This is a genomic window from Enterobacter sp. 03-F-07-AD-ECC (assembly GCF_047530935.1).
In the GTDB taxonomy this organism is placed as follows: Bacteria; Pseudomonadota; Gammaproteobacteria; order Enterobacterales; family Enterobacteriaceae; genus Enterobacter; species Enterobacter cloacae.
The window spans coordinates 57,672-114,390 of the sequence record NZ_JBLKBZ010000012.1 but is presented as its reverse complement, the minus strand read 5'-3'; the positions used below and the strand labels follow the sequence as shown (position 1 = coordinate 114,390).

Annotated in this window: 53 protein-coding genes, 1 other RNA gene and 1 other annotated feature (2 of these 55 only partly in view); of the genes, 23 read left to right on the top strand and 31 right to left on the bottom strand. The window is 55.8% G+C overall.

Annotation, left to right across the window (positions count from 1 at the left end; genetic code table 11):
- Positions 1–611 carry the 3' portion of a co-chaperone YbbN gene (locus ACMWKA_RS17580; protein ID WP_013095911.1) on the top strand. 244 nt of this gene lie to the left of the window's left edge, so only the last 611 of its 855 coding nucleotides appear in the window; the start codon falls outside the window, past its left edge; the stop codon is at positions 609–611.
- 48 nt (positions 612–659) lie between these two features.
- On the opposite strand, the gene fetB is transcribed toward ACMWKA_RS17580, so the two are convergent.
- Both fetB and fetA read right to left on the bottom strand, forming a co-directional pair.
- The gene (gene fetB, locus ACMWKA_RS17575) at positions 660–1,442 is read right to left on the bottom strand and encodes an iron efflux ABC transporter permease subunit FetB (protein WP_020685020.1); all 783 of its coding nucleotides are present in this window, start codon (positions 1,440–1,442) and stop codon (positions 660–662) included.
- Positions 1,435–2,106, bottom strand: coding sequence for an iron efflux ABC transporter ATP-binding subunit FetA (gene fetA, locus ACMWKA_RS17570; RefSeq protein ID WP_095454687.1), 672 nt, complete (start codon positions 2,104–2,106; stop codon positions 1,435–1,437). The genes fetB and fetA overlap by 8 nt, the downstream gene beginning before the upstream one ends.
- A 162-nt stretch (positions 2,107–2,268) precedes the next feature.
- Here fetA and ACMWKA_RS17565 point away from each other — a divergent pair, with 162 nt between their 5' ends.
- Positions 2,269–3,183, top strand: coding sequence for an SPFH domain-containing protein (locus ACMWKA_RS17565; protein ID WP_008499312.1), 915 nt, complete (start codon positions 2,269–2,271; stop codon positions 3,181–3,183).
- Positions 3,180–3,632 (top strand): NfeD family protein, encoded by a 453-nt coding sequence (locus ACMWKA_RS17560; protein WP_020685017.1) that lies wholly within the window; start codon positions 3,180–3,182, stop codon positions 3,630–3,632. Before ACMWKA_RS17565 ends, ACMWKA_RS17560 begins: the two co-directional genes overlap by 4 nt.
- On the opposite strand, the gene cueR is transcribed toward ACMWKA_RS17560, so the two are convergent.
- Positions 3,629–4,039: a Cu(I)-responsive transcriptional regulator gene (gene cueR / locus ACMWKA_RS17555; RefSeq protein ID WP_023620088.1), complete on the bottom strand. Its 411-nt coding sequence runs from the start codon at positions 4,037–4,039 to the stop codon at positions 3,629–3,631. The genes ACMWKA_RS17560 and cueR overlap by 4 nt on opposite strands.
- Before the next feature lie 108 nt (positions 4,040–4,147).
- On the opposite strand from cueR, the gene copA reads away from it, so the two are divergent.
- From copA to ybaK, 3 genes are all read left to right on the top strand, one after another.
- Positions 4,148–6,646, top strand: coding sequence for a copper-exporting P-type ATPase CopA (copA, locus tag ACMWKA_RS17550; protein WP_040021500.1), 2,499 nt, complete (start codon positions 4,148–4,150; stop codon positions 6,644–6,646).
- Between the two features lie 148 nt (positions 6,647–6,794).
- Positions 6,795–7,589: a TraB/GumN family protein gene (locus tag ACMWKA_RS17545; RefSeq protein ID WP_013095905.1), complete on the top strand. Its 795-nt coding sequence runs from the start codon at positions 6,795–6,797 to the stop codon at positions 7,587–7,589.
- Between the two features lie 199 nt (positions 7,590–7,788).
- Positions 7,789–8,268: a Cys-tRNA(Pro)/Cys-tRNA(Cys) deacylase YbaK gene (gene ybaK / locus ACMWKA_RS17540; protein ID WP_010428207.1), complete on the top strand. Its 480-nt coding sequence runs from the start codon at positions 7,789–7,791 to the stop codon at positions 8,266–8,268.
- Between the two features lie 122 nt (positions 8,269–8,390).
- On the opposite strand, the gene ushA is transcribed toward ybaK, so the two are convergent.
- A complete protein-coding gene (gene ushA, locus ACMWKA_RS17535) occupies positions 8,391–10,043 on the bottom strand; it encodes a bifunctional UDP-sugar hydrolase/5'-nucleotidase UshA (RefSeq protein WP_129327700.1) in 1,653 nt (550 codons plus the stop codon).
- A gap of 163 nt (positions 10,044–10,206) precedes the next feature.
- Here ushA and ACMWKA_RS17530 point away from each other — a divergent pair, with 163 nt between their 5' ends.
- Together ACMWKA_RS17530 and ybaL are read left to right on the top strand one after the other, a co-directional pair.
- Positions 10,207–11,427, top strand: a complete 1,221-nt coding sequence (locus tag ACMWKA_RS17530; RefSeq protein WP_013095903.1) for an MFS transporter — start codon at positions 10,207–10,209, stop codon at positions 11,425–11,427.
- A 228-nt stretch (positions 11,428–11,655) separates the two neighbouring features.
- Positions 11,656–13,332: a YbaL family putative K(+) efflux transporter gene (gene ybaL, locus ACMWKA_RS17525; protein WP_040021505.1), complete on the top strand. Its 1,677-nt coding sequence runs from the start codon at positions 11,656–11,658 to the stop codon at positions 13,330–13,332.
- A 104-nt stretch (positions 13,333–13,436) separates the two neighbouring features.
- On the opposite strand, the gene ACMWKA_RS17520 is transcribed toward ybaL, so the two are convergent.
- The 9 genes from ACMWKA_RS17520 to ACMWKA_RS17480 form a co-directional block, all read right to left on the bottom strand.
- Positions 13,437–14,741 carry an inosine/guanosine kinase gene (locus ACMWKA_RS17520; protein ID WP_020685011.1) on the bottom strand — a complete coding sequence of 435 codons (1,305 nt, stop codon included), beginning with the start codon at positions 14,739–14,741 and terminating at the stop codon, positions 13,437–13,439.
- 62 nt (positions 14,742–14,803) lie between these two features.
- Entirely contained in the window at positions 14,804–15,766 is a 963-nt protein-coding gene (gene hemH / locus ACMWKA_RS17515) for a ferrochelatase (protein ID WP_013095900.1), read from the bottom strand.
- A gap of 124 nt (positions 15,767–15,890) precedes the next feature.
- Positions 15,891–16,535, bottom strand: a complete 645-nt coding sequence (gene adk / locus ACMWKA_RS17510) for an adenylate kinase (RefSeq protein ID WP_006809841.1) — start codon at positions 16,533–16,535, stop codon at positions 15,891–15,893.
- Between the two features lie 195 nt (positions 16,536–16,730).
- Positions 16,731–18,605, bottom strand: a complete 1,875-nt coding sequence (gene htpG, locus ACMWKA_RS17505; RefSeq protein ID WP_414760460.1) for a molecular chaperone HtpG — start codon at positions 18,603–18,605, stop codon at positions 16,731–16,733.
- Positions 18,606–18,715: 110 nt separating this feature from the next.
- On the bottom strand, positions 18,716–19,321 hold the full coding sequence (recR, locus tag ACMWKA_RS17500) for a recombination mediator RecR (RefSeq protein ID WP_013095898.1): 606 nt from the start codon (positions 19,319–19,321) through the stop codon (positions 18,716–18,718).
- Positions 19,321–19,653 carry a YbaB/EbfC family nucleoid-associated protein gene (locus ACMWKA_RS17495; RefSeq protein WP_414760459.1) on the bottom strand — a complete coding sequence of 111 codons (333 nt, stop codon included), beginning with the start codon at positions 19,651–19,653 and terminating at the stop codon, positions 19,321–19,323. Before ACMWKA_RS17495 ends, recR begins: the two co-directional genes overlap by 1 nt.
- Before the next feature lie 53 nt (positions 19,654–19,706).
- A complete protein-coding gene (gene dnaX, locus ACMWKA_RS17490; RefSeq protein ID WP_045902399.1) occupies positions 19,707–21,632 on the bottom strand; it encodes a DNA polymerase III subunit gamma/tau in 1,926 nt (641 codons plus the stop codon).
- Positions 20,313–20,377: a sequence feature (DnaX frameshifting element), on the bottom strand. Its footprint overlaps the gene before it by 65 nt.
- Before the next feature lie 88 nt (positions 21,633–21,720).
- Positions 21,721–22,272 carry an adenine phosphoribosyltransferase gene (apt, locus tag ACMWKA_RS17485; RefSeq protein WP_000127359.1) on the bottom strand — a complete coding sequence of 184 codons (552 nt, stop codon included), beginning with the start codon at positions 22,270–22,272 and terminating at the stop codon, positions 21,721–21,723.
- Positions 22,273–22,423: 151 nt separating this feature from the next.
- A complete protein-coding gene (locus ACMWKA_RS17480; protein WP_013095896.1) occupies positions 22,424–22,801 on the bottom strand; it encodes a DUF454 family protein in 378 nt (125 codons plus the stop codon).
- Between the two features lie 50 nt (positions 22,802–22,851).
- Between ACMWKA_RS17480 and priC the strand changes: the two genes are divergently transcribed.
- Positions 22,852–23,379, top strand: coding sequence for a primosomal replication protein N'' (priC, locus tag ACMWKA_RS17475; RefSeq protein WP_038982799.1), 528 nt, complete (start codon positions 22,852–22,854; stop codon positions 23,377–23,379).
- 12 nt (positions 23,380–23,391) lie between these two features.
- Positions 23,392–23,577: a pleiotropic regulatory protein RsmS gene (gene rsmS / locus ACMWKA_RS17470; RefSeq protein WP_023620091.1), complete on the top strand. Its 186-nt coding sequence runs from the start codon at positions 23,392–23,394 to the stop codon at positions 23,575–23,577.
- Position 23,578: 1 nt separating this feature from the next.
- Here the strand turns inward: rsmS and mscK are convergent, their stop codons facing one another.
- Entirely contained in the window at positions 23,579–26,926 is a 3,348-nt protein-coding gene (mscK, locus tag ACMWKA_RS17465) for a mechanosensitive channel MscK (RefSeq protein WP_414760458.1), read from the bottom strand.
- Positions 26,927–27,039: 113 nt separating this feature from the next.
- Positions 27,040–27,693 (bottom strand): multidrug efflux transporter transcriptional repressor AcrR, encoded by a 654-nt coding sequence (gene acrR / locus ACMWKA_RS17460; protein WP_013095892.1) that lies wholly within the window; start codon positions 27,691–27,693, stop codon positions 27,040–27,042.
- 141 nt (positions 27,694–27,834) lie between these two features.
- On the opposite strand from acrR, the gene acrA reads away from it, so the two are divergent.
- From acrA to ACMWKA_RS17430, 6 genes are all read left to right on the top strand, one after another.
- Positions 27,835–29,028: a multidrug efflux RND transporter periplasmic adaptor subunit AcrA gene (acrA, locus tag ACMWKA_RS17455; protein WP_023620093.1), complete on the top strand. Its 1,194-nt coding sequence runs from the start codon at positions 27,835–27,837 to the stop codon at positions 29,026–29,028.
- 22 nt (positions 29,029–29,050) lie between these two features.
- Positions 29,051–32,197 (top strand): multidrug efflux RND transporter permease subunit AcrB, encoded by a 3,147-nt coding sequence (gene acrB, locus ACMWKA_RS17450; protein ID WP_013095890.1) that lies wholly within the window; start codon positions 29,051–29,053, stop codon positions 32,195–32,197.
- Positions 32,198–32,709: 512 nt separating this feature from the next.
- Positions 32,710–33,084: an Hha toxicity modulator TomB gene (gene tomB, locus ACMWKA_RS17445; protein WP_102751746.1), complete on the top strand. Its 375-nt coding sequence runs from the start codon at positions 32,710–32,712 to the stop codon at positions 33,082–33,084.
- Between the two features lie 27 nt (positions 33,085–33,111).
- Positions 33,112–33,330 (top strand): HHA domain-containing protein, encoded by a 219-nt coding sequence (locus tag ACMWKA_RS17440; RefSeq protein ID WP_013095889.1) that lies wholly within the window; start codon positions 33,112–33,114, stop codon positions 33,328–33,330.
- Between the two features lie 209 nt (positions 33,331–33,539).
- On the top strand, positions 33,540–34,091 hold the full coding sequence (gene maa, locus ACMWKA_RS17435) for a maltose O-acetyltransferase (RefSeq protein ID WP_013095888.1): 552 nt from the start codon (positions 33,540–33,542) through the stop codon (positions 34,089–34,091).
- Between the two features lie 115 nt (positions 34,092–34,206).
- The gene (locus ACMWKA_RS17430; protein WP_013095887.1) at positions 34,207–34,674 is read left to right on the top strand and encodes a YlaC family protein; all 468 of its coding nucleotides are present in this window, start codon (positions 34,207–34,209) and stop codon (positions 34,672–34,674) included.
- Here the strand turns inward: ACMWKA_RS17430 and ACMWKA_RS17425 are convergent.
- Entirely contained in the window at positions 34,646–36,106 is a 1,461-nt protein-coding gene (locus ACMWKA_RS17425; RefSeq protein ID WP_414760457.1) for a PLP-dependent aminotransferase family protein, read from the bottom strand. The genes ACMWKA_RS17430 and ACMWKA_RS17425 overlap by 29 nt on opposite strands.
- A gap of 101 nt (positions 36,107–36,207) precedes the next feature.
- Between ACMWKA_RS17425 and ACMWKA_RS17420 the strand changes: the two genes are divergently transcribed.
- Entirely contained in the window at positions 36,208–36,918 is a 711-nt protein-coding gene (locus tag ACMWKA_RS17420; protein WP_023620096.1) for a GNAT family N-acetyltransferase, read from the top strand.
- On the opposite strand, the gene ykgO is transcribed toward ACMWKA_RS17420, so the two are convergent.
- Positions 36,915–37,055, bottom strand: a complete 141-nt coding sequence (ykgO, locus tag ACMWKA_RS17415; protein ID WP_003859006.1) for a type B 50S ribosomal protein L36 — start codon at positions 37,053–37,055, stop codon at positions 36,915–36,917. The genes ACMWKA_RS17420 and ykgO overlap by 4 nt on opposite strands.
- A gap of 2 nt (positions 37,056–37,057) precedes the next feature.
- Entirely contained in the window at positions 37,058–37,318 is a 261-nt protein-coding gene (locus ACMWKA_RS17410) for a type B 50S ribosomal protein L31 (protein WP_139937107.1), read from the bottom strand.
- Positions 37,319–37,549: 231 nt separating this feature from the next.
- On the opposite strand from ACMWKA_RS17410, the gene ACMWKA_RS17405 reads away from it, so the two are divergent.
- A complete protein-coding gene (locus tag ACMWKA_RS17405; protein ID WP_045292923.1) occupies positions 37,550–39,127 on the top strand; it encodes an EAL domain-containing protein in 1,578 nt (525 codons plus the stop codon).
- Here the strand turns inward: ACMWKA_RS17405 and ACMWKA_RS17400 are convergent.
- The gene (locus ACMWKA_RS17400) at positions 39,108–39,383 is read right to left on the bottom strand and encodes a metal/formaldehyde-sensitive transcriptional repressor (RefSeq protein ID WP_014830896.1); all 276 of its coding nucleotides are present in this window, start codon (positions 39,381–39,383) and stop codon (positions 39,108–39,110) included. The two genes, ACMWKA_RS17405 and ACMWKA_RS17400, sit on opposite strands and share 20 nt — an antisense overlap.
- A 134-nt stretch (positions 39,384–39,517) precedes the next feature.
- Between ACMWKA_RS17400 and ACMWKA_RS17395 the strand changes: the two genes are divergently transcribed.
- Positions 39,518–40,351: a nickel/cobalt efflux protein RcnA gene (locus ACMWKA_RS17395; RefSeq protein ID WP_095454704.1), complete on the top strand. Its 834-nt coding sequence runs from the start codon at positions 39,518–39,520 to the stop codon at positions 40,349–40,351.
- Between the two features lie 33 nt (positions 40,352–40,384).
- On the opposite strand, the gene ACMWKA_RS17390 is transcribed toward ACMWKA_RS17395, so the two are convergent.
- The 3 genes from ACMWKA_RS17390 to ACMWKA_RS17380 form a co-directional block, all read right to left on the bottom strand.
- On the bottom strand, positions 40,385–43,477 hold the full coding sequence (locus tag ACMWKA_RS17390) for a beta-galactosidase (RefSeq protein ID WP_414760456.1): 3,093 nt from the start codon (positions 43,475–43,477) through the stop codon (positions 40,385–40,387).
- A gap of 103 nt (positions 43,478–43,580) precedes the next feature.
- Entirely contained in the window at positions 43,581–44,651 is a 1,071-nt protein-coding gene (locus tag ACMWKA_RS17385; RefSeq protein ID WP_161656982.1) for a LacI family DNA-binding transcriptional regulator, read from the bottom strand.
- Between the two features lie 77 nt (positions 44,652–44,728).
- Positions 44,729–45,340 (bottom strand): YczE/YyaS/YitT family protein, encoded by a 612-nt coding sequence (locus ACMWKA_RS17380; RefSeq protein WP_013095879.1) that lies wholly within the window; start codon positions 45,338–45,340, stop codon positions 44,729–44,731.
- A gap of 85 nt (positions 45,341–45,425) precedes the next feature.
- Between ACMWKA_RS17380 and ACMWKA_RS17375 the strand changes: the two genes are divergently transcribed.
- Positions 45,426–46,847 carry a PLP-dependent aminotransferase family protein gene (locus ACMWKA_RS17375; RefSeq protein WP_246949841.1) on the top strand — a complete coding sequence of 474 codons (1,422 nt, stop codon included), beginning with the start codon at positions 45,426–45,428 and terminating at the stop codon, positions 46,845–46,847.
- Positions 46,848–46,925: 78 nt separating this feature from the next.
- Here ACMWKA_RS17375 and ACMWKA_RS17370 read toward each other — a convergent pair whose 3' ends face one another.
- From ACMWKA_RS17370 to ffs, 3 genes are all read right to left on the bottom strand, one after another.
- Positions 46,926–47,141 carry a hypothetical protein gene (locus ACMWKA_RS17370; protein WP_013095877.1) on the bottom strand — a complete coding sequence of 72 codons (216 nt, stop codon included), beginning with the start codon at positions 47,139–47,141 and terminating at the stop codon, positions 46,926–46,928.
- The gene (locus ACMWKA_RS17365) at positions 47,138–47,389 is read right to left on the bottom strand and encodes a hypothetical protein (RefSeq protein ID WP_020686138.1); all 252 of its coding nucleotides are present in this window, start codon (positions 47,387–47,389) and stop codon (positions 47,138–47,140) included. Before ACMWKA_RS17365 ends, ACMWKA_RS17370 begins: the two co-directional genes overlap by 4 nt.
- A 267-nt stretch (positions 47,390–47,656) precedes the next feature.
- An RNA gene (ffs, locus tag ACMWKA_RS17360) (signal recognition particle sRNA small type) lies at positions 47,657–47,753 on the bottom strand.
- 169 nt (positions 47,754–47,922) lie between these two features.
- On the opposite strand from ffs, the gene ACMWKA_RS17355 reads away from it, so the two are divergent.
- Positions 47,923–48,234 carry an MGMT family protein gene (locus ACMWKA_RS17355; RefSeq protein WP_023620099.1) on the top strand — a complete coding sequence of 104 codons (312 nt, stop codon included), beginning with the start codon at positions 47,923–47,925 and terminating at the stop codon, positions 48,232–48,234.
- Positions 48,235–48,263: 29 nt separating this feature from the next.
- Here the strand turns inward: ACMWKA_RS17355 and ACMWKA_RS17350 are convergent, their stop codons facing one another.
- Positions 48,264–48,791, bottom strand: coding sequence for a YbaY family lipoprotein (locus tag ACMWKA_RS17350; RefSeq protein WP_013095874.1), 528 nt, complete (start codon positions 48,789–48,791; stop codon positions 48,264–48,266).
- A 203-nt stretch (positions 48,792–48,994) separates the two neighbouring features.
- On the opposite strand from ACMWKA_RS17350, the gene tesB reads away from it, so the two are divergent.
- Complete coding sequence (gene tesB / locus ACMWKA_RS17345; protein ID WP_020686136.1) at positions 48,995–49,855, top strand: acyl-CoA thioesterase II; 861 nt, start codon at positions 48,995–48,997, stop codon at positions 49,853–49,855.
- 178 nt (positions 49,856–50,033) lie between these two features.
- On the opposite strand, the gene amtB is transcribed toward tesB, so the two are convergent.
- From amtB to ACMWKA_RS17320, 5 genes are all read right to left on the bottom strand, one after another.
- The gene (gene amtB, locus ACMWKA_RS17340; protein WP_013095872.1) at positions 50,034–51,320 is read right to left on the bottom strand and encodes an ammonium transporter AmtB; all 1,287 of its coding nucleotides are present in this window, start codon (positions 51,318–51,320) and stop codon (positions 50,034–50,036) included.
- Between the two features lie 35 nt (positions 51,321–51,355).
- Entirely contained in the window at positions 51,356–51,694 is a 339-nt protein-coding gene (gene glnK / locus ACMWKA_RS17335) for a P-II family nitrogen regulator (RefSeq protein WP_008503304.1), read from the bottom strand.
- Between the two features lie 222 nt (positions 51,695–51,916).
- Positions 51,917–53,698, bottom strand: a complete 1,782-nt coding sequence (locus ACMWKA_RS17330; RefSeq protein ID WP_013095870.1) for a SmdB family multidrug efflux ABC transporter permease/ATP-binding protein — start codon at positions 53,696–53,698, stop codon at positions 51,917–51,919.
- Entirely contained in the window at positions 53,691–55,463 is a 1,773-nt protein-coding gene (locus ACMWKA_RS17325; protein ID WP_414760455.1) for a SmdA family multidrug ABC transporter permease/ATP-binding protein, read from the bottom strand. The genes ACMWKA_RS17330 and ACMWKA_RS17325 overlap by 8 nt, the downstream gene beginning before the upstream one ends.
- Before the next feature lie 30 nt (positions 55,464–55,493).
- Positions 55,494–55,952, bottom strand: coding sequence for an Lrp/AsnC family transcriptional regulator (locus tag ACMWKA_RS17320; protein WP_020686133.1), 459 nt, complete (start codon positions 55,950–55,952; stop codon positions 55,494–55,496).
- Positions 55,953–56,067: 115 nt separating this feature from the next.
- Between ACMWKA_RS17320 and ACMWKA_RS17315 the strand changes: the two genes are divergently transcribed.
- On the top strand, positions 56,068–56,719 hold the 5' portion of the coding sequence (locus ACMWKA_RS17315; RefSeq protein ID WP_013095867.1) for a PLP-dependent cysteine synthase family protein. Its footprint extends 395 nt past the window's final position; 652 of the gene's 1,047 nt are visible here — the first part of the coding sequence; its start codon is at positions 56,068–56,070; the stop codon falls past the right edge of the window.

Below are 56,719 nucleotides of genomic sequence, written 5' to 3'. Positions count from 1 at the left end.
ATCTTTTCCAGAATGGACAGCCTGTTGATGGCTTCCAGGGACCGCAGCCTGAAGAGGCGATCCGCGCCCTGCTGGATAAAGTGCTGCCGCGTGAGGAGGAGCTAAAAGCGCAGGAAGCCATGGCGCTGATGCAGGAAGGTAAATACGACGAAGCCCTGCCGCTGTTGAAAGACGCCTGGCAGCTCTCTAAGCAGAACAGCCAGATTGGCCTGCTGCTGGCTGAAACGCAGATTGCCCTGCACCGCTCAGAAGATGCTGAAGCCGTGCTAAAAACGATCCCGTTGCAGGATCAGGACACCCGCTATCAGGGACTGGTGGCGCAAATTGATCTGCTGAAACAGGCGGCGGATACCCCGGAAATCCAACAACTCCAGCAGCAGGTTGCCGATAACCCGGCCGACGCAGCGCTGGCAAGCCAGCTGGCACTCCAGCTGCATCAGGTGGGTCGAAACGAAGAGGCACTGGAACTGCTGTTCAGCCACCTGCAAAACGATCTGGCGGCCGCAGACGGTCAGGCGCGGAAAATGTTCCAGGAGATCCTGGCCGCGCTGGGTACCGGCGATGCGCTGGCCTCGAAGTACCGTCGTCAGCTGTACGCGCTGCTCTACTAAAAAAAATGCCCGGTGGCGCTCACGCTTACCGGGCCTACACAAACAGGCTTAATCCGCTTTTTTTAGCTGTGTGACCACCAGCTGGTGGCGCGCGTTGTAGAACTTCCTATACGTCAGATAACAGGCAATGATGGTCGACAGGCTCGCCGTGGAGAGCAGCATAAAGGTCACCATGATCTGATATTTGATCGCTTTCACCGGATCAATGCCGGCGAAGATCAGCCCTGACATCATCCCCGGCAGACTCACCAGTCCGACCGTTTTCGCCGAATCCACTGTGGGGATCAGCGACGCGCGGATACTCTCACGAATCAGCCGCGCCGACGCCACTTTTGGCGTTGCCCCCAGGCTTAACTTCTCCTGCAGCTTCTGTTGCTCACTGCTGAAGCGCTGGCCAAGGTTGTTGTAGCACAGCCCTACCGCCACCATGGCGTTCCCGGCGATCATCCCGGAGATGGGGATCACCTGCATCGGCGTAAACTCAATAGAGCCAGATAGCACCAGCACCGCCAGCGTCAGTGCGGTCCCGGTCGTAATGGCAATAAATGACGAGACAAACGCCTTATCGATATATTTGCTGCGCTTCTGCGCATTCCACGCTGCGTTGAAGCAGATAAACAGCACCATCAGCAGCGTCAGCACCGCGTGGTTGACGTTAAAGATGTACTTCAGCACATAGCCAACGATGATGAGCTGAATCACCGCGCGGCAGATGCTCCAGAGAATATCTTTCTCCAGCCCCAGCTTTTCCCGGTAGCTCACTAAAATCGCCACCAGTACCAGCACCATCGAAAACGCCAGCGATGCGTTGGTGATGTTATGCTCACCCATGGTTTGCCTCCTGCCATTTCCCACCCTGCGGCTGCAGCGTGATGACATCATCCGCATGGGCAATTTCATTTGCGTCGTGCGTCACCCACAGCACGGCAATATTTTGTTCACTGACGTAGCGATGGATGATGTCGTTCACGTTGCGCTTGTTGGCCTCATCCAGCGCGCTGGTGATCTCGTCCAGCAGCAGCACCTTCGGTAAAAACTGCAGGTTACGAATCAGCGAAACGCGCTGCTTTTCGCCCCCGGAGAGCTCATTAATGGATTTGGTCAATGTCTCCTGCGCCAGGCCAAAGCGGGCCAGGTCAGCGATAAATTTATTCGGCTCCGGCGTTTGCTGGCGAATCTGCCACGGAAAGATCAGGTTGTCATAGACCGTTTCGCCGAACAGTGAAGGGGTCTGTACACAATAAGAGACCTGCTGGCGATAGCGTTCCGGGGAGAGGGTCGCAATATCGTGGCCCTCAAACAGAACGGTTCCCTCCGTAGGACTTAGCAGTGAAGCCACAATTTTCAGCAACGTGCTTTTGCCGCAGCCTGACGGCCCGGTGATTAATTTAAACTCGCCCGGTGAAAGGCAAAATTCGACGTGCTGAAGGATCGTATTCCCCCCAACACGAAACCCGACATCCCTGAGATGTAATATGTTTTTTTGATCGTTCATTCCGCTTCCGTTAACCGATTCTGGTAAAAATCGTCTGTAGCATAATCCTTTGTCCATTCCCAGCCTATTTTCAGAGGCGAATTTCAGCCCGATAGCCGATATACTGATGAACAATAAACATGCATTTTTACTCATCAACAGCATGCAAAACAGGAGGTTTTTATGCTTATCGTTGTTCCTGTCCTTATATTCGTTGCGCTGGTTATTGTGGGCGCCGGGGTCAAAATTGTTCCGCAGGGATATCAGTGGACCGTTGAACGCTTCGGCCGCTACACTAATACACTCCAGCCAGGTTTGAGCCTGATTGTTCCCTTCATGGACAGAATTGGTCGCAAGATCAACATGATGGAACAAGTGTTGGATATCCCCTCGCAGGAAGTTATTTCGAAGGATAACGCCAACGTCACCATCGATGCCGTCTGTTTTATTCAGGTAATTGATGCGCCCAAAGCCGCCTATGAGGTGAGCAACCTGGAGCTGGCGATTGTTAATCTGACAATGACCAACATCCGTACGGTACTCGGCTCTATGGAGCTGGACGAAATGCTCTCTCAGCGTGACAGCATCAACACCCGTCTGCTGCACATTGTTGATGAAGCGACAAACCCGTGGGGCATTAAAGTCACCCGCATTGAAATCCGGGACGTTCGCCCACCTGCGGAGCTTATCGCTTCGATGAACGCCCAGATGAAGGCAGAACGAACCAAGCGCGCCTATATTCTGGAAGCCGAAGGGGTGCGTCAGGCGGAGATCCTGAAAGCAGAAGGGGAAAAACAGTCGCAAATTCTGAAAGCGGAAGGGGATCGCCAGTCTGCCTTCTTGCAGGCAGAGGCGCGTGAACGTTCTGCCGAAGCGGAAGCCCGCGCAACCCAGATGGTATCCGAGGCCATTGCCGCCGGTGACATCCAGGCCGTGAACTACTTTGTCGCGCAAAAATATACCGATGCGCTGAAAGAGATCGGCTCGGCAAATAATAGCAAAGTGGTGATGATGCCGCTGGATGCCAGCAGCCTGATGGGCTCCATTGCCGGGATTGCTGAACTTATCAAAGACAGCGGAAACGAGCGCAAAAAATGATTGAGCTGATCGTCGCACATCCTCATGCTTTCTGGCTAAGCCTGGGTGGCTTACTGCTGGCCGCAGAGATGCTTGGTGGCAACGGTTATCTGCTCTGGAGCGGTGTGGCCGCGGTGATTACCGGGCTGCTGGTCTGGCTGCTCCCCCTGGACTGGGCGTGGCAGGGCGCGCTGTTTGCCGTGCTGACGCTGGTGGCCGCCTGGCTGTGGTGGCGCTGGCTGAACCGTCAGGTTAACGAGCAAAAACCGCTGGATACCCATCTCAATCAGCGTGGACAGCAGATCGTCGGCCAGCGCTTTACGCTTGAGACCGCGCTGGTGAACGGCCGCGGACATATGCGCGTGGGCGATAGCTCCTGGCCGGTGGTGGCCGACGATGACCTCAGCGCCGGGACGCGGGTTGAGGTCATCGCGGTGGAAGGGATTACGCTTCGGGTGAAAGCCTGCTAAGCCTGCGCCTTACGATGACAGCAGCCGGCAAGATTATCGATAATCGGGCAGTCGGCGCTGTCATCTCCCGGACAGGATTCCGCCAGCGCCAGCAGCTGCTTGCGCATCGTTTCCAGTTCCGTAATGTGCCGTTCAATCTCCGCCACTTTTTCCAGCGTCCGTTTTTTTACATCTGCGCTGTGGCGTTTTGGATCGTTGAACAGATTCACCAGCTCACCGCACTCTTCAAGGTTAAAACCCACCTGACGCGCCTGACGCAGTAAGGTCAGCTCGTCCAGATGCAGTTGCGTGTAGCTACGGTAGCCGTTTTCGCTGCGCAGCGGCGGCGTCACCAGCCCCTTCTCTTCATAAAAGCGGATTGCTTTGCTGGTCAATCCGGTTTTTTTCGCAACATCGCTGATATTCACATTTCCCCCTTGACCTTCCCCTTGATGGAAGGTTTAACCTTCATAACAGTTAGCGAAAAGCGTTACTCCGGTCAACAACTGACCAGTTCATTATACGGGAGTTTTGTTATGTCTCACACAATTGACCTGACACTGGACGGCCTCTCCTGCGGCCACTGTGTCAAACGCGTAAAAGAAAGTCTGGAACAGCGTCCTGATGTCGAAAGCGCTGACGTCACTATCGATCACGCCGCCGTCACCGGCAGCGCCAGTGCGCAAGCGCTGATTGATACCATCAAACAGGCAGGTTATGGGGCGGAGCTGAGCCACCCAAAGGCTAAACCGCTGGCAGAGTCATCATCCCCGTCGGAAGCACTGACAGCGGCCACTCCTGAGCTTCCGGCAGCTGATGATATCGATGACAGCCAACAGCTGCTGATCAACGGCATGAGCTGCGCCAGCTGCGTCTCCCGGGTGCAAAATGCCTTGCAGGCGGTACCCGGAGTCGCGCAGGCACGGGTCAATCTTGCGGAGCGTACTGCGCTGGTCATGGGCAGTGCCTCCGCCGCAGAATTAGTGCAGGCCGTTGAAAAAGCGGGCTATGGCGCAGAGGCCATCGAAGATGATGCCAAACGCCGCGAACGCCAGCAGGAAACGGCCATCGCCACCATGAAACGCTTCCGCTGGCAGGCCATTGTTGCGCTGCTGGTCGGGATCCCGGTGATGGTGTGGGGCATGATCGGTGACAACATGATGGTCACCGACGATAACCGCACGCTGTGGCTGGTCATTGGTATTATTACGCTTGGTGTAATGGTATTTGCAGGCGGTCATTTCTACTCCAGCGCCTGGAAGAGCCTGAAAAACCGCACCGCAACCATGGATACGCTGGTGGCCCTCGGCACGGGTGCGGCATGGCTCTACTCCATGAGCGTGAACGTCTGGCCACAGTGGTTCCCGATGGAAGCCCGCCATCTCTATTATGAAGCGAGCGCGATGATCATCGGCCTGATTAACCTGGGCCATATGCTGGAAGCGCGTGCCCGTCAGCGCTCCTCAAAGGCGCTGGAGCGGCTGCTGGATTTAACCCCCCCGACCGCCCGCGTGGTCACTGACGACGGAGAAAAAAGCGTTCCGCTGGCCGAGGTTCAGCCCGGTATGACGCTGCGTCTGACCACCGGTGACCGTGTTCCCGTGGACGGAGACATCACGCAGGGTGAAGCCTGGTTTGACGAAGCGATGCTCACCGGGGAACCCATTCCGCAGCAGAAATCACAGGGTGATGGCGTGCATGCCGGTACGGTGGTGCAGGACGGCAGCGTGCTGTTCACCGCCAGTGCGGTGGGAAGCCACACCACGCTGTCCCGTATTATCCGCATGGTGCGCCAGGCACAGAGCAGTAAGCCTGAAATAGGTCAGCTGGCCGATAAAATCTCCGCCATTTTTGTGCCGGTAGTAGTGGGCATCGCGCTGCTGAGCGCGGCTATCTGGTATTTCTTCGGCCCGGCGCCGCAAATTGTCTATACCCTGGTGATCGCCACCACGGTACTGATTATCGCCTGTCCTTGCGCGCTCGGCCTTGCGACGCCGATGTCGATTATCTCCGGTGTGGGTCGCGCCGCCGAGTTTGGCGTGCTGGTGCGTGATGCCGACGCCCTGCAACGCGCCAGCACTCTCGACACGCTGGTCTTTGATAAAACCGGTACCCTGACCGAAGGTAAACCGCAGGTTGTATCCGTGCATACCTCAGGCTTCGCGGAGGCTGACGCGCTGCGTCTCGCCGCGGCCCTGGAACAAGGCTCCAGCCACCCGCTGGCGCGAGCCATCATTGAGAAAGCCGGTGAGGCCAGCCTGCCGCAGGTGAACAACTTCCGCACCCTGCGCGGATTAGGCGTCAGCGGTGAGGCCGAAGGGCACACACTGCTGCTGGGTAACCAGGCCCTGATGAATGAAAACGGCATAGCAACTTCAGCGCTGGAAAGTGAACTGAATGCCCAGGCATCACAGGGCGCAACCCCTGTCCTGCTTGCGGTGGACGGTCATATTGCGGCCCTGCTGGCCGTGCGCGATCCGTTACGTCAGGACAGTGTGGATGCCTTACAACGACTGCACCGCGCGGGCTACCGCCTGGTGATGTTAACCGGGGATAACCCAACCACGGCCAACGCCATCGCCAGAGAGGCGGGGATCGATGAAGTCATTGCCGGTGTCCTGCCGGACGGCAAAGCCGACGCCATTAAAACGCTGCAACAACAGGGGCGCCAGGTCGCGATGGTTGGCGACGGTATTAACGATGCGCCGGCGCTGGCACAGGCAGAGGTGGGGATTGCCATGGGAAGCGGGAGCGACGTTGCCATTGAGACGGCAGCTATCACACTGATGCGACACAGCCTGATGGGTGTTGCCGATGCGCTGGCGATTTCGAAAGCCACGTTGCGCAACATGAAGCAGAACCTGCTGGGTGCGTTTATCTATAACTCGCTCGGTATCCCGATTGCTGCCGGCATTCTGTGGCCCCTGACCGGTACGCTGCTTAACCCGGTGGTCGCAGGTGCAGCGATGGCGCTCTCCTCCATTACCGTGGTGAGTAACGCCAACCGTCTGCTGCGCTTTAAACCGAAAGCGTAATACATTGTAGGCCGGGGAAGCGCAGCGCCACCCGGCTTTTTTGCCTGATGGCGCTGCGCTTATCAGGCTTACGAAATGTGCCGACGTTCACCTGTTGCGCCGCCCTTCCCCACGCGTTAGCATGAACCTTTCCGTTTATGGAGCGCGTATGAGTCTGTTTCGCCGTATAAAAACATCGTTTCGCGCCCTCTTCCCCCGCCGTTATACCTGGCCCGGAATGGATATTTCGCTCCCCGGCGGTCAGCATCTGCACCTGGTGGGCAGCATACATATGGGCACGCAGGATATGTCCCCGCTGCCCTCTGGTCTGTTATCCCTCCTGAAGCAGGCCGATGCGCTGGTGGTTGAGGCGGATATTTCAGGCCACGAGTCTCCCTTTGCCGGGCTGGAGAGCGATCTCACTCTGGCCGACCGTCTGGACGAGGCTCAGCTCGCCGAACTGACGCGCGTGGCGGATGAAACCGGCGTTTCGCTCTCGATGCTGGACACCCTGCCGCTCTGGCAGATTGCCATGATATTACAGGCGACGCAGGCGCAGCGTCTGGGTCTGCGCGGTGATTACGGTATTGATTACCAGCTGCTGAATGCGGCCCGGGCACGCCGTCTGCCGATCATTGAGCTGGAAGGTACCGATAGCCAGATTGCCCTCCTTCGCCAGTTGCCTGATGACGGTCTCATTCTTCTTGATGATACGCTGACGCACTGGCATACCAACGCCCGTCTGCTGCAAACCATGATTGGCTGGTGGCTGGATGCCCCGCCTGCTGAGGGGAAATTAACGCTGCCGTCGACGTTCAGTGAATCGCTGTATGATGTGCTGATGAACGCACGCAATGCGGCATGGCGGCAGACGCTGCATGCGTTACCTGCGGGGCATTACGTGGTTGCGGTGGGGGCATTACATTTGTACGGAGAAGGGAATTTGCCGTCGCTGCTGAAATAAAAAAATGGCCAATATTTCTATTGGCCCGTCAAAGAGGAATTTCATCGTTTTTATTATGCCGAAGGAGACCTTCGGTTGAGCCGATTGTCGCTCAAAGTGACCATCACTGCCAATACTATTGCGCAAGATGGTGCTATTTTTTAGACAAACGTCAGGCGTATGCTGTCAGCATGAATTGTCTGTCGTAAGAAGGATAGCTATGACTCCCGCCGTTAAATTACTCGAAAAAAACAAAATTTCTTTCCGGATCCACACTTACGATCACGATCCGAACGAAACCAATTTTGGTGATGAAGTGGTGCGCAAACTGGGGCTGAACGCCGACCAGGTCTATAAAACGCTGCTGGTGGCCGTGAATGGCGATATGAAGCATCTCGCTGTCGCGGTCACGCCCGTGGCTGGGCAACTGGATCTGAAGAAAGTGGCCAAAGCGCTGGGAGCGAAAAAGGTAGATATGGCAGACCCAATGGTTGCGCAACGCACCACGGGTTATCTGGTGGGCGGGATCAGCCCGCTCGGGCAGAAAAAACGCCTGCCAACGCTGATTGACGCCCCTTCGCAGGAATTTGAAACCATCTATATTTCCGGCGGCAAGCGCGGGCTGGATATCGAACTGGCCGCAGGCGATCTGGCCAAAATGCTGGATGCGAAGTTTGCGGATATTGCGCGCAGGGATTAAAAGAAAAAGCCGGGTGGCGGCTGCGAGGTAAAAGCAAAACGGTAACAGACGTTACCGTTTTTTGTGTTCGCGCCCTCTCCCGATGGGAGAGGGTTGGGGTGAGGGCATCAGGCCGCACAACGTTACTGCCAGCTCACCTCGCCTTTCGGCTCATACGCATTCACGTCGATCGGTGAATTCTGCTCGATAAACTGCTTCAGAACCTCGGCATCAATAAAGCCGGTATTCACATAGCCCGGTTTATTATCGATGTGCGGATAACCGTCGCCGCCGGTGGCGTTAAAGCTTAAGGTTGCCAGACGGTAGGTTTTCGCGGGATCAACCGGCTCACCCTTGATTTTGAGATCGTTGAGCTTGCCGCCTTTGGCCACAAAGCTGACGTTAGCGAACTGCGGATAAGCGCCGGAGTCCGGCTTCATCTGCGCCACGGCGGTAAGGTACTCAATCACCTCTTTCCCGCTCATATCGGCATAAACCACCACGTTGCCAAACGGCTGCACCTTCAGCACATCTTTATAGGTGATATTCCCGCCTTCGATGGAATCACGGATCCCGCCGCCGCTCATCACACCAAAATCAGCGCCGGTGCGCGCGATTTGTGCCGCCAGCACCAGGTGACCCATATTGGTCTGTACGAAACGGACTTTGCTGCGGTCCCCTTCCAGACGCCCGTTCAGCGTACCGATTTTCACGTCCAGCTGCGCTTTGCCTTTATTCTGGAACGGGGTTAACAGGGAGAGCATCTGTGGGTTCTCGGGGATCTCCGGGGTGTAGAGCACGCGCTCACTTTTCCCGTCCGGGTAGGTCACTTTTTTCTTCAGGTTGACCGGGATGAGCTGATAATGCACCAGTTTCATCTCGCCGTTACGGAACTCAAAGTCGGCACGGCCAACGTATTTACCCCACTCGTGCGCCTGCACAATCCAGATCCCGTTCTGACGGTCTGGTGCACACGGCGTGCCGGGAACATAATCCACCTGCTTTTTATTCTCCGAGGCCATGCACACCGGATCTTGTGAGTGACCACCCACAATCATTGCCAGCGAGCCCGCAGGGAGGCTGCGCGCCATTTCAACGTCGCCCGGTGCGTTAGAACCATGCTCGCCGTTGTCGTAATGTCCCATATGGGTGGTGGCGATGATCACGTCCGGTTTTTCATTTTGCTGCAACTCCTGAATCACCAGCTTCGCTTCGTCTGCCGGTTTACGGAATTCGATATCGGTAAAGAACTCCGGGTTGCCAATTTTTGCCGTATCGTCCGTGGTGAGGCCAATCACCGCGATTTTCAGATCCTGACGCTTAAACAGCGCCCACGGTTTAAACAGGCGTTCACCGGTGCTTTTCTGATAGATATTGGCGGAGAGGAACGGGAATTTGGACCATTTTTCCTGCTGGCGCAGCACGCTCAGCGGGTTATCAAACTCATGGTTTCCGACGGCCATCGCATCGTAACCGATTAAATTCATACCGCGAAAATCAGGCTCAGCATCCTGTAAATCGGACTCCGGCACGCCGGTATTGATATCGCCCCCCGATAACAGCAGCACGCTGCCCCCTTCGGCGGCAACCTCTTTACGAATGCCATCCACCAGCGTTTTTTGCGCGGAGAGACCATATTCGCCGTACTCGCTGCGCCAGAAATGGCCGTGGTGATCGTTGGTATGCAGGATCGTAATTTTATACGTTTTGTCTTTTTCATACGCTTGTGCGGGCAGGCTTGCCAGACCCCAGGCGGCGAGCAGCGCCAACGCGACGCCATGCTTCATTAACTTCATCTTCTCTCTCCCTGACCAATAGACAAACGCAAAAATTACAGTGAGTAACAAGAATAGACAAATAAGTTTTCATAATTGCGACTTTCTTCAAATGTCGCTGGCAGGTATGTTAGTTGGATAATAATTACCCCCTGCATTTTTCATCACTAACGACGTGGTATTTATGGCAATCAGTGAATCAACCCAGCCCGTTTCGGGCGCGCCGGCGTCGCCGCCACCCTCGCGCACCTCATTTAAAGTCTTAGGCGCTATTAGCCTCTCCCATCTGCTCAACGACATGATCCAGTCGCTGATCCTGGCGATTTACCCGCTGCTGCAATCCGAGTTTTCATTAACCTTCGTGCAGATCGGGATGATCACCCTGACCTTCCAGCTGGCCTCTTCGCTACTGCAACCTATCGTCGGTTACTGGACGGATAAATATCCGATGCCGTGGTCGCTGCCGATTGGCATGTGCTTCACCCTGAGCGGGCTGGTGCTGCTGGCTATGGCGGGAAGTTTTGAAGCGGTGCTGCTTGCCGCCGCACTGGTGGGAACCGGCTCGTCGGTCTTCCATCCGGAGTCCTCCCGCGTGGCACGTATGGCCTCCGGCGGGCGCCACGGGCTGGCGCAATCACTCTTCCAGGTGGGCGGTAATTTTGGCAGTTCCCTCGGCCCACTGCTGGCGGCAGTGATCATCGCCCCCTACGGCAAGGGTAACGTCGCCTGGTTTGTGCTGGCCGCCCTGCTGGCGATCGTTGTGCTCGCCCAGATCAGCCGCTGGTATGCCGCACAGCACCGCGTAAACAAAGGCAAACCAAAAGTGAAGGTTATCAATCCCCTTCCACGCAATAAGGTGATCCTGGCCGTGTCCGTGCTGCTGGTGCTGATTTTCTCGAAATATTTCTATATGGCGAGCATCAGCAGCTATTACACCTTTTACCTGATGCAAAAATTCGGATTATCGGTACAAAACGCGCAGTTCCATCTGTTTGCTTTCCTGTTTGCCGTCGCAGCAGGGACGGTGATTGGCGGGCCAGTCGGGGATAAAATTGGCCGTAAATATGTTATTTGGGGCTCTATCCTTGGCGTTGCCCCTTTTACCCTTATTTTGCCTTACGCCAGCCTTGAATGGACGGGCATTTTAACGGTGATTATTGGTTTTATTCTGGCTTCGGCGTTCTCGGCTATCCTGGTATATGCGCAGGAGTTGTTACCGGGGCGCATTGGTATGGTTTCCGGGCTCTTCTTTGGTTTCGCCTTTGGCATGGGCGGCCTTGGTGCAGCCGTGTTAGGCATGGTTGCCGACCACACCAGTATCTTCCTGGTTTATAAAATCTGCGCTTTCCTGCCACTTCTGGGGATGTTGACCATATTCCTGCCTGATAATCGTCATAAAGCGTAATTTCATGGCTGCCAAAGTGTAACTTTGGCAGCCTGATGCCCTCATGGCATAAGGCTTTCCTGTTCATCCCTTCTCTGAATTTACCAAAACCTGCCTTTTCTGAGGCATATTGCCGTTTTATTCAAACTTCAACAATTATTCATAAACACAAGGGTAAAAATTGTCATAAACTATTACTCGGTTTTTGGTTTTCACCAAAATGGAACACCCACAACGAAAGGAGACGGAATGCACCACGCCACACCGCTTATCACCACCATTGTTGGTGGACTTGTGCTCGCTTTTATTCTCGGCATGATTGCCAATAAACTGCGTATTTCCCCTCTTGTGGGCTATCTGTTAGCCGGGGTACTGGCGGGACCGTTTACGCCTGGCTTCGTTGCGGATACCAAACTGGCACCTGAACTGGCGGAACTGGGCGTGATTCTGCTGATGTTTGGCGTGGGGCTGCATTTTTCCCTGAAGGACCTGATGGCGGTAAAGTCGATCGCCATACCGGGAGCGATCGCCCAGATAGGGGTGGCAACGCTGCTGGGCATGGCGCTTTCGGCCGTACTGGGCTGGTCGTTAATGACCGGCATCGTATTTGGGCTGTGTCTCTCAACCGCCAGTACCGTGGTGCTGCTGCGCGCGCTTGAAGAGAGGCAGTTGATAGACAGCCAGCGCGGACAAATCGCAATCGGCTGGCTGATTGTTGAAGATCTGGTAATGGTGCTGACGCTGGTTCTGCTCCCTGCCGTCGCCGGAATGATGGAAAAAGACACCCTCGGCTTTGCCTCACTGGCGCTGGATATGAGCATCACCATCGGAAAAGTGGTGGCGTTTATCGCCATCATGATGCTGGTAGGCCGCCGTCTGGTGCCGTGGATCATGTCGCGCAGCGCGGCCACCGGCTCGCGTGAACTGTTCACCCTTTCCGTCCTTGCGCTGGCGCTGGGGATTGCCTTTGGTGCGGTGGAGCTCTTTGACGTCTCCTTTGCCCTTGGCGCGTTCTTCGCCGGGATGGTGCTGAACGAATCCGAACTGAGCCACCGAGCGGCGCACGACACCCTCCCCCTGCGTGATGCCTTCGCGGTGCTGTTCTTTGTCTCCGTCGGGATGCTGTTTGATCCGATGATTCTGGTTCAGCAGCCGCTGGCCGTACTGGGGACGCTGGCGATTATCATCTTTGGTAAGTCGGTCGCCGCCTTTTTCCTGGTGCGAATGTTCGGCCACTCGCCGCGTACCGCTCTTACCATCGCCGCAAGCCTGGCACAGATTGGTGAGTTCGCCTTTATTCTGGCGGGTCTGGGGATGGCGCTGAACCTGCTGCCGCAGGCCGGGCAGAACCTGGTGCTGGCGGGAGCGATCCTCTCGATTATGCTGAACCCGGTGCTGTTCGCGCTGCTGGAAAAATATCTCGATAAAACCGAAACCCTTGAAGAGCAGACGCTCGAAGAGGCCATTGAAGAAGAGAAGCAGATCCCGGTGGATATTTGCAACCACGCCCTGCTGGTCGGCTTTGGCCGCGTGGGAAGCCTGCTCGGCGAGAAGCTGATGGCGCAAGGGATCCCGCTGGTGGTGATTGAAACCTCGCGTACCCGCGTCGATGAGCTGCGCGAGCGCGGTATCCGCGCGGTGCTGGGCAATGCGGCGAACGAAGAAATTATGAACCTGGCGCATCTGGACTGCGCCCGCTGGCTGCTGCTGACCATTCCAAACGGCTACGAAGCGGGTGAGATTGTGGCCACCGCACGTGAGAAATGCCCAACGATTGAGATCATTGCCCGCGCTCATTACGACGACGAGGTGGATTACATCACCGAACGGGGTGCGAATCAGGTGGTGATGGGTGAGCGCGAAATTGCGAATACGATGCTGGCGCTGCTGGCGAAGCCGCCGGTTGAAGAAGAGGTGACGGGCTAGCTTGTGCGGCCTGGTCCCCTCACCCCAGCCCTCTCCCCACAGGGGCGAGGGTGTTTGAGTTCCCTCTCCCCTGTGGGGAGAGGGTTAGGGTGAGGGGTTTTCTTTTACCTGTCCCAGTACGCCTCTTCGAGGCTGTCTTCCCTTTCCGGCAGGCCACGCGTTAAGCGCGGGGAGTGCTGGTTCAGCACCTGATAACTGACGCGGTTCGCGTATTTACACACCTGCGCCAGCGACGAATAGGTGAGCCAGCTGAACTTATGTTTGCTGGAATTCGGCACGTTGGTTTTGTGGTAGGCATTGGCGGTGATGTCATGCAGCAGCGCCGCCAGCGCACCGTCGCCCGCACCGTTGGTGTTCATGATCTTCTCCGGGCCGCCCATGTACGGGGCGATGTGCGAGTAGATCCGCAGCGGATTAACACAGTCTTTATAACGCATGCCACGGCTGAACTCATACTGGTTGAACTCGGCGATGGCGCCAGGCAGTAGCGGATGCTGGGTTTTGCGTTTGCTCTCTTCTTCCGTGAAGCCTGCCATATACAGCCCTACCGGTCCGGCGGTGCAGAGCACCAGATCCACCCAGTCCAGCGCTTTATCGGAGGCCAGCAGCGGATCGCTCTCGCCGGTGAGAGCCTCAGCTTCTTCTTCGTTCATCGCCAGAATCGAGACATGCTCTTTCAGGAAGGCCTGCCACCACTCCGGGTTGTCGGCAATCACAAATTTCGTTCCCAGCGTCAGGACCACCGGCACATCGTACTTTTTCGCGTACTCAATCGCCTTCATGGTGGCTTCCGGCATCGGCTCGCCCGGCTTGCAGCGCACCAGGTAGGAGGTGAGCACCAGCGCCGACGCGCCCGCAATCACCTCTTCGGGAATACTCTCGGCACGCAGCTTGTTCATGTGGCCAGGGCTAATGGCAAAGGTACGCTCGCCGGATTCACCGATCAGCGTAAAGCAGCGGCCAATGGGGCCGTCGACACCCTGCAGATAGTTAAGATCGGTACGGCTGGAGGTATTGCACAGATAACGGTAGGCGTAGCCACCAATTTCGATGTTGCTGCACATCACGCCGAGCAGCACTGAGCGGTCGTCTGCCAGAACGGAGTAGTTGTGCATGGTATTGCCGATAGTGCCACCGGCAAACTGATGGGTGATCAGGTTGTCACGCACCAGCTCCTGATAGAGCGCCTCAGCAACGTCGTCTTCAATTACCAGCGAGTGGCCGGCGCTCAGACCGTAACGGGCGACAAACGCATCATCCACTTTCGCTTCAATGTCCACCAGCGTCTGATCGATACCGACGACCCATGCCGCGCTGGTTTCATTTTCAGGCTGGATTTGCTGCAGGAGCGGATCGCGGGCATCAACAGGGAAGTAGTGTTTGGATTTGCGTTTACCGGGAAATTTCATGGTCTGAACTGTGCATAGAATATGGGCCGGGAATGGTAGCACAAACCCGGCCCAGAGTGCGATCAGCGGCTGTTGGTCACCAGTGAGACCATCATGTCGATATGTTCCGGAGCGTCATTAAGTGCCGGAATGTACTCGTACTTCTCACCGCCAGCCTCAAGGAAAAACTCCCGGTTTTGCACCGCGATCTCCTCCAGCGTTTCCAGGCAATCGGCCGAGAAGCCCGGCGACATTACCTGAATATGCTTCACGCCTTTCTCGCCGAGCATTTTGAGGGTTTCATCCGTATACGGTGTCAACCACGGCTCGCGACCAAAGCGCGACTGGAAAGTCATCATCACCTTCTCCGGCGGCAGGCCGAGCGCGGACACCAGCTCACGCGTGGTATCGCGACAGCGCTGCGGATAATCATCCCCTTCGTTAGCGAAACGCTGCGGAATGCCGTGATAGGACAACAGCAGCAGATCCGGCTCGCCGTGTTTTTCAAACGACGCGCGGGCACTGCTGGCAAGCGCTTTGATATAGAGTTCGTTATCGGCGTAGTCGCGTATAAAGGTCACGCCCGGAATGCGGCGGCGGGTCGCCAGAATGCGGGCCAGTTCGTCCCACACCGCAGCGACTGTCGAGCAGGAGTACTGCGGGTAGAGTGCCAGCACCACAATGTGCTCAACCCCCTGCGCCAGCAGCGCGTCGACCGCACTTTCCAGAGACGGTTTGCCATAGCTCATGCCGAGTGCGACAGGCATATCCGGCAGGCGGGCAGCCAGCGCTTTCTCCTGACGACGGCTGTAGACCATCAGCGGCGAGCCCTCTTCCATCCAGACAGACTGATAGAGTTTGGCGACGCGCGGTGAACGAATGGGCAGAATCACGCCACGCAGTAATGGCCACCACAGCAGTCTTGGGGTATCCACAACGCGCGTGTCGCTTAAAAATTGTCGCAGATAGCGTTTTACCGCTTCTGGCGTAGGTGCTTCTGGGGTGCCCAGATTGGCAAGCAGGATGCCGGTTTTCGCCTGACTCATTCACGCCTCTTAACCATTTGAATGGTTGTCAATTGTAGCGGAAATGCGTTTAAACGGAACCCATTGCTGTAATAGGTAAGATGAGAAATATTCTCACCCGGGGCCCCGGGTGAGAGCAGTGCGATTAGCCGAGGATTTTTTCCAGCTCTGCACGAACGTCAGCCACGGCTTTGGTGCCGTCAACTTTCGCGTATTTGGTGTTACCCGCCTGCGCTTCTTTGGTGTAGTAGCCGATCAGCGGCGCAGTCATCTGATGGTATTCCACCAGGCGCTTACGCACGGTCTCTTCCTGATCGTCTTTACGGGTGGTCAGCTCTTCGCCGGTTACGTCGTCTTTACCTTCAACCTTAGGTGGGTTGAATTTAATGTGGTAAACGCGGCCAGAAGCAGCGTGCACGCGACGACCAACGATACGGTCAACGATCAGCTCGTCTGGTACGTCGAACTCCAGCACGTAGTCTACGTTGATGCCCGCTTCTTTCATGGCGTCAGCCTGAGGAATGGTGCGTGGGAAGCCGTCCAGCAGGAAACCGTTACGGCAGTCTTCCTGAGCAATGCGCTCTTTGACCAGAGCGATAACCAGCTCGTCGGTCACCAGTTTGCCAGCGTCCATGATGTCTTTCGCTTGTTTACCCAGCTCAGAGCCAGATTTAACAGCGGCGCGCAGCATATCACCGGTGGAGATTTGCGGAATACCGTATTTCTCCATGATGAACTGAGCCTGAGTTCCTTTACCCGCGCCCGGAGCGCCAAGCAGAATAATACGCATTGCGAAAATCCCCTCAAAAGTCGATTCAATTTTTCAAAAGCGCTAAACAATACCACCAGAACGGATGCGGCTCAAGGAAGGCGGGAGGGCTGAAACGGTTAATGGGGGGAGATTATTTGGGGGAGTGCGGGCTGGTGCCCTCACCCCGGCCCTCTCCCACGGGGAGAGGGAGAAGACCAGGGGAGGCGTGGTCAATTACGCCAGCAGCAGCGCATTCACACGTTTAATGAAGAGGTTAGGATCTTCCAGCGTGCCGCGCTCGGCCAGCAGAGACTGATCCAGCAGCAGTTCAACCCACTCAGCAAAGCGGGTTTCGTCCTGGGTATCCGCCGCGCGTTTCACCAGCGGGTGATCCGGGTTGAGCTCGAAGATATATTTCACTTCTGGCATCGCCTGACCTGCCGCGGCGAACAGTTTCGCCATCTGGGTACCCATTTCGTCCGCATCGGTAGTCACAATCGCCGGCGTATCGGTCAGACGGTGGGTGAAGCGCACCTCTTTCACACGGTCGCCCAGCAGGGTTTTCACGCGCTCGACGAACGGCTCCAGCGCCTTCTCGGCTTCTTTCGCGCTTTCATCCACTTCATCCGCCAGCTTGTCGATGGATTCATCGGCTTTGGCAACAGACTGGAATGGCTTACCGTCGAACTCGGTCAGGTAGTTCATCATCCACTCGTCGATGCGGTCAGAAAGCAGCAGCACTTCGATGCCTTTCTTACGCAGCAGCTCCAGGTGCGGGCTGCTCTTCGCCGCGGCGTAGCTGTCGGCGGTGATGTAGTAGATCTTCTCCTGCCATTCTTTCATGCGGGAAACGTACTCTTCCAGCGACACGGTCTGCGCGGAGGAGTCAGTGTGCGTAGAGGCAAAGCGCAGCAGTTTGGCGATCGCTTCTACGTTCGCGGTGTCTTCCGCCGGGCCTTCTTTCAGCACCAGGCCAAACTGCTTCCAGAAGGTCTGGTATTTTTCCGCGTCGTCTTTCGCCAGTTTTTCCAGCATCTGCAGCGTACGTTTGGTCAGCGCGTTACGCAGGTTGCGGGTCACGGTGCTGTCCTGCAGAATTTCACGGGAGACGTTCAGCGGCAGATCGTTGGAATCTATCAGGCCACGGACAAAGCGCAGGTAGTTCGGCATGAACTGCTCGGCGTCGTCCATGATGAAGACACGCTGAACGTAAAGCTTCAGACCGTGCTTGTGATCGCGGTTCCACATATCCCACGGTGCCTGCGACGGGATATACAGCAGGCTGGTGTACTCCTGCTTACCTTCCACACGGTTATGGCTCCAGGTCAGCGGATCGGTAAAGTCGTGGGCGATGTGTTTGTAGAACTCGTTGTATTCGTCGTCCTTGATTTCAGCCTTATTGCGCGTCCACAGTGCCTGCGCCTTGTTGATTTTCTCCCAGGAGACCACGGTTTCACCGTCTTTCTCTTCCTGTTTTTCAATCTCAACCGGCAGGGCAATGTGGTCGGAATATTTGCTGATGATGGAGCGCACGCGCCAGTCGTTCAGGAAATCGTCTTCGCCTTCACGCAGGTGCAGGGTGATTTCGGTGCCGCGATCCGCTTTGGTGATGTCATCAACGGTGTATTCACCTTCACCTTTGGATTCCCAGAACACGCCGTTTTCCGCGCTGTCGCCCGCCGCACGTGTACGCACGGTCACTTTGTCCGCCACGATAAACGCCGAATAGAAGCCCACACCGAACTGGCCGATCAGCTGGCTGTCTTTCGCCTGGTCAGAGCCCATTGATTCCAGGAACGCTTTGGTCCCGGATTTGGCGATAGTCCCGAGGTGGTCGATCACCTCGTCGCGGTTCATGCCGATGCCGTTATCGGCGATGGTCAGGGTACGGTTCTCTTTATTGAAAGAGACGCGCACACGCAGCTCGCCGTCGCCTTCATACAGATCCGGGTTAGACAGCGCGCGGAAACGCAGCTTGTCCGCCGCATCGGAGGCGTTGGAAATCAGCTCACGCAGGAAGATTTCTTTGTTGGAATACAGGGAATGGATCATCAGGTGCAGAAGCTGTTTTACTTCTGACTGGAAACCACGGGTTTCTTGTCCTTTCATCTAAGTCGACCTCAACAATGCCATTTAATGGGGTTGTAAAACGTTGAGGGAGAGATGGGGATAAGCAGGGAAATTTTCAAGCGGAGGCTGCGAATGCCGCCTCCGTTTGGTCAGAAAATAATCTTGTGACGTCCGGCCAGAGAGTGCGACAGCGTGGTGCCGTCCACCATCTCCAGCTCGCCGCCAACCGGCACGCCGTGAGCGATACGGCTGGCGTCAACGCCGTACTGCGCGCACAGCTCGGCGATGTAGTTGGCGGTTGCCTCCCCTTCCACCGTGGGGTTGGTGGCGAGGATCACCTCTTTGATGGTCTCGGACTCCAGACGCTGTTCAAGGCGATCAAGACCGATATCATCCGGGCCAATACCGTCCAGCGGGGAGAGATGCCCCATCAGCACGAAATAGCGGCCAGAGAACTGCCCGGTTTGTTCGATGGCATAGATGTCCGCCGGACTCTCCACCACGCAAATCTGACCGTTCTCCTGACGACGCGGATTCGAGCAAATATTACAGACGTCCTGCTCGGTAAAAGTACGGCAATCCGCACAGTGACCAATTTCTGACATGGCGCGGGTCAGAGCCTGCGCCAGGCGCATCCCGCCGCTGCGGTCGCGCTGCAATAGCGTAAACGCCATACGCTGCGCCGACTTCGGGCCTACGCCCGGCAGGCAGCGCAACGCTTCCATTAACTGCGTGAGCAGCGGACTGGTTTGCATCAGAACGGCATCTTGAAGCCCGGCGGCAGTTGCATACCGCTGGATACAGAGGCCATTTTCTCTTTCTGGGTTTCGTCGATACGGCGAGCGGCATCGTTGAACGCGGCTGCAACCAGATCTTCCAGCATCTCTTTGTCGTCTTCGAGCAGGCTTGGATCGATTTCAACGCGGCGGCAGTTATGCGCACCGTTGATGGTCACCTTGACCAGACCGGCACCGGATTCACCCGTGACTTCCAGCTGAGCGATCTCTTCCTGCACCTTCTGCATTTTTTCCTGCATCTGCTGAGCCTGCTTCATCAGGCCACCCAGACCGCCTTTTCCACCAAACATAGGCTTCTCTCTCTTTCACGTTTAACGATGACAACCGTAAGTCAGACTCACGATCAAATGGGGCGAATACTCTCTTCATCCAGATCGGCGTCGAAGAACCGGCGCAGGGTCTGGATGTTGTTATCCGCAATAATCGACTCACGCGCCTGCGCGAGTTTCTCTTCATAAATGGCCTGGCGCCACTCCAGTGGCGTTCGCACCGCCGGATTATCATCTTCAATGATAGTCAATTCAACCGGTGCACCCTGTAATGTGGCCAGCGCCTCCGCCAGCGCTTTTTGTGCGCCGGGGGAGTTCAGGTGCCGTTGACCGGGACGCAGATGCAGACGCACCTGATTACCGTCCTGCTCTTTCCAGGCATTCAGCGCGACCTGCTCGACCAGCTTAGGCAGTTGCAGTTTACTGACCTCCGCGGCCCAGGCGTCACGCGCGATAGACTCTTCCGCGAGCTTCGCGGAAAGCTCCGGTGTTTTTTCATGCTCCAGCGCTTTCTTCAGCGCTTTTGGCGTGGCGACCTCTTTCTTCACCTCTTCGACGATGGTCGTCGACTTCCAGCGGTAAGCCTCTTCTTTCACCGGGGCTTTTTGCTCGAGCGCGGACGGTGCCGGGCGCGCCTGTACGCGCTCCGTTACCGAGGCCAGTCGTTCAAGCGCGGCGTTGTTTACCGGCCGCGCTCTTCCTGGCGCTGCCGGTTCACTCTTTTTTGGTTTGGTTGCTCCCTGCGCTCGCTGCAACTGGCTGCGGGCGGCAAGCACCGAACTGGTGGCATCCGACAGCGGTACATTTTGCGGCGGCGCTGCCGGCTGTGCTGGCACCTGCTGCGGGGACATCACTGCCGTTGGAGCGGTCGGGGCGAATGACTGCCGGGGCACTTCAGGCTCTGGCAGCGGCATACGCGGGTGGAACGCCAGCGCACGCAGCAGCGTCATTTCAACGCCCATTCTAGGATCCGGCGCAAACGGCAGCTCTTTACGGCCAATCAGCAAGGTCTGGTAATAAAGCTGTACGTCAGCAGGCGGCACGGTACGGGCAAGCTCACGCATCCGCTGTTCAATGGCCGCCATATCCGCCCCCATCGCTGACGGAGAGAGCTGAAGCATCGCTACACGGTGCAGCAGGCTAAGCATCTCGACCAGTAGGGCTTCCCACTCGACGCCACGGGCTGCAGCGGCATTCACCAGCGACATGACGCGCTCACCGTTCGCGGCGATCGTGGCTTCAATCAGGGACAGCGCCTGGTCGTCATCCAGCGTGCCGAGCATGGTGCTGACCGCCTCCGTCGACAGTTTACCGTCACCGCTGGCAATGGCTTGATCCGTCAGACTGAGCGCATCGCGCAGGCTGCCGTCCGCTGCACGGGCCAGCAGTTGCAGGGCGCGCGGCTCGTGGACAATCTTCTCTTCGTCGAGAATGTGTTCCAGCTGAGTACGGATCTGTTCAACGTCCAGCGCCTTCAGATGGAACTGCAAACAGCGCGACAGAATCGTCACCGGCAGCTTTTGCGGATCGGTGGTCGCCAGCAGGAATTTCACATGCGCAGGCGGCTCTTCCAACGTTTTCAGCAGGGCGTTGAAGCTGTGACGTGACAGCATGTGCACTTCATCGATCAGATAGACCTTGAAGCGGCCACGCGCCGGGGCGTACTGCACGTTATCCAACAGGTCACGGGTATCTTCAACTTTGGTGCGCGAGGCGGCGTCGATCTCGATCAGATCGACAAAGCGCCCCTGCTCGATCTCACGGCAGTTGTCACACACGCCACACGGCGTGGCGGTGATCCCGGTTTCGCAGTTCAGACCTTTTGCCAGCAAACGGGCAATAGAGGTTTTACCGACGCCGCGGGTACCGGAGAAGAGATAGGCGTGATGGATACGACCTAGCGACAAGCCGTTCGCCAGGGCCGTCAGCACATGTTCCTGACCGACAACGTCGGCAAAGGTTTGTGGTCGCCATTTACGGGCTAACACCTGATAACTCATGGGCAGGCTCTGCAACGCTGGAAGGTGAATTAATGGAGGGGAATGCTATCACAACCTCACCCATTGAGCGAGGTTGTGAGAAACGGGATTAATGACCCGGGAAAGGCACCAGGCTGTAGCTGGTAATACCCTGTTTTTCCAGGCGCTGTTCGCCGCCCAGATCGAACAGATTGATGATGAAGGCCGCATCGGTCACTTCACCACCCAGGCGACGAATCAGCTTCACGGTCGCTTCGATAGTGCCACCGGTTGCCAGCAGATCGTCCACCACCAGCACTTTGTCGCCAGGCTTAATGGCATCAACGTGGATTTCCAGCTGATCGGTGCCGTATTCCAGCTCATAGCTCTCCGCGATGGTTTCACGCGGCAGTTTGCGCGGCTTACGCACTGGCACAAAACCTACGCCCATTGCCAGCGCCACCGGTGCGCCAAACAGGAAGCCACGGGCTTCGGTACCTACTACTTTGGTGATCCCGGCGTTTTTATAACGCTCTACCAGCAGTTCAATGCTGAGCGCGTACGCTTTCGGGTCTTCCAGCAAGCTGGTGACATCACGGAAAAGAATGCCAGGTTTTGGATAGTCCTGGATGCTTTTAATGCTGTTTTTCAGATATTCAAGCTGCTGTGCAGTTGCGGTCATCGGTTTGTGCCTAAATGAAACAATGTTACTCACAGCGCGCAAAGAGGCGGTAAAGGTAACAATTGTTTAACCTTTAACCAGGCGCGCCTGTGCTCGAAAACGGTCGAATTTACTGGCTGCGCGCAATAATTGCAACAGCCATTATAAGGCTTCAGTGCTTTTGTTGCTTTTCATCAACCACGGGGATCCGCCACATGAAGATAAGCAGGCAGGTCAGGATAACCAGCAGCAGGATCCGCACCCACATCATTTTCACCAGCCATAATGAAATGGCGAAGGTGATGAGGATGACTGCAATCGCACGCGGCTTTGCGCCAGGCGGCATGGCCCGGTGTTTCTGCCAGTGGCGCAGATAGCCGCCAAACCACGAGCGATACAGCAGCCAGTGATGAAAACGCGGGGATGAGCGGGCAAAACACCAGGCTGCCAGCAGAATAAACGGCGTCGTGGGCAAAAGTGGCAAAACCACGCCCAGGGTGCCTAACACTACCGCCAGCCAGCCAATGATGATTAAAATAGTACGCTGCATAATGCGAATCGTTATCAAACTGAACGGCTACTTTACCACTGGAGCGCGCCTTGAAAATAGCCCTGCTTTTAGAGACGCTGCAAAATCAGCTCGTTGCCCTGCGCACCCAGGCGTCACCGTTGATGCAGCATGCGACGCTCAAACCGCGCTTTGACCGGCAGTTATTTCATACGCGTAGTACGCTGATGAAAGACTATCTTGATGAGGCGCAGACCAACCTCGACGAACTGCGACAGTCCGTGAATGACGGTAAACATGAGCAGGTGGCCTGGCTTGCGGAGCATCTCACCAGTCAGATCACCGCCCTGCACCGGGAGATCGCAGCCTGGCCCCTGCGTACCTGGGATAGCGCGTCGCCCGGCCTCGGTAAATGGCAGCGCAAACGGCTGGAGCACCAGGAGTTTGAACGCCGTCTGTTTGAGATGAAGCGCGAGCGGGAAGCACGTCTGAACAACAGTGAAACACTGGAAGAGCAGCAGTTATTGATGCGTGAAATCGACGCGCTGGATGGACGTCTTGTCCGCTGCCGTCAGGCGCTGGATGAGATCGAACGCGTCATTGAACGCCTGACCCGTTAAAAGGAGCCACACATGTCGCTGGAAAATGCCCCCGATGAGGTCAAACTGGCCGTCGATTTGATTATGCTGCTGGAGAATCATGAGATCCCGGCTGAGACGGTGCTGAAGGCACTGGAGATTGTGCGGCGGGATTTTGAGGGAAAGGTGAAGGCCGGTTGCCCTCACCCTAACCCTCTTCCACAGGGAGAGGGAAAATAGTTCAGGCGGGAGTCGGATCGTCACCCTTAATCTCACGCTTCACTTCCGTATGCTCGTCACCTTTCTCGTTATGCAGGTGAACCTCAAGCTGGTTGAAAGCAATATTGATATTGTTTTCACGGCACAGACGATCGATGGAGCGGTTCAGTTCATCCACGGTGTAGCTGCGATCGCGAAGCTCACGCACGTATAAACGCAGCTCGTGATCCAGCGTGCTCGCCCCGAAGGTGGTGAAGAAGACGTCTGGCGCCGGCTCGTGCATAACCTTTGGATGCTCTTTTGCGGCCTTCAGCAATACCTCTTTCACCTTATCCAGATCCGAACCGTAGGCTACGCCGAGGCGGATCACCACACGCGTCGTCGTATCAGAGAGCGACCAGTTGATCAAACGCTCGGTCACGAACGCTTTGTTCGGGATGATCACCTCTTTGCGATCGAAGTCGGTAATGGTGGTCGCACGAATGCGGATCTTGCTGACGGTACCGGAGAAGGTCCCGATGGTCACCGTATCGCCAATTCGCACCGGACGTTCGAACAGGATGATCAGGCCGGAAACGAAGTTACCGAAAATCTCCTGCAGGCCAAAACCGAGACCCACAGAGAGCGCTGCCGCCAGCCACTGCAGTTTGTCCCATGACACGCCCAGCGAGCCGAAGACCGTCATCGCCCCGACAATAATAATGACGTAGTTGAGGATGGTGGTAATGGCATAGGACGCCCCCTGACGCAGGTTCAGGCGCGACAGCACCAGCACCTCCAGCAGACCCGGCAGGTTTCGAATCAGCGCCCAGGCCACCATCGACGACACCACCGCAAACAGCAGGCTGCCCATGGTGACGCTCTTCATCACCGCAGCGCCTGCTTCGGTCCCGCTGTACTGCCAGAGGGTGATACTGTCGAGATAGGCAAAGACGGTAATCAAATCAGACCAGATGGCCCAGAACATCACCGCGAACAGGGCAATCATCACCAGCATGGTGATACGCAGCGTCTGCTGGTTAACCTGCTCCAGCGCGATGGTCGGCTCTTCCTGCGGCTCCGCGCCTTCGGCGCCCTCTTTCACCTGATGCTGACGACGCGCAATGGCGCGGCGATAAGCGATACGGCGAGCCGCCACGCTCAAGCCGCGCAGCACGGTCTGGTAGAGCAGGTTCCAGACAATCACCAGATAGACGGTTTCTATCCAGCGGCCGGACAGACGCAGCGTGGTGTAGAAGTAGCCCGTCGCCGTGAGCACCATCAGCGCCAGCGGAATGATTGCCAACACCGTGACGGTGGCGAGGCGCAGGTTGTGGGACTCTTTATCACGCCAGCTATCGCGGCACATCGGCCACATCAGGATGGCAATCAACAGCAGGTTCAGCAGAATGACCAGCTGACCCAGAACGTCATCCATCAGATGCAGCGGAGAAAGCTCGGAAACCACCGACCAGAAGTGCAGCGGCAGGAGCGCCAGGCTGATGCGGACAATCTGACGACGCCAGTGGCTGGTCAGTTGCTGTGGCATATTGAAGTGACGCACCGCCACGCCGTCTTTTTCCAGCACCTTCCAGCACAGACCAAACACCAGCCAGAACAGGGCCAGCTTTTTACTGAAGGCCCACAGCAAATCGCTGACGTTGAGCTGCATGGTGAGCAGGATCAGGCCAACCGCCAGGATGATCAGGCACACCGGCAGCGCGCGAATGAGATCGATCAGAATCGCTTTTGGCGTATGCAACTGGCTGTCATTTCGCAGTTGCCCCACTTCTGAGGCCAGCTTCGCCTGATAGTTCTTCAGCCATCCCAGACGCCAGCGGATCACGCCCGCAATCAGCAGCAGCGGTAATCCCGCCAGGAAGGCAATCATCACCGCGGGCCAGGCTTTCTCCCAGTTCCCGGTGATTTTCATGCTTTTAATCTGCGTTTTCAGCGTTTCGGGGAAGGATTTAACCCAGTCCCAGTCCATCGGTTTGTTGCTGTTAACCCAGAAAATCTGCTGGGTCAAAATCTCCTGCAGACTTTTAGAAACGCTCACCAGCTGCTGCTGGTTGATCTGCAGGTTAATCGCCATCATCAGCTGGTTACCCAGCTGTTTATTGAGCTGGTCAAGCAGCTCGCGGCGCATATCCACCACCTGCAACAGCGCGTCGTGCACTTCCGGGTTCACTTCACTGGAGTGACCCTCTTCTATTTTGGCGACAAAGGTATCGCTCTGGAAAAGGGCATCGCGCTGCTGGTTGACGTCAAACTGTTCCAGACGTAAATCCGCAATGCGGTTGGTCATGTCCTCCAGCTCGTCGGCAGAGGGCAGCGTCTGCTGTTGCTGGTAAAGAATGCGTGACAGCAGAAGGCTGCCTTTCAGCACCGCAATTTGCTCTTTGATGTTACGTTCCGCCTGGAGCGCGCGGTCCAGCCAGTTTTTAACTTTAATGTTCTGTTGAACCAGCGAGTTACCGTTTTCGGTCGCCTGAATCAGGCGCTCGCTCAGCTGATGGTTCGCATCGAGCTCCTGCTTCACCAGCGGATTGGCCTGGATGCGGGCGGTTTCGTCCGGCGATACCGCCTCCTGGGCGGTTTTTTCCGTCAGCGTCAGGCGCTTGCTGTTCACCGCCTCCTGCAACAGCTGAAGCTGGTGTTCCAGACGGTTAATGTTAGCGGTCACGTAATCACGCTGTTTTTGTAGCGTGTCCTGCAGCACCGTATTCCCTTCCAGGCTTTTACGCTGCTGTTCAATTTGCGCATTCAGTAACGACTGCTGAACCAGCAGCAGCGTTTGCTGCGTCGGGCGCAGCGTGCCTTCACCCACCGTGGTGCCGTTCAGGCGGTTACGGATTTGCTGCAGCTGCTGAGACGCGGCGTACATTGCGTTTTGTACGCGCTCGGGCTGAGTCTGCAAAGAGACAAGCTGACTGTTGTAGGTGGCGAGATCCGACTGTGCGGTTTGCAGGTCGTCGAGCAGCTGTGCGACGCGTGACTCCAGCTGACGCAGCGACAGCGTTGCCAGCGTTTTGCGCGTTTCGTCGTCGTTATCCACGTCGCTCAGGGCATTTAGCGAATCCGTTGCTTTACGCATGTTTTCAGGCGCCTGCGCCACCTTCTGACGAAGCTGGGTAGTTTCCGCTTTAACGCGATCGATTTTATCCAGTGATTCCAGCGTTTCCGTCAGATCCTGCTGAACGAGTTTGTCCTGCGGCGTGAGATCTTTTTGTTTATTCAGGGCGTCGAGCTGCGACTGAACATCAGCACGTGATGGAATGTCATTGCCGTTATCGGCGCGGGCCCAGGAAAGCGGTGCCGTTGCGAAGAAAAACAGCGTCGCGAAGAGTAGTACAAGAACAGGATGTTGCGAGCGATTGGTGTGCAGCATAGTCGTGAGTGATGTCAGAAGATGACCGAAAATAGTCCGGCGTGCAGAATATCACGCTCGCCTGAAGCAGAATAGCGCGAACGTGAGCCTCTGAGATAAATCCTGGAAATGGCTCAGGCAGTGAGCGAAGGCGCGTCGCTGCGCAGCGTCGGGCAGAGCTGTAGCATTTCCAGTAAAATCGCCACGTAGCTGCGGGCTTCCGCTTTTAAGTCAAAGGATTGCGGGGCAAAAAGCCAGTTTTCCATCAGGCCCGAAATGTAGCTGCGCATCAGAATAGCCGCCCGGCGGGTCAGGAGATTGGCCGGTAGCAGTTTAGCCTGCATGCACTGGTTCAGGTTCTGTTCAATGCGATCATAGCTTTCCAGGCTAAGGCTGCGCTGCGCCTGCTGCACAACAGCCATCTCTCCCACAAACTCACATTTATGGAAAATAATTTCCATCATTAACCGACGGCGCTCTTCAACTACCGTCGCTTCAAGGATATATACTAATATTTCTCTTAATACTGAGAGTGGATCGTCAGGGAATTTTGCCCGATACTCACTCTCGAGATCGCTAATGCTGGACTCTGAAAGCTCCCAGATTTCACTGAACAGATCTGACTTGTCTTTAAAATGCCAGTAAATCGCTCCCCGCGTAACGCCAGCGGCCTGAGCAATCTGTGCCAGCGAGGTTGACGAAACACCTTGCTGAGAAAATAAGCGGATTGCCACATCCAGAATGTGTTGTCGGGTTTCAAGCGCTTGTTGTTTGGTTTTTCGTGCCATAAGTGGGTGAATTTACAGGCGTCAGATTTACATACATTTGTGAATGTATGTACCATAGCATGACGATAATATAAACGCAGCAATGGGTTTTTGGACTCAGGACCATTGATCAATTTGAAATCGGACACTCGAGGTTTACATATGAACAAAAACAGAGGGTTAACGCCTCTGGCGGTCGTTCTGATGCTCTCAGGCAGCTTAGCGCTTACAGGATGTGACGACAAACAGGCTCAACAAGGAGCGCAGCAGATGCCAGAAGTTGGCGTTGTGACGCTCAAATCCGAACCTCTTCAGATCACCACCGAATTGCCTGGCCGCACAAGTGCTTATCGCATTGCAGAAGTTCGTCCTCAGGTGAGCGGCATTATCCTGAAACGTAACTTTACCGAAGGCGGCGATGTGCAAGCCGGTGAGTCTCTTTATCAGATTGATCCCGCAACGTATCAGGCGTCGTATGAAAGCGCGAAAGGCGACCTGGCGAAAGCGGAAGCGGCGGCCAAAATCTCTCAGCTGACGTTGAATCGTTACAAAAAACTGCTCGGTACGCAGTACATCAGCCAACAGGACTACGACACAGCCCTGGCGGATGCACAGCAGGCTAACGCGGCCGTTGTGGCAGCAAAAGCAGCTGTCGAAACCGCGCGCATCAACCTGGCCTATACCAAAGTGACCTCCCCTATCAGCGGTCGTATTGGTAAGTCCTCCGTGACCGAAGGGGCGCTGGTACAAAACGGTCAGGCCACAGCGATGGCAACCGTGCAGCAGCTTGATCCGATCTACGTTGACGTGACGCAGTCCAGCAACGATTTCCTGCGACTGAAACAAGAGCTGGCAAACGGCACCCTGAAGCAGGAGAACGGTAAAGCCAAAGTGGAGCTGGTCACTAACGACGGCATCAAATATCCACAGGCGGGCACGCTGGAATTCTCTGATGTGACGGTCGACCAGACCACCGGTTCCATCACCTTACGTGCGATCTTCCCGAACCCTGACCACACCCTGTTGCCAGGTATGTTCGTTCGCGCACGTCTGGAAGAAGGCACTAACCCAACCGCACTTCTGGTTCCACAGCAGGGTGTGACCCGTACGCCACGCGGCGATGCGAGCGCACTGGTTGTTGGCGCTGGTGACAAAGTCGAAATGCGCAATATCACTGCTACGCAGGCGATTGGCGATAAATGGCTGGTGACGGACGGTCTGAAAGATGGCGATCGCGTGATTGTTACTGGTTTGCAAAAAGTTCGTCCTGGCGCGCAGGTTAAAGCACAGGAAGTGAAGTCTGACGATAAACAACAAGCTTCGGCCGCTGGCCAGTCAGAACAAACCAAGTCTTAACTTAAACAGGAGCCGTTAAGACATGCCTAATTTCTTTATCGATCGCCCCATATTCGCATGGGTGATCGCCATTATTATCATGCTGGCCGGGGGACTTGCGATCCTGAAGCTGCCTGTTGCGCAATATCCGACCATTGCGCCACCGGCGGTGACGATCTCCGCAACCTACCCGGGGGCGGATGCGAAAACGGTGCAGGATACCGTTACGCAGGTTATCGAACAGAACATGAACGGTATCGATAACCTGATGTACATGTCCTCAAACAGTGACTCCACCGGTACGGTTCAGATCACCCTGACCTTCGAGTCTGGTACTGATGCTGACATCGCGCAGGTTCAGGTGCAGAACAAACTGCAGCTGGCGATGCCGCTGCTGCCGCAGGAAGTACAACAGCAGGGTGTGAGCGTCGAGAAATCGTCCAGTAGCTTCCTGATGGTTGTTGGCGTTATCAACACCAACGGCACCATGACGCAGGAGGATATTTCCGACTACGTGGGCGCCAACATGAAGGACGCCATCAGCCGTACTTCAGGTGTGGGTGACGTTCAGCTGTTTGGTTCCCAGTACGCGATGCGTATCTGGATGGACCCGAACAAACTGAACAACTTCCAGCTGACGCCGGTTGACGTCATCAACGCCATTAAAGCACAGAACGCCCAGGTTGCAGCCGGTCAGTTAGGCGGTACGCCGCCGGTGAAAGGCCAGCAGCTTAACGCGTCCATCATCGCGCAAACCCGTCTGACCTCCGCCGATGAATTCAGCAAAATTCTGCTGAAAGTGAATCAGGACGGTTCGCAGGTTCGCCTGCGTGACGTGGCAAAAGTGGAGTTGGGTGGCGAAAACTACGACATCATTGCGAAGTTTAACGGCAAACCGGCTTCCGGTCTGGGTATCAAACTGGCGACCGGTGCTAACGCCCTGGACACCGCAACGGCTATCCGTGCAGAACTGAAGAAGATGGAACCGTTCTTCCCGTCAGGTCTGAAGATCGTTTATCCGTATGACACCACGCCATTCGTTAAAATTTCGATTCACGAAGTGGTTAAAACCCTGGTAGAAGCGATCATCCTGGTCTTCCTGGTGATGTATCTGTTCCTGCAGAACTTCCGCGCGACGCTGATTCCAACCATCGCCGTACCGGTCGTCTTGCTCGGAACCTTCGCCATACTGGCAATATTTGGCTACTCGATAAACACCCTGACGATGTTCGGGATGGTGCTCGCCATCGGCTTGCTGGTGGATGACGCCATCGTGGTCGTAGAAAACGTCGAGCGCGTCATGGCGGAAGAAGGTCTGCCGCCGAAGGAAGCAACCCGTAAATCCATGGGCCAGATCCAGGGCGCGCTCGTCGGTATCGCGATGGTGCTGTCCGCCGTATTTATTCCGATGGCCTTCTTCGGGGGCTCTACCGGTGCGATTTACCGTCAGTTCTCCATCACTATCGTTTCTGCGATGGCGCTGTCGGTGCTGGTGGCGCTGATCCTGACGCCTGCGCTGTGTGCAACCATGCTGAAACCGATTCAGAAAGGTGGTCACGGCGAGCACAAAGGGTTCTTCGGCTGGTTTAACCGCATGTTTGATAAGAGTACGCACCACTATACCGACAGCGTAGGGAACATTCTGCGCAGCACCGGTCGTTATCTGCTGCTCTATATCATCATCGTGGTGGGCATGGCCTATCTGTTCGTTCGTCTGCCAAGCTCGTTCCTGCCAGATGAAGACCAGGGCGTATTCCTGACGATGGCGCAGCTTCCGGCGGGTGCATCGCAAGAACGTACCCAGAAAGTGCTGGATGAAGTGACGGACTACTACCTCACCAAAGAAAAAGCGAACGTTGAATCCGTGTTTGCGGTTAACGGCTTTGGCTTTGCGGGTCGTGGCCAGAACACCGGTATCGCCTTCGTTTCACTGAAAGACTGGTCTGAACGTCCGGGCGAAGAGAACAAGGTTGAAGCGATCACCGGCCGTGCAATGGGCACCTTCTCGCAGATTAAAGATGCGATGGTCTTCGCCTTTAACCTGCCAGCGATCGTTGAACTGGGTACGGCGACCGGTTTCGACTTCCAGCTGATTGACCAGGGCGGTCTGGGCCACGAGAAACTGACTCAGGCGCGTAACCAGCTGTTTGGCGAAGTGGCTAAACACCCTGACCTGCTGGTCGGCGTGCGTCCTAACGGCCTGGAAGATACGCCGCAGTACAAGATCGACATCGACCAGGAGAAAGCGCAGGCGCTGGGTGTATCCATCAGCGACATCAATACTACACTGGGCGCAGCCTGGGGCGGTAGCTACGTTAACGACTTCATCGACCGCGGCCGTGTGAAGAAAGTGTACGTGATGTCTGAAGCGCAATACCGTATGTTGCCGAACGATATCAACAACTGGTACGTTCGCGGCAGCGATGGCCAGATGGTGCCGTTCTCAGCCTTCTCGACGTCGCGCTGGGAATACGGTTCACCGCGTCTGGAACGTTATAACGGGCTGCCATCCATGGAAATTCTGGGGCAAGCCGCGCCGGGTCGAAGCACCGGTGAAGCCATGAACCTGATGGAAGAGTTAGCCAGCAAACTGCCTGCGGGTATTGGCTATGACTGGACCGGTATGTCCTATCAGGAACGTCTGTCCGGTAACCAGGCCCCTGCTCTGTACGCCATTTCACTGATTGTGGTGTTCCTGTGTCTGGCGGCACTGTATGAGAGCTGGTCAATTCCGTTCTCCGTTATGCTGGTGGTGCCATTGGGGGTTATCGGTGCGCTGCTGGCCGCAACGTTCCGTGGGCTGACCAACGACGTGTACTTCCAGGTAGGCCTGCTGACAACCATTGGCTTGTCGGCGAAGAACGCGATACTTATCGTCGAATTCGCCAAAGATCTGATGGAGAAAGAAGGTAAAGGCCTGATCGAAGCCACGCTTGAAGCTGTTCGTATGCGTCTGCGTCCTATTCTGATGACCTCACTGGCATTTATCCTCGGGGTACTGCCGCTGGTTATCAGCTCTGGTGCGGGTTCCGGCGCACAGAACGCGGTAGGTACCGGGGTAATGGGCGGTATGATCACCGCGACCGTACTGGCTATCTTCTTCGTACCGGTGTTCTTTGTGGTGGTTCGCCGCCGCTTCAGCCGGAAGAATGAAGATATTGAACACAGTCATTCGGTAGAACCTCACTGATACCGGTTTCACATGATAAAAAGGCCGCATTAGCGGCCTTTTTCATTTCTGAAAAAAATCATAAAATACGCTTATTGTCGTTTTATTTATTTTATGCCATGTTTAAAAGGCATATCATAATTAGCAGAAAACTTAATGGGCGAACTCAGGATTGTTTTAATTCCATTTCGCCGCTTAACTTATTAGGAATATTCCTAATAACAAGTCCATACAAAGAAAATTCTGAATCCGGACTTTTTCCGCGTGTTTACGCTAAATCAATGAAACGTAAGGAAGCGAAAAAAAACCAGCGTTAATTTGGATAAAAGTGTTCATCTTAGGATGTACTATTGCGTAAACGCTCGCAGACTCTGATTTTAATTGTAATTTTTCGTAATAGCGCGGTGAAATCCTGATCAGAGTGGCTTATAGTTAGAGTGAACAGGAGCACAGCACCCGTAGAGCTAAGTAGGTTGTATCCATCCCGACAATGATGTTCGGTGAGTAAGAAATCACTCAGAAGGGGATGCGCTATGGACGAGTACTCGCCAAAAAGGCATGATATCGCGCAGTTGAAATTTCTCTGCGAATCCTTGTACCATGACTGCCTTGCCAATCTTGATGAAAGTAATCATGGCTGGGTGAACGATCCAACATCGGCCATCAATTTGCAATTGAATGAGTTGATAGAGCATATCGCGACCTTCGCACTTAATTATAAAATTAAGTACAATGACGATAATAAACTGATTGAGCAAATTGACGAATACCTGGATGACACCTTTATGTTGTTCAGCAGCTACGGCATTAACGCGCAGGATTTGCAGAAATGGCGTAAATCTGGAAACCGGCTATTCCGCTGTTTCGTCAACGTGAGCAGAGCTAACCCGGTTAGCCTTTCCTGTTAAAATTATTACAATGACTAAGGTGAATTTATGTCTGATAAACCACTCACAAAAACCGATTATTTGATGCGCTTACGACGTTGTCAGTCAATTGACACACTCGAACGCGTGATTGAAAAAAATAAATACGAGCTTTCTGATAATGAACTGACCGTATTTTATTCAGCCGCTGACCATCGCCTTGCCGAGCTGACCATGAATAAACTGTATGACAAAATCCCGCCTTCTGTGTGGAAATTTGTCCGTTAATTGTTGCAGTGTGTCTGTAGAGGTTCTACGCCACTCTCTTAGTTGTTTATACCTTTCGAATTACGATCCCGGTGTTAAAGCCAGGTCTCCGTGTAAAACGTGATCATTAGCAACAATGTTGTGACTTTAGTCACACGCGCTTTTCGGGAACGTTCCCTTCCTGGCTTATCCCGATTACCCTGCGGTAATCGAACCCAGAGAGGCATCCTATGAGCGTAGAAAAACAGAAAATGATTGCGGGTGAACATTACCGTCCTGGTGATGAAACATTACGGGCCGACCGACTGCGCGCCCGCCATCTGGTTCACCGCTATAACCACTCCGCCCCCGATGAGAAAACAGAACGCCAGAAGATTCTGGCGGAACTGCTGGGGCAAAGTGAAGGGGCTTATATTGAGCCAGCTTTCCGTTGTGACTATGGCTATAACATTTTCCTGGGCAAAGAATTTTACGCTAACTTCGACTGCGTGATGCTCGATGTCTGCCCTATTCATATTGGTGATAACTGTATGCTTGCGCCAGGCGTGCATATTTATACGGCCACCCACCCGCTGGATGCCGAAGAACGCAACAGCGGAGTGGAATACGGTAAACCCGTGCGCATTGGCAATAATGTCTGGATCGGCGGACGAGCGGTGATTAACCCGGGCGTCACGGTGGGAGATAATGTGGTGATTGCCTCCGGCGCTGTGGTGACAAAAGATGTCCCGGCCAATGCCGTCGTCGGGGGTAATCCGGCGAAAATTATCAAAATGCTGTGAGGATGTGGGGAGTCAACTGTTATGGTCTTTCAGCACATAACTGTTACTTTTTTCAGTCAAATGGCTCCCCTAAAATAGGCAGATCCCCTGTATTCAACAATCATGAAGGCAAAAAATGACCGAAATACAGCGCCTGCTTACCGCCACCATCGACGATCTCAACATCCGCGAAAAGCGCGATAATCGCCCGCGCTTTAGCATTAGCTTTATTCGCAAACATCCAGGCCTGTTTGTCGCAATGTATGCCGCCTGGCTGGCAACGCTGATTGTCATGCTGAAATCCGAAACGCTGGTGGACTCCGTCTGGCTGCTTGTGGTGCTGTTTGTGGTATTTAACGCGTTTTTCTTTTTTGATGTGCATCCGCGCTATCGTTATGAAGATATCGACGTGCTCGATTTCCGGGTCTGCTATAACGGCGAGTGGTACAACACCCGTTTTGTCCCGCCGGAGCTGATCGACAGCATTCTGCACTCCCCTGCGGTAGAAACCGAACAAAAAGAGAAACTGCAAAAAATGGTCTCAACCAAAGGCCAGCTCTCTTTCTATGATGTCTTTACCCTTTCCCGCCCTGCTGTTGCGTGATCAGTATCTGTATGCGTCGGATAGCCGACGCATACAGTGAAGCGGATGTGTTCCCGTAGCCTAATACCAGACCGCTCTGCCCCTGTTTTGTATCAAGGTAATACCCGCTCAATGCCGCCGGAGCCAGCTGATACGCCCTGGCCTGTTCCACCAGTTGCCTGTCGTCGATTCCGTCAATCGCCACCGTCAGATGCATGCCCCCTTCCCCCGCCAGAATCCGGTGTGGTACATGAAGCTCCGCATTCAGAGCCTCACGCAACTGCCGGTAGCGTTTACGATAGAGACGACGCATGGCTGCCAAATGGCGCGCATAGTGGCCCTCTTCAATGAACAGCGCCAGGGTACGCTGCTCGGCGCGATGCCCACCGCGCAATAACGAACCGATGGCCGGGCGTGCCGCTTTCGCCAGCGCCGGGGGGAAAACCATAAACCCCATTCTGAGCGACGGGAATAACGTTTTGCTGAATGTTCCCAGATAAACAACGGGCGCATGGTTAATCATTCCCAGCATCGCCGGTACCGGCTCACCGCTATAACGAAACTCGCTGTCGTAATCATCCTCGATAATCCAGGCGTTATGTTGTCGCGCCACATCCAGTAACGCCAGACGCCGCCGCGCGCTGAGGACACTTCCGTACGGAAACTGATGTGAAGGTGAAGTAAAAATAAGCGAAGGGGACGGCGCCTCTGTTCCTTCCCAGCACATGCCCTCTCCATCAACCGGTATTCCCGTTATGGATAAACCCGCTTTCACAAAGGCGCTTTTTGCGCCGGCATAGCCGGGATCTTCCACCCAGGCAACATCGCCCGGCTCACTCAACAGCAGGGTGCAGAGGTTCACACCTTCCAGTGCGCCTTCGGTGATCACAATCTGGCTGGCGTCGCAGTCAATCCCACGGGAAAGCGCAAGGTGGCGGGCAATGGCCGCCCGCAAAGCAGGTTCCCCGGCGGGATCGCCGTAGCCCAACAGGGTACTTCCCTCCTCCCGCAACACGCGATCGTACAGGCGCCGCCAGAGCGGCAAGGGAAAATAGTTGATGGCCGGTGTCCCCGGCGTAAAGGCCAGAACCGGCGTGCTACGCGGTACAGGGGCAGGCAGTGCGCTAACCCGCCCGGCAAGCGCAACCGCGGGCGCCGGTAAATCCTGCGCGAGCTGACGGGCCGCCAGCGGTGCCACCCGCGTTCCCTGGCGGCTACGCAACAGATACCCTTCGAGGGTGAGCTGTTCCAGTGCCCCATTAACGGTGTTTCGGGAAAGGGAAAGGTGCCCGGCCAGCGTCCTGGAACCAGACAGGCGACTACCGGACTGTAACCTGCCGGACAATATGTACTCCCGCAATGAAAGATAAAGCGTGCGCTGCAGCGTCTCTTGTCCGCGGTTTTTCAGCGCCGTATTCAGCAAGGTATACAGTTCATCGCCTGGAATATTCATCGCCCCTCCTCGTGGTACCACCAAAACATAGCCTGTTGGTCCTTTTTAAGGAACCACTTCTTCACTAGTCTGGAACTCTTTACAACGTCACGGAGATGAAGATGAATACTTTCAATCAGTTTGGGCAGCCGGTGGGCGAAGCGCTAATCGACTGGCAGCCCCGTCAGCACCCTTCCCGGGTGGTCCTTCAGGGCCGCTACTGCTGGCTTGAGCCGCTGCAGGTGGAGCATGCCGGTGCGCTGTTTGCCGCTTATTCGCTCGCCGGGGATACCCGAAGCTGGACATGGCTTCTGCGTGAACCCGATGCCACGGCAGGAGAATTTGCCGCATGGGTGGCAAGCGTGAGTGAATTATCAGACCCGATACACTTTACCGTCTTCGATAATCAGACCCGCTCCCCGGTGGGAACCCTGGCCCTGATGCGTATCGACCCTAAAAATGGCGTTGTGGAGGTGGGACATGTTCATTTTTCCCCGCTGTTGAGCCGCACGCCAATGTCTACCGAAGCGCAGTTTCTGCTGATGCAATACGTGTTCGATACTCTGGGCTACCGGCGTTATGAGTGGAAGTGCAACAGCCTGAACGAGCCTTCCCGCAAGGCTGCGCTGCGTCTGGGCTTTTTGTTTGAGGGGCGTTTTCGCCAGGCGCTGGTCACCAAAGGCCATAACCGGGATACGGACTGGTTTTCGATTATCGACAAAGAGTGGCCAGCGCTGGCGAGCGCCTTTGAAAGCTGGCTTGCCACCGACAATTTTACTGCCGATGGCAAACAGAAAAGATCCCTGGAAAGCTGGCGTGAAACGGGCGTCTAGCGTCTTTTTTTACGTCCCTGCACCGCTTTAAAGCGCGGGTTTGATTTGCAAATCACATACAGGCGTCCCTTACGTTTGACTATCTGGCAATCCGGGTGACGCTGTTTCGCACTCCGCAACGAGTTAAGTACCTGCATGATCACCCCCGCTTCGCATTAAGAAAGCCGCCAAAACGTTTACGGAAGCGCGCCGCGCTGCCATCCGTCGAGAAGGTTTTCTGTTTGCCGGTATAAAACGGATGCGATTTTGAAGAGACCTCGACGGTGATGTAAGGATAGGTTTCACCGTCGAGTTCAATTTCGCGGTCAGTCTTGATGGTTGAACCAACTTTAAAGTATTCATTGGCACTGGTGTCGTGAAACACCACGGTGCGATAGGCTGGATGGATATTGGGTTTCATCGTGAATCACTCATGTTTTGTTATAACATAACAAAATAATATCCAGGCTCTGCGGTAAAAACAACCCCCGAGAGTGCATCACATTTCCGACGATATTTTTTGATTTCGCTGCTGCGGAACGAAAACCATGACGCTCACGTGCTATAACTATATCATTTCGCGGTAAAAACTTTCTCCTCTGGCAAGCGTCTCAGTGCCCTGGAGTGGGCATATGAGGAAGGACACGGCAGCATGAAAACCCGACATCTGGTCAGCCTGGTGACTGGCATACTGATCTTTTCTGTGCTGATACCGATTTGCCTCAGTATCTGGCTGGCGCATCGCCAGGCGGAAGAAAAATTTGTCGATGCGCTGGACAGCTATGCCTCACGCGTGCTGTTGCGTACGGACAGGGTTGTTGGGCAGGCCAAGGAAGCGCTCACGCAACTGCAGACCTTTAAAGGCCCTCCGTGTAGCCATTTGCATTTACGGGAAATGCGCCGGATCGCCTTCTCGTGGCTCTATGTTCAGGAAGTGATCTACACCGATAACCTTAAACCGCTGTGCTCGTCGCTGGAACAGGTCAGCAAAGCGACTGCGTTCCCGCCGCCCATGCGCATTACGGAAGATGGCTATAGCGCGTGGCTTACGAGGCCAAATGAACTCGGTTTCAACCGCAACATGGCCGTGCTGGGGCAAGGACATTATCTTGTACTGGTCGATCCCGCCTCGCTGGTGGATGTGATCCCCTTCGCCGATATTTCTATCGATGCCGCCCTGGTAGCGAACGCAACACATCTCGTGTTCTCCAGCAGCAGCAAACTGGATCCGCACATCCGCGACATGATTAAAGATCAGGAGATGGTCAGTGTTGAGTACAACGGTGCAATGTACGTCATGAAGCCCGTACCGGAGCTGGGAATAAACGTTGTTGCATGGGCTGCGCTGAAACCGCTGGCGGAAACCTGGCACCGGCAGCTCCTTTTCTGGCTGCCGTTTGGCATGCTGATAAGCCTGCTTGCCGCCCTGTTTGTTCTGCGGATATTGCGTCGCATCCAGTCACCGCGTAACCGCCTGCTTGATGCCATCAATAACCGCGAATTCGAGGTTCACTACCAGCCTATTGTGGCGCTCTGTAGCGGGAAAATAGTGGGCGCAGAGGCGCTAACGCGCTGGCCTCAGCCTGACGGGAGTAGCCTGTCGCCTGACAGTTTCGTCCCGCTGGCGGAACAAACGGGGCTTATCTCGCGCCTCACGCATCTGGTGATCGAAAAAGTGTTCGAGGATATGGGCAACTGGCTGCATCTCCATGCCGATCAGCATATCTCCGTCAACCTCGCGCCTGCAGATTTAACCTCCGGCAAGCTGCCGCCGCTTCTGAGCCAGCTACTCAATAAATGGCAAGTCCGCCCGGAACAAATAGCGCTTGAATTAACCGAACGCGGCTTTGCCGATCCCAAAATCAGCGCACCGGCCATCGCCGCTTTTCGCCGTTCGGGCCACGCCATTTACATCGATGATTTTGGCACGGGCTATTCCAGCCTGAGCTATCTGCAGGATCTGGACGTCGACACGCTGAAAATTGATAAGTCGTTCGTGGATGCGCTGGAGTACAAAAACGTAACGCCACACATTATAGAAATGGCGAAATCACTGAAGCTGGCGATGGTTGCTGAGGGAGTGGAAACCGCAGGGCAGCTCGCCTGGCTGCACCGTCACGGCGTGCAATACGGGCAAGGCTGGTACTACAGTAAGGCGCTGCCAAAAGCGGAATTTATGGCATGGGCAGAAAATAACCTTAACGCCCCTTCTACTTCAGATAAGATTTGATCACCTGTAAAACCACGCCAAGATCGGCCTCACGCTGATCTTCCTCAGGCTCTTTGACGACGTGATCGGTTAAATGGCCTTCGATCACCTGCAGCATCATGCCATTCACCGCACCGCGGATCGCGGCCAGCTGCTGTAATACCTCAGCACACTCATGCTCGTCGTTACTGAGCATTTTTTCCAGCGCGGTGCTCTGCCCCTGAATTTTCTTCAGGCGAGTCAATAACATCTTCTTGTGACGAACCGTATGTGACATCTCTGCATCCTTCTTCTTCTGGCGGATAAAGCATAACACGCCCTACTCCCCCTGAGTATTTTTCTACTGGGGGGTAGTATTCAACTACTGGGGGGGAGTACTATCTGCGCACCTTTTCCAGAGCGGATTTTGTAATGAACGATTTTGCTTCTCTTCTGCAACAGGGCAACGCATGGCTATTCATTCCCAGCGCGATCCTGCTCGGTGCCCTGCATGGTCTTGAGCCGGGCCACTCTAAAACAATGATGGCAGCCTTTATTGTGGCGATCCGTGGCACGCTGAAACAGGCGGTATTGTTGGGGCTGGCGGCCACGCTTTCCCATACCGCGGTGGTCTGGATCATTGCCATGGCGGGATTATGGTTTGGTCGCGGCTGGGATGCGCAAACCTCTGAACCCTGGTTCCAGCTTATCTCTGGGGTATTGATCGTTTTGATCGCGCTGTGGATGGCGTGGCGTACCTGGAAGGAGAATCAGCCGCACGATCATCATCACCACCATGACCATGACCATGACCATGACCATGACCATGACCATGACCACCATCATGATCATCACCACCATGAACATCAACTGGTTGCAGAGGAGTGGCAAGACGCCCACCAGCGCGCCCATGCGCAGGATATCAATCGTCGTTTTAACGGACAAAACGTCACCACCGGGCAAATTGCGATGTTTGGGCTGACCGGCGGGTTGATCCCCTGCCCGGCGTCAATCACCGTCCTGCTGATCTGTCTGCAGCTCAAGCACTTTGCCCTGGGCGCCACGCTGGTATTTAGCTTCAGTATTGGTCTGGCGTTAACTCTGGTGGCATCGGGCGCGATTGCCGCGTTAAGCCTTAAACATGCCACAAAACGCTGGCCGGGGTTCAGCGAGTTTTCTCGCAAAGCACCGTGGTTCTCTGCGGCACTGATTATCCTGGTGGGGGGTTACATGATCCTGCACGGGTTAGGCGGTATCCTGGCCTGAACCAGGCGGCCAACGCGTGGCCGCCACCGAAGGTCAGTTGAGGTTCTGACGCCAGCTAAAGCGATAGCGAAGCTGACGATTTTGCAGGATGAATTCCGGCGAGACGCTGGGGCTCCAGGAGTCATCTCCACCCACGCCCATATGGAACGCATCAAGATTGAGCCAATACCCCGGCTCGTCACGCAGCAGATGGTGATGGGTTGTCTCACGCAGCTGTTGCTGGCTGTAGCGGCTCACAGAGAAATGGAACTGCCCGTTCAACTGATGCGTCCCCAGCACCAGTTCACGGGTATCGCACCGCAAGCCGTTTTCCGTCGGGAAGATGTACGGCGTATGCATTGCCTGCAGCGGCAACGTCCAGCGCCCCTGCTGTGCTGCCAGCTTTCTGTCCGGGTAGTTTTCATGCGGCCCCAGCCCCAGCCAGTGAACGGCTTCCGGCGGCCGGGCAAGATGCATGCTCAGGCCAATACGCGCAGGCTCCGGAATATCAGACGCAACCTCTACCTCAACCTCACCGTGCAGCACACCCTGATCGTCCACCCGCCAGACTTTACGGCTCAGGAACAGCGCTTTGCCGAGATGTTCCCAGGCATGCAACGTCGTGACTACCGCCTCGCGGGCATGCTGCTCTCCTTCACAACGCAGCAACCGCGGGGTGATGTCGTACATCCCCGCCGCCTTCCAGCGCTCCACCCATGCATTTGGATCGATACGCGTGGCCTCGCTGACCCCGATATCATTGTCCAGCGGCGCGCGGGTAAAGTTATCCGTCAGCGGCGAGAGCAGCGTTTCAACGCCATTGTTCAGCCACTGCGTCAGGTGTCCTGAGGTACGGTCAACTATCCATCGCTGCTGCTGGTGCGTCAGGGTCAGCATCTCATCGGTTTGCGTCAGTACCGGCGGCACACCCACCGGTGCGGGCGGGGCGATAAACAACGGTGCCGGGAGTGGCCATTGATCCCACGCGCAGCGATGGTTTTCCGGTGACCACGGCGTCGCCTTCAGCTGGTACACCTCTACATTCAGCCAGACCTCGCCCGGCTCCGCCGTCAGCGCGGGCAGCGAGATGTCCAGACGCTGAGTCTCCTGAGGCGCGATGGAGAGCGTAACCTCCCCCTTAGCCAGCACCGTTCCGTCACGGGTCACCGACCATCTGAGCAGCTCGTTATCCGTATGACGGAACAGGTAATCGCTTTGCACGTCCACCACCAGCGGAGAAGTGCTTACCCGCGTAAAGGTAAAGAACTGCTGCGCACGCTGAGCCTCATACAGTGCCGGGTGCGGCGTGCGATCGGGGAATACCAGCCCGTTAAGGCAGAACTGTCGGTCATTGGGTGTATCACCAAAATCGCCGCCGTAGGCCCAGAATGGGGTGCCATTTTCATCTTTCTTCGTCAGCGCCTGGTCGACCCAGTCCCAGACAAATCCTCCCTGCAGACGCGGATGGCTACGAAACGCCTGCCAGTATCTGGCGAAGCCACCAAAGCTGTTGCCCATTGCGTGGGCGTATTCGCAGAGGATCAGCGGTCGGGTTTCATCCGGCATCCCGATCCATTTTTTAATGGACCATTTCGGCACCGCCGGGAACGGCTGATCCTGATCAACACGGGCATACATCGGACAAATGATATCGGTCGCCGCCGTGTTCGCCCCACCGCCTTCATATTGAACCGGGCGCGTCGGATCGGCGGTTTTTAGCCAGCGATACAGCGCGTCGTGGTTTGCACCATGACCAGACTCATTGCCCAGCGACCAGATGATAATGGACGGATGATTACGATCGCGTTGCACCATGCGGGTCACGCGCTCGCTCATGGCGGGCAGCCAGCGGGGATCGTCAGCGAGACGACTCATCGGCACCATGCCGTGGGTTTCGATATTGGCCTCGTCAACCACATACAGGCCATAGCGATCGCAAAGCCGGTACCACAGAGGATGGTTCGGGTAGTGCGAGCAGCGCACGGCGTTGAAGTTGTGCTGCTTCATGATTTCGATATCGCGACGCATCGTCGCTTCGTCCATCACCTGGCCGTTTTCCGGGTGATGTTCATGCCGGTTGACCCCGCGGATGAGCAGTGGCTTGCCGTTGAGCTTCAGCAGGCCATTGCTGATTTCAACGCGGCGGAAGCCCACATCACAGGCTTCAATCTCCAGCACCTCACCCTGCGGGTCCAGCAGCGCGATCGTCAGCCGATAAAGCGCTGGGGTCTCAGCACTCCATAAGGCGGGTGACGCAACCGGGATCGCCACCGTCAACCGCTCGGCCCAGTTGCCGCGTTCATCCACAATGGCCGAGCCTGGCTGCCGGGTGGCGCTGGCACAGCGTTCACCGTTGCGCCAGAGCGTTATTGCCACCTCGCACTCCGCAAAGTGAGCGCCCGCCAGGGCGACATCAACCTTCAGCACGGCGCGATCCAGCTCCGCATTGAGGTCGGTGACCACCTGATAATCCGCGATGTACGTCTCCGGCTTATGCAGCAGCGACACATCGCGGATAATCCCGCTCATGCGCCACATGTCCTGATCTTCCAGATAGCTTCCGTCGCACCAGCGCAAAACCATCACGGCCAGGCGGTTCTGGCCAGCACGCAATACGCCCGAGAGATCGAATTCGGCCGGCAGACGGCTGTCCTGGGAATACCCCACCCACTGACCGTTGCACCAGAGATGAAACGCCGAGTTCACGCCATCAAAGATAATGCGGGTTTGCCCGCCCTCGAGCCACGCGTCCTCCACCTCAAATGTGAGCGAGTAACAACCGACCGGATTCTCTGCCGGAACAAAGGGCGGATTGACGGGAATGGGATAGGTGACGTTGGTGTAAACAGGTGTATCAAACCCCTGCATCTGCCAGTTTGACGGCACCGGCATCGCAACGGCATCCGGGCAATCTTCGCCTGTCCATGCCTGCGGAACCTGCTCAGGTGCAGAAAAGAAGCTAAATCGCCACTCCCCATTCAGGGAACGTCGGCTGATGGATGCCGCGTCCTCTCTGGCGGCGTGTTCATTACGCCAGCTATGAAATGGCGCATGCGCCGCCAGCCGGTTCCACTGGGTGACGCCGGGATTTTCCCAGTCCCGACGGGCCAGAAGTGCGCTGAGAGTCAGCGAGACAGTATTGGACATGTTTTCCTCTTTGAGAAGCGCTCACAATTTTACTCAACATGCCCTGGCAAACTGCCGCGGTAAAGCGTGGGATCGCCGTGTAGCGAGTCAGATCACAAAAGTGTTACTGGCGAGCAAGTTGCTCTGCCAGCAGGGCCAGGCTTCTGAGCTGCTGCGCAAGATCCTCACGATCGGCCTGCTGCGGGGTGCGACGAGCACTGGATTGTCGGCTAATCAACGTGACGGGCAACTGAACCTGCCAGCAGGCTTCATGGCGGGCGGGAGCCAGCAGCCACTCCACACTTTGTTCACCTGCCTCGCGAAATGCCTGACGGATGGTGGTAAGCGGAGGTGAAAACCAGGCGCTGTCGGCGGTATCGTCAAACCCCACTATCGATATCTGGCCCGGGATCGTCACCCCTTTTTCCGCGCAGGCCCGCATCACCCCCAGCGCCATTTGATCGTTAGCCACCAGAATGGCATCCGGTAACGTTGCAGCAGACAACAGCGCATGCCCCTTCTCATAACCGCAGGCTGCGCTCCAGTCGCCGTAGGCCACCGCCGCCGCCTCAAGGCCAGCTTCCGCCAGCGCGGCTTTCCATGCCGCCAGACGGGCACGAGCGGAAACAGAGCTTTCCGGCCCGCTCAGCAATGCAATACGCTGATGCCCGAGCGACAGCAAATGTTCAACGCCCAGACGAGCGCCCTGTTCAGCATTAAACACCAGGCTGTTGACCGCTGCCGACGGAGAGACATCCAGAAACAGCACCGGCACGGGCGACGCCAGTGCCTTGAGTTGTTCGGCATGGGGATCGTCAAGCGGCACGTTCACCAGCAGGGCTTCCACGCGCTGCGCCAGCAGCTCCTGAAGCGCGGCCTGGCACTGTTGCGGATGTTCCACCATTGAGATCAGTACGCTCGCCCCCTTTTCTACCGCCCGGGATTTGACCGCAGAGACAATTTGCGAAGGCGCGTGCAGCGCCAGATCGGTAGTGATCAGTCCCAGCGTACGGATGCGCTTGCCCGCCAGCTGCTGCGCGCCACGGTTAGGAACATAGTGCAGCTCCGCCATGGCCTGCTGCACCTTTTCCCGTGTCCGGGCAGAAACATGCTCCGCGTCGTTAATCACACGGGAAACGGTTTGATAAGACACCCCCGCAAGGAGGGCAACATCATAGAGGGTAATGGCTTTCATGCGTTCCGGCCTGGTGTTAACAGAGCCGTCTATTGTGGCACAGCGCGGCCATTAATACCTGTGAGCGCTTCGCAAAATTAAACAACCCGCTCTGGCTGAGGAACGTTATCCGTACGCGGCTTCTGACGGAACCACGGCAAACAGAGCTGGATAAGCGGGCCGATGGTCAGGGCATACAGTACCGTCCCGACGCCAAACGTTCCGCCAAGGACGCAGCCAATCAGCAGAACACTCACTTCAATTGAGGTTCGAACGCTGCGGATTGACCACCCCAGCCGGGCGTGAATGCCGGTCATCAGTCCATCGCGTGGGCCCGCCCCGAACCCGGCACCGATATACATACCGGTTGCTATCGCGTTCAGCACAATGCCCCCAACCAGCAGAGCAATCCGAATGGGGAGAAGATCCAGCTCGGGGATAAGGGCCATCGAGGCATCCGCCGCCAGGCCAATACAGACTACGTTACTGAGCGTTCCCAGCCCAGGCATCTGACGCAGCGGGATCCAGAGCAGCAGCACCGCGGCACCGGTCAAAATAATCACCGTACCGATGGTCATCCCCAGTTGTAATCCCACCCCAAGGTGAAACACATCCCATGGGTCAACCCCCAGATCCGAACGAATAAACATCGCGGTTGAAAGCCCGTACAGGCCTAAACCAACGTACAGTTGCAGCAGACGACGTACCATTTTAGCTTCTCCAGTGAACCAGGCTTTCATCTTGTTCGAAAATGGCACTATGATTAATGTCCAGTTTTCAAATAGTGGACTGCATATGTCATCACGCCGTTTCGGAAGTCAGTCGCTGGTTCGCCTTTTGGGCCACTGGCAACAAACCCCGTCCCGAACCCCACTCTGGCGACAGCTGGCCGACGCGTTGCGCCTGCTGATCCTAGACGGCAGGCTGGCGTTGAGCACGCGCCTGCCCGGTGAACGTGAACTGGCCACGGCGTTAGATGTAAGCCGGACGACCATCAGCAGCGCGCTGGCCCATCTGCGAGAGGAAGGGTATCTGGAGAGCCGCCACGGCAGCGGTTCACGCGTGATCCTGCCCGATACCCGTGCCATACCGACGCTTTCAGCGGCAAGCGCAGCGCTGGATCTCTCCACTGCCGCCCTGAATGCCGGGCCAGAGATCCACCAGGCTTACACCTGGGCGCTCACCGCAATCACCCAGCATCTTACGCTGACCGGTTACGATCAGCTCGGCCTGGCGGCTCTGCGCGACGCCATTGCCGCTCGCTATACCGCACGCGGGCTGCCGACCCGCGCAGACGAAGTGATGGTGGTCAATGGTGCCGTCAGCGGTTTTGCGCTGGTACTGCGGATGATGGCCGGCCCGGGCGATCGCGTCGTGGTCGATCATCCCACCTATCCGCTGGCGATTGCAGCCATCCAGGGGGCATCGTGTCGGCCGGTGGGCGTGTCGCTGCCGGAAAGCGGCTGGGATACGGATGGCTTTGCCGCCACACTTGCGCAGACAGCACCGCGCCTGGCGTACCTGATGCCGGATTTTCACAATCCAACAGGGCGATGCATGGATATCGCCACCCGTCAGGCAATAACCGACATTGCCGCTCGCACCCGTACCACGCTGGTGGTCGATGAAACGATGGTCGATCTCTGGTTTGAAGCACCGCCCCCGCCGCCGCTGGCGTCGTTTAATTCGCAGGCTACGGTGATCACCCTGGGTTCGGCGGGAAAAAGTTTCTGGGGTGGGCTGCGCCTCGGCTGGATCCGCGCCTCGTCGCGCACCATTGCCACACTTGCCCAGACGCGGGATACGCTGGATTTAGGCTCGCCGCTGCTGGAACAGCTGGCCACGCTGTGGCTTATTAACAATAGCGAGACATTTCTGCCTGCGCGCCGGAAAATACTGAAGGAGCGACGCGACCGCTGCGGTGAACTGCTGCGCGAACATTTTCCCCAGTGGCGGTTTCAGGAGGCGGAAGGCGGGCTATCCTACTGGATCGAGCTGCCGGGCATGCTGGCGACACAACTCGCCGCACGTGCAGAGATGTTGGGGATTAATCTTGGAACCGGCACACGCTTTGGGTTATCGGGTGCGTTTGACCGCTACTTACGCGTGCCCTTCTCGCTCGAGTCGACAGAGCTTGAGCAGGCGTTGCTACGAATCAAACCGGTTTGGCTCGCATTAAATAAAACCGCACCGTCGGTAAAACGCAGTCTTGTTTAATATAAAAGTTTGAAGTGGATCATAAAATAAAAACTGCTGACTGTCATACGGCAGTCAGCAGTTTTCACCATTCAGGAATCAGTGCTGAGGAGGAATAGGAAAACCTTTCAGTGAAATAACAAAACTTTCACCGTCTTTCTTTATTTTTGCGCCGGTATCACACCAGTCAGACGCAATACGAAAGAACTCATCACTTCCTACATTCCAGCCAAGACGGACATGCTTCACGTAGCCTGAACGCAACAGATCGCAGGCTTCTTTGTAGTCACTGGCGGTCGATAGTTGTTGTTTCATTTTCTCTTCTTCAGAAGTTTACGTAGAGCTTTGATTTCTTTAGGAGTAAAAGGCGTTACACTCTCTTCTTCCGTATGCTGATTATCAATATCCTCTTCCGATACTCCCACCTCGTCTGCGGCTTCAAATGCCAGCAGCAGCAACTTCTCTGTGGTCACGCTTAAGTTTTCGTTATTCACTTCCGCATAGTGGCGAAGTCTTTCTTTTAGCGCTTCGTCAATCTTAACGTTTAATACCGCAGTAGCCATGATTGTCACTTCCCTTCGGAATAAGTGCTTTATTTAATACACGATGTTAACAATGTAATCCAGATATATATTTTTAACTTATGACAGAAAAAAGACGCCCAGAAATAAAATGACAGTCTATTATTACAGGTTTATGACAGTAATATTTCAGCGCGATGAAATATATATTACACCACGAATTAAAACCTTGTTAATTCTGTGGAATAGCCATGCCGGAAGGAAGTAAAAAAACGGGGAGATGTTGCCAGAAGCACAAATGGGTGGGGGCCCTGCCAGCTACATCCCGGCACACACGTCGTCTGCCCTGGCTGCTTCCTTCCGGACCTGACCTGGTGAACAGAGTAGCGTTGCGGGAGAACCAACAGAGCCCCCATTGTGAGCGTTGTTACCCAACGCGCTGGCGCATTATCCCTGTGCTAACGGTCAATTGCAAGCTGCCAGCAACCGGATGGTGGTTTCTTGCGCAAACAGGCACAGCAATCGGCGCAATCTTCGTTTAACATGGCACTTCACTCATCCCCACAGGTGTACTGATGGACGAACACGACTCCTTTCCACAGCGAGTGTGGCAAATTGTGGCCTCCATTCCGGAAGGCTACGTGACAACCTATGGTGACGTCGCACGTCTTGCCGGCTCCCCCCGCGCGGCGCGTCAGGTGGGTGGCGTGCTAAAACGACTCCCTGAAGGCAGTACATTACCCTGGCATCGGGTTGTGAATCGTCATGGTGCCATCTCGCTCACCGGGCCGGATTTGCAGCGCCAGAGACAGGCATTACTTTCAGAAGGGATACAGGTGTCCGGGTCAGGGCAGATTGATTTGCAGAAGTATCGCTGGGTGTATTGACCCCCTCCCCCGAAGGAGAGGGGAACACATTACAGCTGAGTCGGTGGGGTAGGTACAGACGGTTGGTTCGTCTGTGGTGCAATCGGCACTTCGGTTTGCTGCACCGGCACCAGGTTCAGGTCGATTTTCGTCCCACCGTTGTTAATGGCTTCCTGAACCGTATCGGTAATAAACACCAGCTTACCGTTGATGGTTACCGCAGCGCTCAGAAGGATACGGGCGTTCGGCTGTACGTCTGCCGGGTTATACGGCAGCACGAAGCTAAACGGTGCCTGCTTACCTTCGGTACGTACAGCACGCTGGGCCACTACTTTCGACGGCGCGTCGGCCAGAGAAGCATCAGACAGCGTGACCGTTAATACCGCATCCGGTGGTAAAGCGACTCGCTGTTTGATCCAGATAGTACCGGAAACATTAGGTTGCTGAATGGATTGCTGTGAGAGTGTATTAATCCCATTTGGATCTGCTGCTGGCACCGGCACCTGGGCGCTCTTACCTGCACAGGCGGACAACGCCACCGCAATAGCTACACCACTTAGCATGGGCACGAGTTTCATTGAAGTCTCCTTATCATCAATGCACCAGCGGGATCGATCCCATCCGATGTCGTTTCAAACACATATCGTATTCAAGTGTGGCACAGATCACTGATTAATGCCTAAATTCTCCCTGATATTCAGATAATTCTACCCGTCGGACCACTTTCATTTCTGCGTTATACTCTGCCTATCTTTCGCCACGGCGTTTATTGAGGACAACTATGAGTCAGGCACTGAACAATCTGCTGACATTACTGAATCTGGAAAAAATTGAGGAAGGACTCTTTCGCGGACAGAGCGAAGATTTGGGCTTGCGTCAGGTCTTCGGCGGGCAGGTCGTCGGACAGGCACTGTACGCTGCCAAGGAGACCGTCCCGGCAGACCGTCTGGTGCACTCCTTTCACAGCTATTTTCTGCGTCCTGGCGATAGCGCAAAACCCATTGTGTACGACGTGGAAGTGCTGCGTGACGGCAACAGCTTTAGCGCGCGCCGCGTGGCAGCCATTCAGAATGGCAAGCCCATCTTTTACATGACCGCCTCTTTCCAGGCACCGGAACCGGGTTATGAGCACCAGAAAGCTATGCCAGCGGCACCGTCGCCGGACGATCTCAAATCGGAGACCGATATCGCCCGCGCGCTGGCCCACTTGCTGCCACCGCAGGTCAAAGAGAAGTTCCTTTGTGATAAACCTCTGGAGATCCGCCCGGTCGAATTCCATAACCCGATGAAAGGCCATACGGCCGAGCCAAAACGCCAGGTCTGGATCCGCGCCAACGGCACCGTACCAGAGGATTTCCGCGTTCATCAGTATCTGCTGGGCTATGCGTCAGATTTTAACTTCCTGCCGGTTGCACTGCAGCCGCACGGCGTGGGGTTCCTTGAAAAAGGGATGCAGGTTGCGACGATCGATCACTCGATGTGGTTCCATCGTCCATTTAACATGAATGACTGGCTGCTCTACAGCGTGGAAAGCACCTCGGCGTCCAGCGCTCGCGGGTTTGTACGTGGAGAGTTTTATACGCAGGACGGCGTGCTGGTCGCCTCTACGGTGCAGGAAGGGGTGATGCGTAATCGCGGGTGATGATGCCCTCACCCTGGCCCTCTCCCACGGGGAGAGGGAATAAACACTAAAAACGGCAATCAGGGATTGCCGTTTTGCTTTTGCCTTGTGCGGCCTGATGCCCTCACCCTGGCCCTCTCCCACGGGGAGAGGGAATAAACACTAAAAACGGCAATCGAGATTGCCGTTTTGCTGTTTATTATGCGTTATACGCATTCTCGCCGTGGCTGTTGACGTCGAGACCTTCACGCTCCTGCTCTTCCGGTACGCGCAGACCCACAGTCATGTCCGCCAGTTTGTAGCCAATGAAGGCCACCACAGCAGACCACACAACGGTAATGGCGATACTTTCCAGCTGTACCAGCACCTGGTGAACCATGTCAACGCCCTCAGCGTAACCCACTCCGCCCAGCGATTTCGCGGCGAAGATACCGGTCATGATACATCCGACGATACCGCACACGCCGTGCACGCCAAAGACATCGCAAGGGTCATCCACGCGCAGAAGACGTTTCAGCGCTGTCACACCCCACAGACCCGCCAGACCTGACACCAGACCGACAAGCAGCGCACCACCGACACCGACGTAACCACATGCTGGGGTGATCCCCACCAGACCGGCAATGGCACCCGAGCACGCGCCCAGCAGAGAAGGTTTACCGCGAACCGCCCACTCACCAAACACCCATGAGAGGATTGCACCCGCCGTGGCCACCACGGTATTCACGAAGGCCAGCGCAGCGATTTCGTTAGCAGCGCTCGCAGAGCCGGCGTTGAAGCCGAACCAGCCAAAATAGAGGATTGCTGTACCGGTAAAGACCATCGGCAGGTTGTGTGGTTTGAACGCTTCTTTGCCAAAGCCCACGCGTTTGCCAATCAGGTATGCACCCACCAGACCCGCTACCGCGGCGTTGATGTGAACAACGGTGCCGCCTGCGAAATCCAGCGCGCCGTGCGACGCCAGCAGACCGCCACCCCAGACCATGTGTGCAATCGGCACATAGGAGAGCGTCAGCCAGACCACCACAAAGATCAGAACGGCAGAGAAGCGAATACGCTCAGCCAGCGCACCCACAATCAGCCCCACGGTGATACAGGCGAACGATCCCTGGAACGCAACGTGGATGTACTGATAGAAACTGCCCATCACCGCGGTCAGTTCAATATTTTTCAACATGGCCCAGTTGAAGTTGCCGAAGAAGGCGTTACCTTCACCGAAGGCCAGAGAGTAGCCGTAGACCACCCACAGCACGCAAACCAGCGCGAACGTCACGGCAACCTGCGTCAGCATGGAGAGAACGTTTTTGCCACGGATCAGGCCGCCGTAAAACAGCGCGATGCCCGGAATAGACATGAACAGCACCAGCGCGGTGCTGATCATCATAAAGGCGTTATCGGCTTTGTCTGCCACCGCAGGAGCAGCCATTGCCAGGCCCGGCAGCAGTGCCAGCGAACCCAGACCCGTTTTGATTGTTGCTATCTTCATTTTCTCGATCCCTATCACTGTGTGCCAGGAGTTACTTACAGTGCCGCTTCGTCAGATTCGCCGGTACGGATGCGAATGACGCGCTGCAGTTCGGCAACGAAAATTTTGCCGTCGCCAATTTTGCCGGTATAGGCCGCTTTGCTGATCACATCGATGACTTCATCAAGCTGGTCATCAGCAATCGCGACATCAATTTTTACTTTTGGCAGGAAATTAACGCTGTATTCCGCCCCGCGATAAAGCTCGGCATGACCCTTCTGACGACCGAAGCCTTTCACTTCGGTGACAGTCAGTCCCTGAATACCCATTGAAGACAACGCTTCACGCACGTCTTCGAGTTTGAATGGTTTGATTACCACCGTAACCAGCTTCATAGATCCCCTCCAGTCAGAATTCGGTAATGGCCGCAGCTAACACGCAGGAGACATTGCAAGGGGTGTGCCAGAAATGAAAACGGAAGGGAAAAGCGGTGCAATGCGCGTTAAAAGACCATTCATGGTCAACAGGTGAAAAAAAACGCACCATGGCAGTGCATGGCGCGTTTCGGTTTTGCACCAACAGCGGTGACTGTTAGCACGTTGCCTGTTTTTGGTGCATCAGGCGCTAAGCGACTCTTCCTCCCGGACGCTGGCCGCCAGCTCTTCACCCGCCAGTTGCAGCTGATACATCTGCCAGTAGCGGCCTTTCGCCTCCAGGAGCGCCCGGTGCGTACCGCGTTCAACGGCCTGCCCGCGATGCAGCACCAGAATGGTATCTGCGTCGACAATCGTTGAAAGACGGTGCGCGATAACCACCAGCGTCGTGTGATCGCGCACGGCGGCCAGTGCCTGCTGGATAGCCTGTTCAGTACCGGAGTCGATGCTGGCCGTCGCTTCATCCAGAATCAGCACCTGTGGCGTTTCAATCAGCACACGCGCCAGCGCCAGAAGCTGTTTTTGCCCGACAGAAAGATTATTCCCCTGCTCGCCCAGCCGGGTGTTGATTCCGTCGCTGAATCCGCGTGCCAGCTCAGCGAGCTGCACTTTTTCCAGCACTGCCCAGACCTGCTCCTCGGTATAATCACGCCCCAGGGTCACGTTGGCGTAAAAGGTATCGGCCAGCACGACCGGGTCTTGCTGCACCATCGCTACGCCTTTACGCAATACGCTGTGGCTGAGCGACGCCAGCGGACGTCCATCCAGACGAATTTCGCCTTTCGTTAACGGGTAGTAGCCCATCAACAGGCTGGCAAGCGTACTCTTGCCGCTGCCGGTATGCCCCACCAGCGCCACAAAGCCGCGCGACGGCACATCAAGATTGATGTCCTGCAACACCAGCCTGTCTTCACGGTAGGCAAACGAGACATGGTCAAACGTAATCGCCCCGCTTTGCAGCGGTGCTGTATCCTCACCATAGGTCTGACGCGGTCTGTCCATCAGTTCAAAGACGCGCTCGCCGGCAACCACTGCCTGCTGCAACATGGATTGTTGGGTTGTGAGTTCAATCAGCGGCTCGTTCAGGCGTCCCAGATAGCTGATAAAAGCATACAGAACCCCCACTTCAATCGTTCCGCCCGGACTCAGGCCAAAGAGCATCAGCAGGCCACAAAGCACCAGCGCCGAGAAGAGGCTCAGCAGCGGACGCAGCAGGAAACCATCAAGGCGCAGCGTCTGCATACGCGCCATATAGTGCGAACGGCTGGCTTCGCCCATGCGTTCGCCAAAGCGAGCCTGCTGGCGGAACTGCTGGATGACGCTCATGCCGTTGATCACTTCGTTGAAGCCATCGTTAATATCGGCCAGGTAGGTCCGCACCCGACGTACAATGGGCGTGCTGTAGCGCTGATAGATCACCATCACAATCAGCACTGCCGGGAAAATCGCGATCGCCACCAGCGCCATACGCCAGTCAAGGCTGAACATCGCCACCAGCATGGCGCCAATCAGCGCGGCACTGCGCAGCACGGTCGCCACGACCGTCACGTACAGATCGCGGATCACCTCGGTATCGTTGGTCACCCGCGAAATCACCTGCCCGACCGGCTGGATATCAAACTCGCTCAGCGGCTGGCGCAGCGCAGCATCCATAACGTCGGTACGCAGCTTCTGAACCACACCCACCGCCGCCCGGTTAAAGAGTAGCGACTGCGCATAGTGCAGGCCAGCCGCTGCCAGCTGTAGCCCCACATAGGCCACGCCTAACCCCGCCACCAGCCCCAGCGGCAAATAGCTTTTCGCAACCATATTGTCGATGAAATAACTGATGAGCAGCGGACCGCTCACTTCTGCAATCGCCGCAATCCACAGCAGCACGACGGCAAGAGCAAGGGGTTTTCGCCATGGCGAACCGTAGGCCAGCAGGCGTTTTAGCGTCGGCCACTGCGTTTTTGATTTACGCATTAGCGTCCTCCTCTTCCTGTTCCGGGGCATCGTCGAGTGCCGCTTCAAGCTGCTGATAGCGATACATATCGCGATACCAGCCCGGTTGCTCCGCAAGCTGGTCATGCTGCCCGCGCTGGGCAATGTGCCCGTGCTGCAACACCAGAATTTCACTGGCTTCCGTCAGCGCTGACAAACGGTGGGCACTGATGATCACCGTCCGTCCGTCGCTCCACTGGCGAAGGTTATGCAGGATCTGGTGCTCGGTTCGACCATCCACAGCAGAAAGCGCATCATCCAGGATCAGGATTTCAGCATTGAGCAGCAGCGCACGGGCAATGGAAATTCGCTGTTTTTGCCCGCCAGAGAGCATAACGCCACGTTCACCCACCTCCGTTTCATACCCCTGAGGCAGACGCAAAATATCGTCATGTACGCTGGCTAAGCGCGCCACATGCTCAATCTCTTCCTGCGTGGCCGATGGACAGCCAAGGGCTATGTTGTTCGCCACGGTGTCAGAAAAGAGAAACGGCGTCTGGCTGACCACGGCCAGTCGGCGACGCCAGTCGTCAAGTTGCAGTGTCGTGAGGGGAAGATTGTGGAAACGAATATCCCCCTGCGTGACATCAAAGTGACGCTGGAGCAGCGAAAGAACGGTACTTTTGCCGGATCCCGTCGGGCCACAGATCCCGAGCATTTGCCCCGGTTGCAGCGTAAAGCTGACGTTTTCCAGCACCGGATGTTCCGTCTGCGGATAAACAAACGTACGGATGTTGACGTTCATCACCCCACGCCCTTCCGGTACCGGTTCGGTACCGTCGTTGACCACTGGCGCTTCAGACAACATGTCGCGAATGCGGCTATAGGCGGCACTGCCGCGCTCCACGATGTTAAACATCCAGGCCAGCGCCAGCATCGGCCAAATCATCAGCCCCAGGTACATGGCAAAACTGGTTAACTGCCCCAGGGTCAAGGTGCCCTGCACCACCATCCAGCTCCCGCCACCGACGGCCAACAGGTTGGCCATGCCAATAGCGATATAGATGGTCGGATCAAAGCGCGCATCAATACGCGCAACACGCATGTTTTTTGCGCCGGTGTCTGCGGCATCGGCCGCAAACAGGGCAGATTGCCGATCCTCCAGACCAAAGGCTTTGATCATGCGGATGCTGGTCATACTCTCCTGCGTGCGATCGTTTAGTGACGAAAACGCCGCCTGCGCCAGCTTGAAACGTTCGTGCAGTTGTTCGCCATAACGGTTGATCGCCAGCGCCATCAGCGGCATCGGCAGCAATGCCAGCAGGGTAAGTTGCCAGCTGATCTGAGTGGACATCACAATCAGAACCGCGCAGCCCATCACCAGCGAATCCACCAGCGTTAACACCCCTTCCCCGGCTGCGAACACCACGCGATCGACGTCGTTGGTGGCGCGGGCGATGAGATCCCCGGTGCGATGGCGCAGGTAAAACTCGGGGTGCTGGCGACTCAGCTGACGGTAAAAATCCTCGCGCAGCTCAACGGCCAGCTGATAGGACGCGCCAAACAGCAGCACGCGCCAGACGTAACGCAGCAAATAGACGATGACGGCCGTCAGCACCAGCGTGCCAACCCACATCAACACCCGTGCGGTGGTGTAATGCTGTTCCGTAACGCCATCCACGACGTAGCCCACCACCTTCGGCGGGATCAGCTGCAAAATGGCAATGATGATAAGCAGGAGAACTGCGCCGAGGTAGCGCTGCCACTCCCGACGAAAGTACCAGCTTAGTTGGGCAAATAATCGCACGCGGTTTGTTCCTGAAGGTATTTTATGGAGTTATTCAATGGGTAACGCTGTGGTGTATTTAATCTGTTCCATGGCGAAGCTTGAGGTGACGTCCGACAAGCCCGGTACGCTATTCACCAGCCGCTTGTAGAAATCATCATAGCGCTTCATGTCTGCCACCTGGACACGCATCAGATAATCGTACTCCCCGGCCATACGCCAGAAGCCGAGGACCTCCGGCATGTCAGAGACCTGGTTTACGAAGCGGCAATACCATTCGCTGCTGTGATGCTGCGTTTTTATCAGGACAAAGGCCGTCAGGCCCAGCCCCAGTTTTTCGGGATCTAATAACGCGACACGCCCCAGCAGAATGCCGTCATCTTCCAGCTTCTTGAGGCGCTTCCAGCACGGTGTGGTGGTCAGATTAACGGCATCTGCCAGCGCCTGCAAAGAGAGGGTGCAGTCACTTTGCAGCAATGAAAGCAGCTTGCGGTCAATTTTATCTAGCATACCCACCTCACAGAGAAAATTTTTCTCCCTTCATTCTATTTTAAAGGCCAGATAGCAACAATTTTTTCTGTGCTTTTCGCTATGCTGGGCACAAAATGACAAACGGATAATTACGATGAATAGCAATTGGGTTAAACATGCCATCAGCGAAATCAATGCCGACTACCAGCGCTCGGCCGACACCCATTTAATCCGCCTCGCCCTGCCGGGGTTTGCGGGGATTCAGCTGTATCTGAAAGATGAAAGCACCCATCCTACGGGGAGCCTGAAGCATCGTCTGGCGCGTTCGCTGTTCCTGTATGGCTTGTGTAACGGCTGGATTAAAGAAGGCACGACAATTATTGAATCGTCATCCGGTTCAACCGCCGTCTCCGAAGCCTATTTCGCCCGCCTGCTGGGCCTGCCGTTTATCGCCGTCATGCCCTCCTGCACCGCGAAACGCAAAATCGAACAGATCGAATTTTATGGCGGACGCTGCCACTTTGTAGAAAGCGCCTGCGAAATTTACGCCGCCTCGGAAATGCTGGCCCGTGAGCTGAACGGCCACTATATGGATCAGTTCACCTTCGCCGAGCGTGCAACCGACTGGCGTGGCAATAACAATATAGCGGACAGTATTTTCCGCCAGATGACTCATGAGCCTCATCCGGTTCCGTCATATATCGTCATGAGCGCCGGTACGGGCGGAACCTCGGCCACCATTGGCCGCTATATCCGCTGTCAGGGCTACGATACGCAACTGATGGTGGTTGATCCGCAAAACTCGG

What these genes read in the sequence shown, in the direction of transcription:
- fetB (WP_020685020.1), bottom strand. Translation starts at nt 1,442, where the DNA reads ATGGGTGAGCATAACATCACCAACGCATCGCTGGCGTTTTCGATGGTG.
- fetA (WP_095454687.1), bottom strand. Translation starts at nt 2,106, where the DNA reads ATGAACGATCAAAAAAACATATTACATCTCAGGGATGTCGGGTTTCGT.
- ACMWKA_RS17565 (WP_008499312.1), top strand. Translation starts at nt 2,269, where the DNA reads ATGCTTATCGTTGTTCCTGTCCTTATATTCGTTGCGCTGGTTATTGTG.
- ACMWKA_RS17560 (WP_020685017.1), top strand. Translation starts at nt 3,180, where the DNA reads ATGATTGAGCTGATCGTCGCACATCCTCATGCTTTCTGGCTAAGCCTG.
- copA (WP_040021500.1), top strand. Translation starts at nt 4,148, where the DNA reads ATGTCTCACACAATTGACCTGACACTGGACGGCCTCTCCTGCGGCCAC.
- ACMWKA_RS17545 (WP_013095905.1), top strand. Translation starts at nt 6,795, where the DNA reads ATGAGTCTGTTTCGCCGTATAAAAACATCGTTTCGCGCCCTCTTCCCC.
- ybaK (WP_010428207.1), top strand. Translation starts at nt 7,789, where the DNA reads ATGACTCCCGCCGTTAAATTACTCGAAAAAAACAAAATTTCTTTCCGG.
- ushA (WP_129327700.1), bottom strand. Translation starts at nt 10,043, where the DNA reads ATGAAGTTAATGAAGCATGGCGTCGCGTTGGCGCTGCTCGCCGCCTGG.
- ACMWKA_RS17530 (WP_013095903.1), top strand. Translation starts at nt 10,207, where the DNA reads ATGGCAATCAGTGAATCAACCCAGCCCGTTTCGGGCGCGCCGGCGTCG.
- ybaL (WP_040021505.1), top strand. Translation starts at nt 11,656, where the DNA reads ATGCACCACGCCACACCGCTTATCACCACCATTGTTGGTGGACTTGTG.
- ACMWKA_RS17520 (WP_020685011.1), bottom strand. Translation starts at nt 14,741, where the DNA reads ATGAAATTTCCCGGTAAACGCAAATCCAAACACTACTTCCCTGTTGAT.
- hemH (WP_013095900.1), bottom strand. Translation starts at nt 15,766, where the DNA reads ATGAGTCAGGCGAAAACCGGCATCCTGCTTGCCAATCTGGGCACCCCA.
- adk (WP_006809841.1), bottom strand. Translation starts at nt 16,535, where the DNA reads ATGCGTATTATTCTGCTTGGCGCTCCGGGCGCGGGTAAAGGAACTCAG.
- htpG (WP_414760460.1), bottom strand. Translation starts at nt 18,605, where the DNA reads ATGAAAGGACAAGAAACCCGTGGTTTCCAGTCAGAAGTAAAACAGCTT.
- recR (WP_013095898.1), bottom strand. Translation starts at nt 19,321, where the DNA reads ATGCAAACCAGTCCGCTGCTCACGCAGTTAATGGAAGCGTTGCGCTGC.
- ACMWKA_RS17495 (WP_414760459.1), bottom strand. Translation starts at nt 19,653, where the DNA reads ATGTTTGGTGGAAAAGGCGGTCTGGGTGGCCTGATGAAGCAGGCTCAG.
- dnaX (WP_045902399.1), bottom strand. Translation starts at nt 21,632, where the DNA reads ATGAGTTATCAGGTGTTAGCCCGTAAATGGCGACCACAAACCTTTGCC.
- apt (WP_000127359.1), bottom strand. Translation starts at nt 22,272, where the DNA reads ATGACCGCAACTGCACAGCAGCTTGAATATCTGAAAAACAGCATTAAA.
- ACMWKA_RS17480 (WP_013095896.1), bottom strand. Translation starts at nt 22,801, where the DNA reads ATGCAGCGTACTATTTTAATCATCATTGGCTGGCTGGCGGTAGTGTTA.
- rsmS (WP_023620091.1), top strand. Translation starts at nt 23,392, where the DNA reads ATGTCGCTGGAAAATGCCCCCGATGAGGTCAAACTGGCCGTCGATTTG.
- mscK (WP_414760458.1), bottom strand. Translation starts at nt 26,926, where the DNA reads ATGCTGCACACCAATCGCTCGCAACATCCTGTTCTTGTACTACTCTTC.
- acrR (WP_013095892.1), bottom strand. Translation starts at nt 27,693, where the DNA reads ATGGCACGAAAAACCAAACAACAAGCGCTTGAAACCCGACAACACATT.
- acrA (WP_023620093.1), top strand. Translation starts at nt 27,835, where the DNA reads ATGAACAAAAACAGAGGGTTAACGCCTCTGGCGGTCGTTCTGATGCTC.
- acrB (WP_013095890.1), top strand. Translation starts at nt 29,051, where the DNA reads ATGCCTAATTTCTTTATCGATCGCCCCATATTCGCATGGGTGATCGCC.
- tomB (WP_102751746.1), top strand. Translation starts at nt 32,710, where the DNA reads ATGGACGAGTACTCGCCAAAAAGGCATGATATCGCGCAGTTGAAATTT.
- ACMWKA_RS17440 (WP_013095889.1), top strand. Translation starts at nt 33,112, where the DNA reads ATGTCTGATAAACCACTCACAAAAACCGATTATTTGATGCGCTTACGA.
- maa (WP_013095888.1), top strand. Translation starts at nt 33,540, where the DNA reads ATGAGCGTAGAAAAACAGAAAATGATTGCGGGTGAACATTACCGTCCT.
- ACMWKA_RS17430 (WP_013095887.1), top strand. Translation starts at nt 34,207, where the DNA reads ATGACCGAAATACAGCGCCTGCTTACCGCCACCATCGACGATCTCAAC.
- ACMWKA_RS17425 (WP_414760457.1), bottom strand. Translation starts at nt 36,106, where the DNA reads ATGAATATTCCAGGCGATGAACTGTATACCTTGCTGAATACGGCGCTG.
- ACMWKA_RS17420 (WP_023620096.1), top strand. Translation starts at nt 36,208, where the DNA reads ATGAATACTTTCAATCAGTTTGGGCAGCCGGTGGGCGAAGCGCTAATC.
- ykgO (WP_003859006.1), bottom strand. Translation starts at nt 37,055, where the DNA reads ATGCAGGTACTTAACTCGTTGCGGAGTGCGAAACAGCGTCACCCGGAT.
- ACMWKA_RS17410 (WP_139937107.1), bottom strand. Translation starts at nt 37,318, where the DNA reads ATGAAACCCAATATCCATCCAGCCTATCGCACCGTGGTGTTTCACGAC.
- ACMWKA_RS17405 (WP_045292923.1), top strand. Translation starts at nt 37,550, where the DNA reads ATGAAAACCCGACATCTGGTCAGCCTGGTGACTGGCATACTGATCTTT.
- ACMWKA_RS17400 (WP_014830896.1), bottom strand. Translation starts at nt 39,383, where the DNA reads ATGTCACATACGGTTCGTCACAAGAAGATGTTATTGACTCGCCTGAAG.
- ACMWKA_RS17395 (WP_095454704.1), top strand. Translation starts at nt 39,518, where the DNA reads ATGAACGATTTTGCTTCTCTTCTGCAACAGGGCAACGCATGGCTATTC.
- ACMWKA_RS17390 (WP_414760456.1), bottom strand. Translation starts at nt 43,477, where the DNA reads ATGTCCAATACTGTCTCGCTGACTCTCAGCGCACTTCTGGCCCGTCGG.
- ACMWKA_RS17385 (WP_161656982.1), bottom strand. Translation starts at nt 44,651, where the DNA reads ATGAAAGCCATTACCCTCTATGATGTTGCCCTCCTTGCGGGGGTGTCT.
- ACMWKA_RS17380 (WP_013095879.1), bottom strand. Translation starts at nt 45,340, where the DNA reads ATGGTACGTCGTCTGCTGCAACTGTACGTTGGTTTAGGCCTGTACGGG.
- ACMWKA_RS17375 (WP_246949841.1), top strand. Translation starts at nt 45,426, where the DNA reads ATGTCATCACGCCGTTTCGGAAGTCAGTCGCTGGTTCGCCTTTTGGGC.
- ACMWKA_RS17370 (WP_013095877.1), bottom strand. Translation starts at nt 47,141, where the DNA reads ATGAAACAACAACTATCGACCGCCAGTGACTACAAAGAAGCCTGCGAT.
- ACMWKA_RS17365 (WP_020686138.1), bottom strand. Translation starts at nt 47,389, where the DNA reads ATGGCTACTGCGGTATTAAACGTTAAGATTGACGAAGCGCTAAAAGAA.
- ACMWKA_RS17355 (WP_023620099.1), top strand. Translation starts at nt 47,923, where the DNA reads ATGGACGAACACGACTCCTTTCCACAGCGAGTGTGGCAAATTGTGGCC.
- ACMWKA_RS17350 (WP_013095874.1), bottom strand. Translation starts at nt 48,791, where the DNA reads ATGAAACTCGTGCCCATGCTAAGTGGTGTAGCTATTGCGGTGGCGTTG.
- tesB (WP_020686136.1), top strand. Translation starts at nt 48,995, where the DNA reads ATGAGTCAGGCACTGAACAATCTGCTGACATTACTGAATCTGGAAAAA.
- amtB (WP_013095872.1), bottom strand. Translation starts at nt 51,320, where the DNA reads ATGAAGATAGCAACAATCAAAACGGGTCTGGGTTCGCTGGCACTGCTG.
- glnK (WP_008503304.1), bottom strand. Translation starts at nt 51,694, where the DNA reads ATGAAGCTGGTTACGGTGGTAATCAAACCATTCAAACTCGAAGACGTG.
- ACMWKA_RS17330 (WP_013095870.1), bottom strand. Translation starts at nt 53,698, where the DNA reads ATGCGTAAATCAAAAACGCAGTGGCCGACGCTAAAACGCCTGCTGGCC.
- ACMWKA_RS17320 (WP_020686133.1), bottom strand. Translation starts at nt 55,952, where the DNA reads ATGCTAGATAAAATTGACCGCAAGCTGCTTTCATTGCTGCAAAGTGAC.